This is a genomic window from Pauljensenia sp. C0170B5 (genome assembly GCF_056590195.1).
In genome coordinates, this window is record NZ_JBWPVR010000002.1 from 288,357 (window position 1) to 346,027 (window position 57,671).

53 protein-coding genes, 2 tRNA genes and 1 riboswitch (2 of these 56 cut by a window edge) are annotated in these 57,671 nt (G+C 59.9%); of the genes, 13 read left to right on the plus strand and 42 right to left on the minus strand.

Annotation, left to right across the window (positions count from 1 at the left end; all coding sequences use genetic code 11):
- Together lipA and lipB are read right to left on the minus strand one after the other, a co-directional pair.
- Positions 1–183, minus strand: the 5' portion of a protein-coding gene (gene lipA / locus AC1EJZ_RS04575) for a lipoyl synthase (RefSeq protein ID WP_480294017.1). Its footprint begins 933 nt before the window's first position; only the first 183 of its 1,116 coding nucleotides appear in the window; it begins with the start codon at positions 181–183; its stop codon lies off the left edge, out of view.
- A gap of 9 nt (positions 184–192) precedes the next feature.
- Positions 193–858, minus strand: a complete 666-nt coding sequence (lipB, locus tag AC1EJZ_RS04580) for a lipoyl(octanoyl) transferase LipB (protein ID WP_285014575.1) — start codon at positions 856–858, stop codon at positions 193–195.
- 104 nt (positions 859–962) lie between these two features.
- On the opposite strand from lipB, the gene nadE reads away from it, so the two are divergent.
- The 3 genes from nadE (at position 963) to AC1EJZ_RS04595 (ending at position 5,076) form a co-directional block, all read left to right on the plus strand.
- Positions 963–1,802 carry an ammonia-dependent NAD(+) synthetase gene (nadE, locus tag AC1EJZ_RS04585; protein ID WP_480294018.1) on the plus strand — a complete coding sequence of 280 codons (840 nt, stop codon included), beginning with the start codon at positions 963–965 and terminating at the stop codon, positions 1,800–1,802.
- Positions 1,802–2,350, plus strand: a complete 549-nt coding sequence (locus AC1EJZ_RS04590) for a hypothetical protein (RefSeq protein WP_480294019.1) — start codon at positions 1,802–1,804, stop codon at positions 2,348–2,350. Before nadE ends, AC1EJZ_RS04590 begins: the two co-directional genes overlap by 1 nt.
- A 98-nt stretch (positions 2,351–2,448) precedes the next feature.
- Positions 2,449–5,076, plus strand: coding sequence for a choice-of-anchor M domain-containing protein (locus AC1EJZ_RS04595; protein ID WP_480294020.1), 2,628 nt, complete (start codon positions 2,449–2,451; stop codon positions 5,074–5,076).
- On the opposite strand, the gene AC1EJZ_RS04600 is transcribed toward AC1EJZ_RS04595, so the two are convergent.
- The 10 genes from AC1EJZ_RS04600 to AC1EJZ_RS04645 all read right to left on the minus strand — a co-directional run bounded on the left by AC1EJZ_RS04600 (position 5,073) and on the right by AC1EJZ_RS04645 (position 17,071).
- Positions 5,073–6,800, minus strand: a complete 1,728-nt coding sequence (locus AC1EJZ_RS04600) for an FAD-dependent oxidoreductase (RefSeq protein WP_285014569.1) — start codon at positions 6,798–6,800, stop codon at positions 5,073–5,075. The genes AC1EJZ_RS04595 and AC1EJZ_RS04600 overlap by 4 nt on opposite strands.
- Positions 6,801–7,168: 368 nt before the next feature.
- A complete protein-coding gene (locus tag AC1EJZ_RS04605) occupies positions 7,169–8,077 on the minus strand; it encodes an ABC transporter substrate-binding protein (protein WP_092648444.1) in 909 nt (302 codons plus the stop codon).
- Between the two features lie 2 nt (positions 8,078–8,079).
- The gene (locus AC1EJZ_RS04610) at positions 8,080–8,820 is read right to left on the minus strand and encodes an ABC transporter ATP-binding protein (protein WP_058236415.1); all 741 of its coding nucleotides are present in this window, start codon (positions 8,818–8,820) and stop codon (positions 8,080–8,082) included.
- Entirely contained in the window at positions 8,804–9,550 is a 747-nt protein-coding gene (locus AC1EJZ_RS04615) for an ABC transporter permease (protein ID WP_070725984.1), read from the minus strand. The genes AC1EJZ_RS04610 and AC1EJZ_RS04615 overlap by 17 nt, the downstream gene beginning before the upstream one ends.
- A 69-nt stretch (positions 9,551–9,619) precedes the next feature.
- On the minus strand, positions 9,620–10,687 hold the full coding sequence (locus AC1EJZ_RS04620; protein WP_083314392.1) for an ABC transporter substrate-binding protein: 1,068 nt from the start codon (positions 10,685–10,687) through the stop codon (positions 9,620–9,622).
- On the minus strand, positions 10,684–11,838 hold the full coding sequence (locus AC1EJZ_RS04625) for a phosphotransferase enzyme family protein (RefSeq protein ID WP_480294021.1): 1,155 nt from the start codon (positions 11,836–11,838) through the stop codon (positions 10,684–10,686). Before AC1EJZ_RS04625 ends, AC1EJZ_RS04620 begins: the two co-directional genes overlap by 4 nt.
- A gap of 24 nt (positions 11,839–11,862) precedes the next feature.
- Positions 11,863–11,968: riboswitch (TPP riboswitch) on the minus strand.
- 98 nt (positions 11,969–12,066) lie between these two features.
- Complete coding sequence (infB, locus tag AC1EJZ_RS04630; RefSeq protein ID WP_480294022.1) at positions 12,067–14,964, minus strand: translation initiation factor IF-2; 2,898 nt, start codon at positions 14,962–14,964, stop codon at positions 12,067–12,069.
- Between the two features lie 110 nt (positions 14,965–15,074).
- Positions 15,075–15,389: a YlxR family protein gene (locus AC1EJZ_RS04635; RefSeq protein WP_074026152.1), complete on the minus strand. Its 315-nt coding sequence runs from the start codon at positions 15,387–15,389 to the stop codon at positions 15,075–15,077.
- Positions 15,390–15,409: 20 nt separating this feature from the next.
- A complete protein-coding gene (nusA, locus tag AC1EJZ_RS04640; RefSeq protein ID WP_480294023.1) occupies positions 15,410–16,561 on the minus strand; it encodes a transcription termination factor NusA in 1,152 nt (383 codons plus the stop codon).
- A 6-nt stretch (positions 16,562–16,567) separates the two neighbouring features.
- Positions 16,568–17,071: a ribosome maturation factor RimP gene (locus AC1EJZ_RS04645; RefSeq protein WP_285014555.1), complete on the minus strand. Its 504-nt coding sequence runs from the start codon at positions 17,069–17,071 to the stop codon at positions 16,568–16,570.
- Positions 17,072–17,140: 69 nt separating this feature from the next.
- On the opposite strand from AC1EJZ_RS04645, the gene AC1EJZ_RS04650 reads away from it, so the two are divergent.
- Positions 17,141–18,271: a hypothetical protein gene (locus AC1EJZ_RS04650; protein WP_480294024.1), complete on the plus strand. Its 1,131-nt coding sequence runs from the start codon at positions 17,141–17,143 to the stop codon at positions 18,269–18,271.
- Between the two features lie 140 nt (positions 18,272–18,411).
- On the opposite strand, the gene AC1EJZ_RS04655 is transcribed toward AC1EJZ_RS04650, so the two are convergent.
- A tRNA-Ile gene (locus AC1EJZ_RS04655) sits at positions 18,412–18,485 on the minus strand.
- A gap of 148 nt (positions 18,486–18,633) precedes the next feature.
- Here AC1EJZ_RS04655 and AC1EJZ_RS04660 point away from each other — a divergent pair.
- A complete protein-coding gene (locus AC1EJZ_RS04660; protein WP_480294025.1) occupies positions 18,634–19,017 on the plus strand; it encodes a hypothetical protein in 384 nt (127 codons plus the stop codon).
- A 113-nt stretch (positions 19,018–19,130) separates the two neighbouring features.
- On the opposite strand, the gene AC1EJZ_RS04665 is transcribed toward AC1EJZ_RS04660, so the two are convergent.
- The 5 genes from AC1EJZ_RS04665 to AC1EJZ_RS04685 form a co-directional block, all read right to left on the minus strand.
- Positions 19,131–19,202 (minus strand) — tRNA-Asn (locus AC1EJZ_RS04665).
- A gap of 170 nt (positions 19,203–19,372) precedes the next feature.
- Positions 19,373–19,876: a hypothetical protein gene (locus tag AC1EJZ_RS04670; RefSeq protein WP_480294027.1), complete on the minus strand. Its 504-nt coding sequence runs from the start codon at positions 19,874–19,876 to the stop codon at positions 19,373–19,375.
- Between the two features lie 27 nt (positions 19,877–19,903).
- A complete protein-coding gene (locus tag AC1EJZ_RS04675; protein WP_058236406.1) occupies positions 19,904–20,386 on the minus strand; it encodes an S-ribosylhomocysteine lyase in 483 nt (160 codons plus the stop codon).
- A gap of 8 nt (positions 20,387–20,394) precedes the next feature.
- The gene (gene dnaG / locus AC1EJZ_RS04680; RefSeq protein WP_480294029.1) at positions 20,395–22,386 is read right to left on the minus strand and encodes a DNA primase; all 1,992 of its coding nucleotides are present in this window, start codon (positions 22,384–22,386) and stop codon (positions 20,395–20,397) included.
- Positions 22,387–22,411: 25 nt separating this feature from the next.
- Complete coding sequence (locus AC1EJZ_RS04685) at positions 22,412–23,695, minus strand: deoxyguanosinetriphosphate triphosphohydrolase (RefSeq protein ID WP_058236852.1); 1,284 nt, start codon at positions 23,693–23,695, stop codon at positions 22,412–22,414.
- A 90-nt stretch (positions 23,696–23,785) separates the two neighbouring features.
- On the opposite strand from AC1EJZ_RS04685, the gene AC1EJZ_RS04690 reads away from it, so the two are divergent.
- Positions 23,786–25,021 (plus strand): hypothetical protein, encoded by a 1,236-nt coding sequence (locus tag AC1EJZ_RS04690; RefSeq protein ID WP_480294031.1) that lies wholly within the window; start codon positions 23,786–23,788, stop codon positions 25,019–25,021.
- Positions 25,022–25,238: 217 nt separating this feature from the next.
- Here AC1EJZ_RS04690 and AC1EJZ_RS04695 read toward each other — a convergent pair whose 3' ends face one another.
- A complete protein-coding gene (locus tag AC1EJZ_RS04695) occupies positions 25,239–25,745 on the minus strand; it encodes a hypothetical protein (RefSeq protein WP_371935763.1) in 507 nt (168 codons plus the stop codon).
- Between AC1EJZ_RS04695 and AC1EJZ_RS04700 the strand changes: the two genes are divergently transcribed.
- Positions 25,744–26,172 (plus strand): TetR/AcrR family transcriptional regulator, encoded by a 429-nt coding sequence (locus tag AC1EJZ_RS04700; protein ID WP_058236402.1) that lies wholly within the window; start codon positions 25,744–25,746, stop codon positions 26,170–26,172. The genes AC1EJZ_RS04695 and AC1EJZ_RS04700 overlap by 2 nt on opposite strands.
- A 20-nt stretch (positions 26,173–26,192) precedes the next feature.
- Here the strand turns inward: AC1EJZ_RS04700 and AC1EJZ_RS04705 are convergent, their stop codons facing one another.
- The 7 genes from AC1EJZ_RS04705 to AC1EJZ_RS04735 form a co-directional block, all read right to left on the minus strand.
- A complete protein-coding gene (locus AC1EJZ_RS04705) occupies positions 26,193–28,937 on the minus strand; it encodes a glycoside hydrolase family 95 protein (protein ID WP_480294034.1) in 2,745 nt (914 codons plus the stop codon).
- A complete protein-coding gene (gene aroD, locus AC1EJZ_RS04710; protein ID WP_083314535.1) occupies positions 28,918–29,715 on the minus strand; it encodes a type I 3-dehydroquinate dehydratase in 798 nt (265 codons plus the stop codon). The genes AC1EJZ_RS04705 and aroD overlap by 20 nt, the downstream gene beginning before the upstream one ends.
- Complete coding sequence (gene dusB / locus AC1EJZ_RS04715) at positions 29,666–30,931, minus strand: tRNA dihydrouridine synthase DusB (RefSeq protein ID WP_074026151.1); 1,266 nt, start codon at positions 30,929–30,931, stop codon at positions 29,666–29,668. The genes aroD and dusB overlap by 50 nt, the downstream gene beginning before the upstream one ends.
- An 18-nt stretch (positions 30,932–30,949) precedes the next feature.
- Entirely contained in the window at positions 30,950–32,341 is a 1,392-nt protein-coding gene (locus tag AC1EJZ_RS04720; protein ID WP_058236399.1) for a glycine--tRNA ligase, read from the minus strand.
- Positions 32,342–32,420: 79 nt separating this feature from the next.
- Entirely contained in the window at positions 32,421–33,269 is an 849-nt protein-coding gene (locus AC1EJZ_RS04725) for a sugar ABC transporter permease (RefSeq protein ID WP_070727595.1), read from the minus strand.
- A 77-nt stretch (positions 33,270–33,346) separates the two neighbouring features.
- Positions 33,347–34,843: an ABC transporter permease subunit gene (locus AC1EJZ_RS04730; RefSeq protein ID WP_480294102.1), complete on the minus strand. Its 1,497-nt coding sequence runs from the start codon at positions 34,841–34,843 to the stop codon at positions 33,347–33,349.
- Between the two features lie 269 nt (positions 34,844–35,112).
- Positions 35,113–36,369: a sugar ABC transporter substrate-binding protein gene (locus AC1EJZ_RS04735; protein WP_058236397.1), complete on the minus strand. Its 1,257-nt coding sequence runs from the start codon at positions 36,367–36,369 to the stop codon at positions 35,113–35,115.
- 213 nt (positions 36,370–36,582) lie between these two features.
- Here AC1EJZ_RS04735 and AC1EJZ_RS04740 point away from each other — a divergent pair, with 213 nt between their 5' ends.
- The 6 genes from AC1EJZ_RS04740 (at position 36,583) to AC1EJZ_RS04765 (ending at position 41,435) form a co-directional block, all read left to right on the plus strand.
- Positions 36,583–37,611: a LacI family DNA-binding transcriptional regulator gene (locus tag AC1EJZ_RS04740; RefSeq protein ID WP_058236396.1), complete on the plus strand. Its 1,029-nt coding sequence runs from the start codon at positions 36,583–36,585 to the stop codon at positions 37,609–37,611.
- Between the two features lie 61 nt (positions 37,612–37,672).
- The gene (locus tag AC1EJZ_RS04745; protein WP_480294036.1) at positions 37,673–38,707 is read left to right on the plus strand and encodes a metal ABC transporter substrate-binding protein; all 1,035 of its coding nucleotides are present in this window, start codon (positions 37,673–37,675) and stop codon (positions 38,705–38,707) included.
- A 32-nt stretch (positions 38,708–38,739) separates the two neighbouring features.
- The gene (locus AC1EJZ_RS04750; protein WP_480294037.1) at positions 38,740–39,450 is read left to right on the plus strand and encodes a metal ABC transporter ATP-binding protein; all 711 of its coding nucleotides are present in this window, start codon (positions 38,740–38,742) and stop codon (positions 39,448–39,450) included.
- Positions 39,443–40,417: a metal ABC transporter permease gene (locus AC1EJZ_RS04755; RefSeq protein ID WP_480294038.1), complete on the plus strand. Its 975-nt coding sequence runs from the start codon at positions 39,443–39,445 to the stop codon at positions 40,415–40,417. Before AC1EJZ_RS04750 ends, AC1EJZ_RS04755 begins: the two co-directional genes overlap by 8 nt.
- Before the next feature lie 77 nt (positions 40,418–40,494).
- A complete protein-coding gene (locus AC1EJZ_RS04760; protein WP_480294040.1) occupies positions 40,495–40,896 on the plus strand; it encodes a Fur family transcriptional regulator in 402 nt (133 codons plus the stop codon).
- Positions 40,896–41,435: a DedA family protein gene (locus AC1EJZ_RS04765; RefSeq protein ID WP_058236392.1), complete on the plus strand. Its 540-nt coding sequence runs from the start codon at positions 40,896–40,898 to the stop codon at positions 41,433–41,435. Before AC1EJZ_RS04760 ends, AC1EJZ_RS04765 begins: the two co-directional genes overlap by 1 nt.
- Positions 41,436–41,440: 5 nt before the next feature.
- On the opposite strand, the gene AC1EJZ_RS04770 is transcribed toward AC1EJZ_RS04765, so the two are convergent.
- The 16 genes from AC1EJZ_RS04770 to hemW form a co-directional block, all read right to left on the minus strand.
- Positions 41,441–42,262 carry an isoprenyl transferase gene (locus tag AC1EJZ_RS04770; protein ID WP_480294042.1) on the minus strand — a complete coding sequence of 274 codons (822 nt, stop codon included), beginning with the start codon at positions 42,260–42,262 and terminating at the stop codon, positions 41,441–41,443.
- The gene (gene recO, locus AC1EJZ_RS04775) at positions 42,259–42,996 is read right to left on the minus strand and encodes a DNA repair protein RecO (protein ID WP_480289075.1); all 738 of its coding nucleotides are present in this window, start codon (positions 42,994–42,996) and stop codon (positions 42,259–42,261) included. The genes AC1EJZ_RS04770 and recO overlap by 4 nt, the downstream gene beginning before the upstream one ends.
- 70 nt (positions 42,997–43,066) lie before the next feature.
- Positions 43,067–44,824 carry a 2-isopropylmalate synthase gene (gene leuA / locus AC1EJZ_RS04780; protein WP_480294043.1) on the minus strand — a complete coding sequence of 586 codons (1,758 nt, stop codon included), beginning with the start codon at positions 44,822–44,824 and terminating at the stop codon, positions 43,067–43,069.
- A gap of 290 nt (positions 44,825–45,114) precedes the next feature.
- The gene (locus AC1EJZ_RS04785; protein ID WP_480294044.1) at positions 45,115–45,687 is read right to left on the minus strand and encodes a hypothetical protein; all 573 of its coding nucleotides are present in this window, start codon (positions 45,685–45,687) and stop codon (positions 45,115–45,117) included.
- 103 nt (positions 45,688–45,790) lie between these two features.
- A complete protein-coding gene (amrS, locus tag AC1EJZ_RS04790; RefSeq protein ID WP_480289050.1) occupies positions 45,791–46,873 on the minus strand; it encodes an AmmeMemoRadiSam system radical SAM enzyme in 1,083 nt (360 codons plus the stop codon).
- 14 nt (positions 46,874–46,887) lie between these two features.
- Positions 46,888–47,532, minus strand: a complete 645-nt coding sequence (gene amrA / locus AC1EJZ_RS04795; RefSeq protein WP_480289049.1) for an AmmeMemoRadiSam system protein A — start codon at positions 47,530–47,532, stop codon at positions 46,888–46,890.
- Between the two features lie 5 nt (positions 47,533–47,537).
- Complete coding sequence (amrB, locus tag AC1EJZ_RS04800; RefSeq protein WP_480294045.1) at positions 47,538–48,437, minus strand: AmmeMemoRadiSam system protein B; 900 nt, start codon at positions 48,435–48,437, stop codon at positions 47,538–47,540.
- A 182-nt stretch (positions 48,438–48,619) separates the two neighbouring features.
- Positions 48,620–49,678, minus strand: coding sequence for a GTPase Era (gene era / locus AC1EJZ_RS04805; RefSeq protein WP_480294046.1), 1,059 nt, complete (start codon positions 49,676–49,678; stop codon positions 48,620–48,622).
- Positions 49,671–51,071 (minus strand): hemolysin family protein, encoded by a 1,401-nt coding sequence (locus tag AC1EJZ_RS04810; protein WP_070727506.1) that lies wholly within the window; start codon positions 51,069–51,071, stop codon positions 49,671–49,673. The genes era and AC1EJZ_RS04810 overlap by 8 nt, the downstream gene beginning before the upstream one ends.
- On the minus strand, positions 51,068–51,517 hold the full coding sequence (gene ybeY / locus AC1EJZ_RS04815) for an rRNA maturation RNase YbeY (RefSeq protein ID WP_058236385.1): 450 nt from the start codon (positions 51,515–51,517) through the stop codon (positions 51,068–51,070). Before ybeY ends, AC1EJZ_RS04810 begins: the two co-directional genes overlap by 4 nt.
- Complete coding sequence (locus tag AC1EJZ_RS04820) at positions 51,510–52,571, minus strand: PhoH family protein (protein WP_058236384.1); 1,062 nt, start codon at positions 52,569–52,571, stop codon at positions 51,510–51,512. The genes ybeY and AC1EJZ_RS04820 overlap by 8 nt, the downstream gene beginning before the upstream one ends.
- 59 nt (positions 52,572–52,630) lie before the next feature.
- Positions 52,631–53,512 (minus strand): 16S rRNA (uracil(1498)-N(3))-methyltransferase, encoded by an 882-nt coding sequence (locus AC1EJZ_RS04825; RefSeq protein WP_070727505.1) that lies wholly within the window; start codon positions 53,510–53,512, stop codon positions 52,631–52,633.
- Between the two features lie 8 nt (positions 53,513–53,520).
- On the minus strand, positions 53,521–54,666 hold the full coding sequence (dnaJ, locus tag AC1EJZ_RS04830) for a molecular chaperone DnaJ (protein ID WP_092648429.1): 1,146 nt from the start codon (positions 54,664–54,666) through the stop codon (positions 53,521–53,523).
- An 85-nt stretch (positions 54,667–54,751) separates the two neighbouring features.
- Positions 54,752–55,777, minus strand: coding sequence for a heat-inducible transcriptional repressor HrcA (gene hrcA, locus AC1EJZ_RS04835; protein ID WP_092648428.1), 1,026 nt, complete (start codon positions 55,775–55,777; stop codon positions 54,752–54,754).
- Between the two features lie 195 nt (positions 55,778–55,972).
- Complete coding sequence (locus AC1EJZ_RS04840; RefSeq protein ID WP_480294049.1) at positions 55,973–56,887, minus strand: DUF3097 family protein; 915 nt, start codon at positions 56,885–56,887, stop codon at positions 55,973–55,975.
- Positions 56,888–56,920: 33 nt separating this feature from the next.
- A protein-coding gene (gene hemW, locus AC1EJZ_RS04845) for a radical SAM family heme chaperone HemW (RefSeq protein ID WP_480294050.1) crosses the window boundary here: on the minus strand, positions 56,921–57,671 show its 3' portion. The gene runs 521 nt beyond the window's last position; the window shows 751 of its 1,272 coding nt (coding positions 522–1,272); its start codon lies off the right edge, out of view; its stop codon occupies positions 56,921–56,923.

The following is a 57,671-nucleotide window of genomic DNA, read 5'->3' on the forward strand; positions in this document are numbered from 1 at the left end:
AGCTTCTGCGCAGACGGTGTGCAGTCCGCCGCGATGAACCAGCTGCTGCATATCCTGATATCCCGGCCCATTGGAAACGCGCGTCTTCAGCCATGTGGGACGTTGCTTTTCGATAGGCGTCTGCGAGTTGCGCTCTTCGACGCGTCGGAGCTTGCGGCCTTCAGGTTCTGGCAGTGTCGACAACGCTGGTCCTCACTTCGTTGCAGCTAGTTCAGATTCGTGTGCAGAGTATGTCAGTGGCTCCAGGTGGGCTGTCAGGGACGCGATGAGCGGATCAGCCGCATCGGCAACGCTGACTCCATCGACGCCTTCCCCAACGAGGGAGGCGACACCGCAGTCGTGCAACCCACAGGGAATGATACCTGTGAAGGCGCGCGAAAAGTCAGGATTGACGTTCAGAGCAAGACCATGCATCGTTGCGCCCTGAGCCACTTTGAGTCCGATGGCGCAGAGTTTGCGATCAGGGTCACGCAACCACACACCGGCTTTGCCCTCAATGCGAACAACCGGCAGGTGCCATGTAGTGCGGACAGCCTCGATGACTGCCGCTTCGACGGCGCGAATGTATCCAATCGTTTCCGTTGGAGCCGCCAGGCGAATAATCGGGTAGATCACCAGCTGCCCGGGCCCGTGCCACGTTACCGATCCTCCACGGTCAACCGAAATGACCGGCAGGTCAGCATCGACGATATCTTCAGGCTTCGTGCGTCTCCCAGCCGTGTAGGTCGGTTCGAACTGAGCAACAATGAGCGTGTCATCGCAATGGCTCACCTTCACGTCATCGAAGGTCTCACGCTGGATTCGGTCACCTTCCATGTACGGGATCAGTCCGCGATCCAAGAGGTTCTTTACCTGCATGCTTCTACTCTACGCTGGCGAAACTTATCGCCCCACCCGAGCAAGCGTGAGATACGCCGATGTTGGCAGTACTGCGAGCGCCTTCAGTTCGCTACGATTCAGATATGACTGATCATGAACGCCAACGCGCGATTATGGAAGAACTGGAAGTTGTCGAAGATTTCGATGCGGCTCACGAGGTCGAGCGTCGAATCACGTTCCTGGCCGAATATCTCAAGGAAACTGGCCTGAAGGGCTATGTCCTGGGCATTTCGGGCGGAGTAGATTCTACCGTTGCCGGTCGCCTGTCTCAGCTGGCGTGCGAAAAAGTGCGCGAGGATGGTGGTGACGCCACATTCGTCGCGATGCGCCTTCCATACCAGGTCCAGGCTGACGAGGACGACGCGCAAGATGCCCTGTCGTTTATCGATGCTGATCAGGTTCTGACAGTCAACATCGGAGCGTCGACCGATGCCATGTGGCAGGCAGTGAGTGAAGCAGATGATGATCATGTCGATTCCTACACGGAGTTTGTCAAGGGCAACGTGAAGGCTCGCGAACGCATGATCGCGCAGTTCACAGTTGCCGGTGCTCGCGGAATGCTCGTCGTCGGCACTGATCAGGCTGCGGAAGCCCTCGTCGGGTTCTACACGAAGTTTGGTGATGGTGCTGCTGACGTGACACCGCTGACTGGACTGCCCAAGCGCCGCGTGCGGGAGCTGGGCCGCTATCTGGGCGCTCCGGCGACACTGACTGACAAGGTTCCTACCGCGGATCTGGAATCTGATAAGCCGCTGCGTCCTGATGAAGTTGCTCTGGGCGTCACGTATGAGGCCATTGACGACTACCTTGAGGGCCGCGAGGTGAGCGAAGAAGATGAGCAGACCATCGTCAGGTGGCACTCGCGCACCGCTCACAAGCGTGCACTGCCTTTGACACCTGGCCGTTGGGAGAAGATGCACTGATGGCACGACGCTCGCGTCAACCTTCACCTGTCACATGGGTGTTAGCCGGTCTCGCGTGGGGCGCGCAGCTTGCAGCACTCTATGCCCCTGATCCGCGAGCTGTGACACGGTCGGATTGCGACGCCAGCGGAATCGGCGTCACTGACGCTGATGACACCGACGGCAATGGCACCAATTACCTCAGCGATACCGGCACCAGCGATACCGGCACCAGCGCGGCCTGCTCCACTGGCGGAACCTGTGCCACCGACGATACCAGCGCCATCGACAGTGACGATCACGACAGCATCGCGGACGCCGTGTTGAAATCGATGCCGCGTGATGCCGACAAACTTGTGCACGCTGTGTTGTTTGCCGCAGGCACTGCCAGCCTCGTTGCTGTGGGAGTGCCGTGGTATGTGGCCGCTGCGGGCCAATGCGCGCACGGATGGATCTCCGAAAAACTTCAGGCTCATATTCCGGGTCGCGGTGCCGATTCGGTAGATGTGGTGGCCGATGCGGCGGGCGTCGCGGTGGGGACAGCACTGGGCGTGATCGCTACCCGTTGACGACAAGGAGTCACAATGGGCAGCTCTCATCTTATTGATAAGTATTCTCACTTGCACTAGTGTGGTGGTAACTTCACCGCCTACGAAAGGTGCACACCGTGCCCGCCATCTCCCGCCAACGATTCTTCCGATATGCCGGCGCCACCCTCGTCACTGCAATCATGACCATCGGCGCCGCACTGTCGACAACTCCGCCCACCCATGCCGCTCCCGATGACGGGAAAACCGTGGCAACGCTCGGACATATCGATGCGCCGAAAACGTATTGGGAAGGCGGAACCTTCGTCCTCAAGAACGAGGCGCATGGGAAGGTCTATCCGCTTGAGCAGACCGTAAACTGGGTCGGCAAGGGGTACAACGACACAACCCAGGCTCAGCAGTTTATCTACCACGTTCCTGACGATCCTGAGGTGAGATTCCTGCGAGACACCAGTGCCACGTGGTACATGGCTCCGCAGCTTCCGGGGTGGAATCAGGCTCCGATCTGGGCAGGATTTGGTGCCGATGCAGATATTCCGATTGAACAGTTTGCTGGTCGCACTTTCACCCTCGACCTGGTTGATTTTGATGGACCTGGTCGCATGGAACTGATGAATTACACGACGTTGGGGCCATTGAAGATTCTGACGCGCTTAATCTCCAGCCATAATCCGGATCTGCGCTCAACATGGTTGACTGCAGGATCTCACACGCACAATATGACGCTGTTTTCCAAACCCGGACGCTACACGGCGACATATCGCGTCACCGCACGCTCAGCTGACGGCACCCTGATCGCGTCAAGAAAGTACCCGCACGTGTGGCAGGTCGGCGGCAGCCAACCCGAAAGCACACCCTCTGCTTCGCTGTCCGATCAGTTTGCCGCGGCATCTGATGCTCCACCGCAGGCCGGTGCCTACTCCTTGACCGTTCGCCCCCACCACGGGCGAGACAATGATGGTGATGATCAGCTGACGGATCTGGTGGCGAGCGTGCCTGAAGGTACCAGCGGAACAGTGACCTTCTTGATCGACGGCTATTTCCTGGCGGAAGTACCTGTTAAAGACGGGCGTGCAACGTGGCCTGAAATGCTGGGGAACACCACCAGCTCCCTCCAAGCCGTTTTTATTCCCGCAGATGGCACACACGCCAGGTGGGTCTCACCCGAAGTGTCTTACTCGACAGGCGATGCTGCGGCAACGGTATCGTCTCCCGCAAGCGCTCAGGGGCTGCCGCAGCCCGCTTCACACGATCCGGCGCCTGCATTTTCGACCGACGCGTATACGCCCACTGACTTGGGATTCGCTCTCACGCTCACCCCGGAAGACGGGGAGACATTCAGCACGACTATAAGGTTCAATGACCCGAAGATCCGTGCGACGCTCCGTGGCGGATATTACGAGGCTGGCGCGAATAATCCCACCTGCGGTCTTGAGCCCTCGGAGATGGTGTCGGGGTCGAAGGGCGCAGCCACCGCTTCCATCACCTATATGCAGTCTGACTGCGATGGGATGTCACTGAAATTCACGGTGCTCCCTCACGCTCTGATCGGAGCGCTGCCGACCGAGGTCACGATCCCCACGCCTGTCAATACTGCTCAGCCGCTGACGTATTCAGGCACGCTGAGAGCTGCTTCTCCCGCAGCACCTGCCGATCCAGATTCCGATCCGTCCGACGCAGCCGGTACGGATGGAAAGCCGGGCGGATCCGAGACGGGGACTGATCCTGGCTCAAATCCCGGTGCGAAACCAGGCACCGCTCCCGGAACCGATAGCGACTCGCCGCACACACAGGCTGACCCGCGTCTGATCCTGAACGATGGCCACGTGGATATTCAGGCCCGTCTGGAGGCAAATGGCCGTCTGGGGATCGCATTGAAGGATGACACCAGGCAGCATGCACATTCATCGCAGGTTCGCGAACTATCGTCAGTCGCGTTCGCACTGGATGACAATACGCGTCGGTCCACTCCGCGCACTCCGTCAGGCGCGGCGAACGGACCCAATTTCCTTCCCACACCTCCAGCCAAGTACTACCTGCTGGACCAGGAACAGCGCCAGGGCGCGTTGTGGCCAGGCTGGTCGACGACCGAGGTTGACGCTGAGCGTGCCGAGTCACTGACTTTACACCTTGAGCCGCGCTCCATTCCCAAAGGCGCCTCATACCACGTCTTTACCCTGGGAACCTTCGGTGAGACCACCGAATTGATAAATTCGACCCGCGAAATGACAAGCATCACCATGCCGGCGAACATTCACGCACATGCGGCGTGGGCATTCACCCAGCCTGGCGTGTATCTGCTCGATGCGTCTTACAGCGGGACGATCGATGGCGCGCCCGCATCATCAGGCAAGCAGTGCCTGACCGTACTTGTCGGTCACCAGGCAATCCTTGATCACAGGTCAGGAAAGACGCCCTCGTGCGCTGACACGCCCACCGCAGGCACTCCCACGCCAGATACTCCCGCTGGCGGGGCTCCCTCCAGCGAATCTCAGCCGACAGACTCTGGCAAGACGAAGACTGACGGTGCAGATGCAGGTACCACACCGCAAGACGCGGCTGGCGCGCAGGGCACGGGCGAGCAGCATGCCTCCGCCTCGGCTTCAGGTGCTCCGTTGGCATCAGTTACGCCACTGGGCACGCAGCGCCTTGCCAGCAGCGGCACCCATGGAGGAATGGTCGCAGGCGCACTCATACTGGCCGCGCTCGGGTGTGCGTGTGTGGCCAGGCACCCTCGCTGTTCTTAGTGAGCAACCATATTGCGGCCGGCCTTTTCTGCGATCGTACGCGCGGCAACATACCCGAAGACCAGGGCGGCCCCAATCGACGTGCCGCCGGCAGTGTAGGTGTGTCCAACAATGGATTTGGTGGTATTGCCGGCCGCATACAGACCGTCAATGACACTGCCGTCCTCGCGCGTGACCTGCGCTTGCGGATTAATCACCAGGCCGCCCGACGTTCCAATGTCACCGGGGTAGACCTGCGTGGCGTAGAACGGACCTTTCTCCACTGTGCCGAGCGACGGGTTCGGCTCATGGTAGCGGTCACCGTAGAAACGATCGTGTTCGTTTTCGCCGCGGTGGAAATCCTCGTCGATGCCTGTGCGCGCAAAATCGTTGAACCGCTCGAGGGTGAGGCGCAGCTGCTCGACCGGCACGTTGATCTTCTGCGCCAGCTCGTCCACGCTGTCTGCCTGTACCATCGCCCCTGATTCGAAGTATTCCCTGGGCAGGGGCACGACCGGCATGTGTCCGTAGCCGAACACGTATTTCGAGCGGAACTGATGATCGAAGATCAGCCAGGCGGGAAGGTTTTCTGCGTCTCCCTCGCCCTTGCCGAAATGCCCACCATACAGGCCCTGGCCAGCGGTGCAGTATGGCAGCGCTTCGTTCATGAAGCGCTTGCCCTGGCCGTTGACGATCACGGTGTGTGGCAGGGACCGGTCCGGGACGATAAAGCGTTCCTCATCTTCAATGACGATCGGCGTCCACGCGGATGAACGCGGCAACTGGATAACAGGTGACCAGATCGCATCAGCCATATTGTCGATCGCAGCACCGTGTTGCAGGCCGACCTGAATACCGTCGCCCGTGTTCGTTTCCGCGCCGACAGTCCACGTGCCATTAATCGGGTGGCGCTGGTATTTCTGACGCATCTGCGCGTTTCGCTCGAACCCGCCGCACGCCAGGATGACGCCCTTGGCAGCGCGGATACGTGACTCCTTGCCTTCGTGCGTCACGACGATGCCGCGCACCGCGTCATCCTCCACAATGAGGTCCTTCAACGCGGTGTTCATGGCAATTTCGACACCTGCGCGCAGGCATCCTTCCATGAGGGCGCCGGTCAGTCCCATTCCCATTGTGCGCGGTGTGCGCCGGGCAAAGAGATGCTTGATGTTGCGTGCAGTCAGTCGGGCCAGTCGCGCCCACGGCTTCCAGCTTGACGCAAAGAGCAGGATGTCGGCGGAGTCGAACGAATTCAGATCCAGCGGAACAGCCGGTTTGAAATAGGCCTCCATCTGGTTCTTTTTCCATTTGCCCAGTTTGTTCGAGTCGAAGGCACCGGCCTCCACGCCGCGTCCTTGCGGCTGAGCTCCCGGAGCGTCGAGCCAGTAATCGGGGTAGCCTTCCATGTTGCGCCACACCAGCCCGGGGCAGTTTGCAGTCAGGAAATCCATCGCGCGCGTACCGTTGGTCAGGAACGAATCAATCATTTCGTCACTGGTGCAGTCTCCAACCGTCGCCTTCATGTAGGTGCGACCCATTTCCATATTGTCGTTGCCGCCGACGCGTTGAAGTTGTTTGTTACCCGGCACCCACACCATGCCGGCCGACTTAGCGGTGGACCCGCCCCATTTGTCGCCTTTTTCGATCATCAGTGTGCGCAGCCCGTTTTTTGCCGCCGTCAGTGACGCGCTCAGGCCGGCTGCACCCGACCCTACGACAACGACATCGAATTCTGTTCGCTTCATTGCTGGCCTTTCATGTGTCGTTCGGACGAGGGATCACGCTTCACCATTGCCAGTGAGTGCCCACTCGTTTCGCACTTATCGCTACTGTACGGCATTGAAGCGACGAACGTGCCGGATCGCACTCCCCCTCTTGTCACAAACGAAATTCACATTCATACAATCTTCTGTTCGTCCTCGTGGGTTCCACTTTCGTCGCTTTGAAGGGCTTTCTGTTTTCGCCGCTGTCCGTTTCGTCTCGTTCCTCTTTGTCATCTCACCCGTCAGCGCAGTGAGATTCGGCGGGGTTTTCTTCTCTTACACGATCTGGGGTGAGGTCGGGCAGATTCTCCCGGCCTCACCCCAGCGTTCACGTACTGCGGGCAGTTGTCTTACTGCAGGTAGTCGTTCGTCCACGCGCCATCAATGTCATCCATCGTCGCGGTGGTGAACCCGTTATCAACCATCCACTGGGTGTAGGAGCGGATGACCCCCTCGTCCATCTGCCCCCACTGTCCACTGGGCGCGTGCCACGTGGGCGCCATAAAGGCCAGGGAAGCTTTGAGGGTGTCTTCTTCGCTGGCGCACATGGTGCTGGCAATCAGCTGGATCGTCTCATCCTGGTTGTCGCGCGCAAAGTCGTATCCCTTGCCGGTGGCCTGCAGGAAGCTGCGCACCGTGTCGCCATGCTCACGCAGGTAGGACTCTTCGACGCATAGGAAGTAGGCATGGTGTGGCGTGACCTCAATGTCGTCGAAGGAGATCTGAACGACCTGACCAAAGTCTTCCGACCCCTGGTAGGCTTCCCAGCCAAGCACGTTGAAGATCGCGTCATAATGACCTTTTTCGACTGCGCGGATATCCGGCTCGAACACGCCAGGATCTTCCACGATGACCTTCGAGTAGTCTCCCCCGTCCTTTTCGACAGCTTCCTTGACCATTTCAGTCAGGCGTCCCACCGGTGGGATCGACACATGCTTGCCTTCCAGGTCACGGAAGCGGGTGATGCCCTTGGACTTCAACGTAATGACGCCGCCAAGCTGGTTCTGATTGAATGTGGCGACCGCAACAAAGGGGTGATCAGTCTTCCGGGTTTCGAGCAGCTCGCCCAAGCGGATCGAGGCGAACTGGAATTCGCCGCGGGCGGTCAGTTCAGCGGGCGTGCCACGGTCAAAACCGTCCCAGGAGATGTCGACGTCCAGATCCTGGTCGGCATACAAGCCTTTCTTGCGTGCCACGAACAGGCCGGCGTGGTTGGGCCACGTCACGACGTATTCCAGACGAATTCTGACGAGGTTCATTGCTACCTTCTTTCTGCCCCTTGTTCGAGGGCGACTCTGATACTGGTGAGTGCGTGTAAGAACCGGGGATCTGTGCGCAGATTGGGATCGGTGCGGTTAGGCAGATCAATGGGGTAATCTGCGACAATGCGACCCGGCCGAGCGGACATGACAAGAACCCTGTCAGCAAGGGTAATGGCCTCTTCCACATCGTGCGTGACCAGCAGGATCGACAGTGCGCGCTGCCGGGCGGCGCTGACCAACCAACGTTGAATGCCGGCGCGCGTCATGGAATCAAGGGCGCCGAACGGCTCATCCAGTGCGATCAATGTGGGTTCAGCGAGCATCGTCCTCAGAAATGCCACACGCGAGCGCATTCCGCCAGAGAGCTGGTCCGGATAGGCGTGTGCGAATTCGTCGAGCTCGAACTGAGCGAGAAGGTCGAGGGCGGCCTGCCGTGCCGTGGCCGGGGGTAGTTTGTGGATGAACAGCGGCAATGCGACGTTGTCAACAACAGTGCGCCACTGAAACAGACCGTCGTTTTGCGGCATCAGTGCGACGTGCGGGTTATCCACCTGCCATTCGAGCTGGCCGCTCGTGGCGTGATCCAGGCCGGACACGATACGCAGCAGCGTGGACTTGCCACATCCTGATGGCCCGACGATTGCCACAGTCTGATGTGGGTACAGAGTGGCTGAAATGCGATCGAGGGCCAGAGTGGGCGGGACCTGGAATTGTTTACTGACGTCATTGATGTGAAGCATGTGTCACCGCTTTCCAGGGAAACGCAATGCGTTCGGCCAGAGCAACAACGCCGTACAGCACCAGTGTCATCGCTGTCAGCACTGCTGCGCCGACAAAGACCAGCTCGGTGCGAAACGAGGATTGCGCGGTCAGCAGGTAGATTCCCAAGCCATTGCGCGCTCCGACAAACTCAGCAGTCGCTGCCGTTGCCGGCCCGTAGGTGACGGTGATACGTAGCCCGGACATGAACACTGCGGCCGCAGCGGGCATGCGCACATGCGTGAGTATCCACCATTTCGATGCGCCCAAGGTCGTGGCCACGTCAATCTGGTCTCTGCTGGGCGATGCCAGTCCGCGCGCCAGCGGCACCACGATCGGGAAAAGCCCGAACAATCCGACCAGCAGTACTTTCGACGTGATACCGAAGCCGAACCAGATAATGAGCAGCGGCGCAATAGCGACGACCGGAATGGTCTGCGAGATGATGAGAACAGGGATGGCGACCCGACCGATCGGGCGAATCGCAAAGATGATGAAAGCCAGGCTCACACCGCACACGAGTGCGAGCACCGTTCCCAGACCAACTTCAAGGGCGGTGATCCTGGTGGCTTCCCAGACATTGGGCGCATCATCAAAGCCGGCGTGGATAATCGTCGAGGGCGCCGGCATAAGGCGTTCGTTGACGTTGAACGCGCGCACCGCCACCTCCCACGCGCACAGGAGCAACACCACAAACATCAGTGCGGGCATGAAACTGCCCCGGTGGTGTTGGTCGCGCTCACGTGCAGAGACGGCGGTGCGGTACCTCGCGGGCATCTGTTACTTCACGAACTCATTGGTGACGATGTCGTCAGCTGCGATCGGTTCGGTGACCGCAGTCCCCTTCTCGTCATACACGAGGCCCTGCTCGACAATGAATGCCAGGTAGGTGTTCCAGCGATCAATGTCGGCAAAGCCCACACCACCCTTTGAATCAGGCCAATACTGTGTGGAGAGTATTTCCTGGCTGCGGGTGACCAGTTCGGGATCAAGTTTGGCCTGTGGGTTGGCATCGACCAGAATTTTCGCCGCTTCATCGGGGTTATCCTTGGCGAACTCGTAGCCCTTTTGTGCTGCCTGCACGAAGGCGCGGACAAGGTCGGGATCCGATTCGATCAAGTCGTTGCGCGTCGAAATGCCGATCATTGCCGGAGTGGTGGGAACGTCATAGTCGGCGGGCTGGAACATGTGCAGCTTGGTGCCCGACAGTTCTGCCTCAATTGCCTCCCACGTGCTGAGAACCTCAGCAAAATCCGCCTGGCCTGATTCCAGAGCCGCCATTGCCTGCGCGCCCACAATGACGCGGTCAAATTCGCCTGTCCCGCCATCGTGCTGAATCATCATCTGGGTGGAGATATGGGCCGAATCGCCCGAGTAGTCTGCAATTGTCTTGCCGTCCAGATCTTTTGGACGGGTGATCCCCGAATCTTCCAGAACTCCCACGCCATAGGAGGACTTTTGCTGAATATTCAGCACCATCGTCAGCCCAAGGTTGGCGGCGTGAGCCGATGCCAGTGCATCTGCTCCCGAGATTCCAAAATCAGCGCCCTTCGCGCTGAGGACAGCGTCAACACCTGACTTGGAGAAGCCCATGATGTCCACATTCAATCCGGCGTCCGCGAAGTAGCCTTTTTCCTGGGCGACGAACAGTCCAGTGTGATTCGTGTTCGGTGTCCAGTCCAAGATGACGGACACATCACGCATCTGTCCAGAGGCCTGCGAAGCCGACTGGCCGGTGGCGTCGGCGCCTGACTGGTCAGCTGAGGACATATCCGACGATCCGCCTGATGAGCATGCGCCCAGCATGGCGACGCTGAGGAGGAGGGGCAAAAGCCTGGTTGTTTTCATGATCTCTCGATTGCTAGTTGGGTAACTGTGCGGATAAATTGAGTGCCGGATTCAGTGGTGAACCACCGGTGATGAGCATCCATCCCGATCGTGTACGCCCAATCCGACGTACGCCCCGGTATCGGGGCACGCTGGTCATACTCGATAACAGCGAGTTCGAACTCGGTGTTCGACACTGCCACCATCGGCGCGAGCATGCGAGCCTCCTCGCGCATCAGTGGGTACTGACTGACATACCCGTCCAGAAGGTCGCGCACCACCTGGGGACGCCACGCATTTTCGATACCTTCAGTGATGGTCAGCCAGTCGATCGCGTGACGTTCAATGAGCTGTGCCAGATCGAACAGCGACGGGTTGGCGTATGCCAGCCCAAAATCAAAGACACTGGTGATGACGGGACCCTGCCTGGTGTCCTTCCACATCGTGTTGGACACGTGCAGGTCGCCGTGTGTCCAGTAACGAGGGCGCTCCCGCAGCGGCTCAAGGGCCCGCGCAAAAGGAGCGACAACTGCCAGGTCACCAGCCAGGTCACGGCCGGTTCTGGACACATAGTTGGCAACGATGGGGTGCGCTTCGCACCAGGCTTCAAGACGGTCAAACGGATCACCGAGCATGAGGTCCATGCGCGACTGGTAAGGATTGGGCGGTGCGACCACTGCCGGAATCTTTTCAGAGGCGCGACGAAGCTGCCCCGCCACTCGGCCGATTTCCACGCTCTCTTCGCGTGTGTACGGCGGCATCCAGCTGGTCGTCGCACGGTAACGGTCTTCACCCGGCGCGCATTCGCTCACTTCCCAGACCCATCCGCCCATCGTCAGACATGTTCTGCCGGTATCGAAGGTGAAGAAGCGCGGCGTCGGGAAGGCGCCTGCGGCGAGCCGGTTCACATAGTCATGTTTGACACACAGGTCGTATTCGCTGATCAGGTGGGGCGCATAGCGTTTGATGAAGACGCGTGTTCCACATGCCAGCTGGGCGATACATGCCGAGGCCATTGGACGCGCCGAGTGAGTGAGGACCTGCGGGCACTGGGCAGAAGCACCCGCCAGATGCGGCATATCCACCAGGCGCTCTTCCAGCGCCGCCACATCCTGATCTGAGATCAGTGGCCACACATTGTTAATGATGTCGAGTTGTTCGTCTCGATTCATTTGCGGCTCCTCGTGCTCACCAATGCGCACGACTAAACCGCGTTCCTACGCCAGCATGATCTGGTTCAGGTATAACGGTCGGAGAATTTTCCCTCTCAGCCCGCCTGTCCGGGCTCCCGTGCCCCCTCACCATACCATCAGCTGCACGTCATACGTAAAACGAGGGTGCCCCACCCTCACATAGTGGATGGGTCACCCTCGTCAATGGGACAGGAAACACGGTGCGAACTAGTCGCGAGCCTTTTCCTTCATTTCCCACGTTTCGATGATGTCGCCCTCGGCAATGTCCTTGAAGCCCAGGGTGATACCGCATCCGTAGCCTTCGCGAACCTCGGTGACATCGTCCTTTTCGCGGCGCAGCGACGCGATCTCCAAATCGGGAGCAACCACGACACCGTCGCGAACCAGGCGGGCCTTCGAGCCGCGGCGAATGATGCCGTCACGGACAATGGAGCCTGCGATGTTACCGAACTTGCCGGAGCGGAAGACCTGGCGGATCTCAGCCGTGCCCAGCGCGACCTCTTCATAAATCGGCTTGAGCATGCCCTTCAGGGCCGCTTCGATATCGTCGATGGCTGCGTAGATGACCGAGTAGTACTTGATCTCCACGCCTTCCGCGTCGGCCATTTCAGCCACGCGCTCAGCCGGACGCACGTTAAAGCCGATGATGACCGCGTTATCGACGGTGGCCAGGTTGACATCGTTTTGCGTAATGGCTCCGACGCCGCGGTGGATGATCCGCAGGGCAACTTCGTCGCCCACGTCGATACGCAGCAAGGAATCTTCCAGAGCCTCAACGGCACCGGACACGTCACCCTTGATGACAAGGTTGAGGGTGTCAACTTCACCTTCCTTGAGAACCTTATCGAAGTCTTCGAGGGTGACGCGCTTGCGACGCTTGGCCAGCAGTGCTGCGCGCTCGGCAGCTTCTCGCTTGTCAGCGATCTGGCGGGCGGTGCGGTCATCGGATGCCACAAGGAAGGAGTCGCCTGCCCGTGGAACTGATGTCAGGCCGATCACCTGCACCGGTCGTGACGGACCGGCTTCCTGCACATCCTTGCCATACTCGTCGAACATGGCGCGCACGCGTCCGGAGGCGGATCCCACAACGAGGGCGTCTCCCACGCGCAGCGTTCCACGCTGGACCAGCATGGTGGCAACCGCACCACGACCACGGTCAAGGTTCGCTTCAATGGCGACGCCTCGCGCCTCGGTGTCAGGGTTTGCCTCCAGGTCAAGTGCGGCATCCGCTGTCAGGAGGACTGCTTCGAGCAGGTCACTGATGCCGGTGCGCTGCTTGGCGGACACGTCCACGAACATGACGTCGCCGCCATATTCTTCAGCCACAAGGTTGTATTCGGTGAGCTGGGAGCGGATCTTATCCGGATTGGCATCTTCCTTATCCACCTTGTTGACGGCCACAACGATCGGCACGTCCGCTGCCTGCGCATGGTTGATCGCTTCAACGGTCTGCGGCATGACGCCGTCATCGGCTGCGACCACCAGGATCGCAATGTCCGTTACCTTGGCGCCACGGGCACGCATAGCGGTGAAGGCTTCGTGACCAGGCGTGTCGATGAATGTGATGGGGCGGTCCTTGCCCTCCATATCCACCGTGACCTGGTAGGCGCCGATGTGCTGGGTGATGCCACCGTGTTCGGTGTCGACGACGTCGGTGTGCCGGATGGCGTCCAGCAGCTTCGTCTTACCGTGGTCGACGTGACCCATGACGGTGACGACCGGTGGGCGCGGCTTGAGGTGCTCTTCATCATCAAGTTCTTCGGCCTCAAGGTCGATATCGAAGGACTCAAGCAGTTCGCGATCTTCGTCTTCTGGGGAAACGACCTTAACGTTGTAGCCCAGTTCGTCGCCCAGTGTTTCAAAGGTGTCCTGATCCAGTGACTGCGTGGCCGTTGCCATTTCACCGAGGTGGAACAGAACAGTCACCAATGCTGCCGGATTGACGTCGATCTTTTCGGCAAGATCAGCCAGGGATGCGCCCTGACGGATGCGAATCTCCTGGCCATTTCCGCGAGGAATCTTCACGCCGCCGATTGTCGGTGCACTCTGCTCTTCGTATTCCTGCCGCCTTGCACGCTTGGACTTGCGTCCGCGACGCGAGCCGCTTCCACGGCCGAATGCGCCCGGTGTGGAGCCGCGACCACCGCGACCGCCACGGGGACGGCCACCGCTCGGGGGCGCAAATGCACCTGCGTGTGCGCCGACTCCTGGGCTGTTGTGACGTGAATTGTTGGAACGTCCACGTCCGCCACGTGACGGGCGGTCAGGCTTGGCGAACCGTGCCTGATCGGGCATCATCATCGGGTTTGGATGGTTGCCGCCGCGTGAACGGTTCGGGCGTTCAGCGCGGTGCTCGCCACCGCCGGAGCGGTTCGCGTGCGCAGCGCCACCTTGTGTGCCGCGACCACCGGGCCTGTTGGTGCGCTGGCCACCGCGTGTTCCACCAGGTCGAGGCATACCTTGCGTGGATGCGAAGGGATTGTTGCCTGGGCGTGGCCCGGCAGGGCGCGGGCCGGGACGAGGTCCTGGGCGCGGTGCCGACTGGCGGCCATGAGCCTTGGAATCTGAAGCCGATGCTTTCTTGGCGGATTGGGGGCCGGGCTTGGGACCAGATTCTCCCGACGACACCGGTGCCGATGCGTGAGCATCGCCTGATTCCTGAGTATCGCGAGGTCCCGGTTTCGCCGCTGCAGCTGCCTTCTTGTCAGCTGCGTGCGCTACCGGTCCTGGCTTCGGTGCTCGCGTCTTGGCCGGTTTCTTTTCTGACTTTCCGGTCGGCGCATCATCACTGGCCGCACTGCTTTCTGGCTGTGCCAGGTCGGCAGGTGTGGACGCAGTGGACGACTTCCTGGTCGACTTACGAGACGCAGTAGTTGTCTTCGCAGCCGTTTTCCTTGTTTTCTTGGGTGCCTTCGCCTTCTCGGATTCTTCTGTGTCCTGAGGCGCAAGGGAGGCGTAGTGTTCACGCACGGCTCGAACCACTGGCGGTTCCAGAGCCGAGCTTGATGCCTTGACGAACTCTCCGCTATCGCGCAGGTACGCCAAGAGTTCTTTGCTGGCAATGCCGAGCTCTTTGGCGAGCTCGTGTACACGCAACTTTGCCACAATTCTCCTGTCCGGATCCGTCTCCGAACTGGAGACGGGACTTATCGTTCTTGCTGGCAGCTCATCGCTGGGTACTCATCGGGTGCCCATCAGCTTCCAACCCGCTTCCATTACTCGATGTCCAACGCACGGTGCGTTGCTGACAATGTGATCGTGTCGATCAGGTGATCCCACTGGTCCTCCCCCACGGTGTGAGGCAGGCGTAATGCATGTTCGAGGGCTCGCCGTCGGCGGGCCTTCTCCATGCATGTCGCATGTGCGTGAATCCACGCACCACGACCTGGCAGGATGCCTTTTGGATCCACCTGTGCGGATCCGTCGTGAGTCGCCACCATTCGAACCATGCTCGAGGGGGCGCCTCGCTGCCGGCAGCCAATACATGTGCGAATCGGGCCTGAATGGTCATGCGTCTCCACCGCACACATACTAGTCCAGCCCAACCAGTCTAACTGAGGTCGGCGTCCGTATTGGAATCTGTATGTGAGCGACTGGTCACGTCGTCCTCGTCCTCGTCCTCGGCAGTGATGTCGAGTGCGTCGGTGCCGCTACCATCTGACACGCTGGCAGCCTCGTCACCTCCATAGGGCATGTCAGGCATCGATGAGCGTGACGCCTCCATCTTTCCGTCCGCATCCGTGTCGGAGTGAATATCAATGTGGAAACCTGTCAGACGCGCAGCCAGTCGAGCGTTTTGTCCCTCTTTGCCGATTGCCAGTGAGAGCTGGAAGTCAGGCACAACGGCGGTGGCGGTGTGATTTTCAACCGAGTGCACGACCACTCGGCTCACGCGCGCCGGAGACAGCGCGTTGGACACGAAACGAGCAGGATCTGCCGACCAGTCAACGATGTCGATCTTTTCACCACCCAGCTCAGTCATCACCGAGCGCACACGCGACCCCATCGGCCCAATGCATGCTCCCTTGGCGTTGACACCTTCACGTGTTGCGGCAACGGCGATCTTCGTGCGGTGGCCCGCTTCGCGCGCAACGGCCTTGATCTCCACCAGACCCTGCTGGATCTCAGGAACCTCGCGTTCGAACAGGCCGAGCACCAAGCCGGGGTGGGTTCGTGACAGGACGATTCGCGCACCACGTTCGGTGCGTTCAACCGACACGACGTAGGCGCGGATCCGCTCATTGTGATGGTATTCCTCGCCCGGAACCTTTTCTGAATCCGGCAGCACGGCCTCGAAGTCGTCCGATAGTTTCACCAGCGTCAGGTGGCGTTCACGTGCCTGCTGGACAAGGCCGGTGACGATCTGCCCGGTCTTGGATGCGAAGTCGCCCAGAACTTTCTGATCGTCGGCGTCTCGCAGCCGCTGCATGATCACCGAGCGCGCAGTTGCCTGTGCGATGCGCCCAAAGTTGGAGGGGGTGTCATCGAATTCACCGATCGGGTTGCCGTCGTCGTCTTCTTCGGTCGCCATGACGGTGACCCGCCCTGAACGCTTGTCGATCTCAATGCGAGCTTTGCGGATAGCGCCCGGGATGTTGTGATACGCCTTGAGCAGCGCCTCTTCGATCGCGTCCACAAGAGTATTGAGATCTACACCTTTTTCCTGCTCCACCATTCGGAGCGCTGTCATGTCAATTTCCATGATCCCTCACTTGTCTGACTTACCCGTGCCAAGCTCGACGCGCGGACGCGCCTTCTTGATCGTGTCGTATTCAATGGTAACCGGCTCACCATCGACCACCAGAATGACCTGCTGATCAGCCACTTCGGACAGTCTCCCCTCAACGGTGTTCCCGTCGCGAAGCTTGACGCGGATGAGCCGTCCGATCTGTCTGCGCCAGTGCCGCGGCTGCGTGAGTTCACGCTCGGCTCCCGGTGTGGACACTTCCAGAATGTATTCACTGTCAATCGGGTCGGCCTCGTCCATCGCCAAGGAAATGGCTCGTGAGACCTGCGCGAGTGTGTCGGAGTCAACTGACTCGTAGGAGTCTGCAGACGTGTCCTCACCGTAATCCACGCTGATGCGCACAATCGGACGCGCCTGGGGGCCGACGACCTCGATCTGATCGATGATGAGTCCGCACGTGGCGACGACGGGCTCCAGTATGCGCCTGATCAGATCCTGATCTACTGGCTGAGCGGGTTGTGCCACAGTTTCTTCCTTCCGAACGACACGCCAATATTCACTAGTTTAGCCACATGCGCATGCGATGATGACACCGTGAAGTTTTCCTCCAGCCTGCACCGCCACTCGTTTTACCATTTGGCGAGGGCGGCGTGCGCAAGCGCCGCGATAGCTGCCATCGCCGTGACACTCACGGGCTGCGGGGTTCACCTGGAATCGGCGCAGGGCTCACTGCCTGAGCTGACAGCGCCCCAGCTGGTGCGCGATCGTGCTGTTCGCGCGGATTGGGCAATTGCCGCTCGTGCCGACGAGCTCGCTGATCTGGCCGGACAGTGTGAGCCGTGCCAGAAGGCGTGGCGCGATGTGGCCGACCGTGCCGCGCAGCGAGTCGAGTCACTGGGAGGCGTATGGGATCCGTGGCCTGATGGTGCCCCTGAGGGCGCTGACTTGCCCGATCCGATCGCTGAGGCTCCCGTTGCAGCGGATGCATTCGTCGCCTGGATGGCGGCCTGTGCTGTACGCGACTTGTCATCCGTCGCTGATCCTGCCCTGCTCAGTGATGCCGATGCACGCATACTTTCCAGGGTCGCGGCGGCGCGCCTGGCGGATGCGACCACGCTCGGTGCGGTTGTGGGCGTTGATTACGGTGAGGGCGCATCAAGCGTGCTGGCACTGGCGAACCGGATTGCGGCTCGGACTTTCGGGGATTCTGCGGGCGGGTCTGCTCGTGATGGCGTGATGCGCGCGGCTCAGGGAATTTTGGATGCCCAGGAGGTTGCGCCTGTCGACACAGGCACCGTCCTCTTTGCGCACCTGGCACCCGCTGACCAGGGCATGCACAGCGATCAACGCGACTTCACTGAAGATGCTGACGTGTCCAATGCGGTGCGCGTATGGGACTGTGTCGGTCAGACTCTTCCTGCCCTCCAGGTGGAGGGCGAGGGGATCGCTGACGCATCTGCCACGGTGGATCGATTGTTGGAACGCACGCGAGTTGTCCTCAACGCTGGCGTGGACGATACGCGCGAGTTCCGGTGCCATCTGGAAGAGTCGTCACCTCAGTCACTGGATGCGTTGATGCTGGCAACGGATCTGACTCTGGTTGATTCCGCCGATGCGGATGTGCGCGCTCTGGGGGTGCGCAGCCTGGCCGCTGACATTGTGGCAGGAGCCGCATCGGGCAGTGCTGACATGTCAGACGCCCTCGATGCAGCCTTAAAGCAGTAACGTTTCTGTCCCTCACGTACTGCGGTGTGCGTGATACCTGCCCGCGCATTGTTCGCCTGTCATGCGCGGCGTCCAGTTGGGGGCCTAGTATGCGTATCCCATCACCGTCTGGGCAGGCGCTTGTCGTTGTGATTCTGCGGTGCCCCGACCGGGGCTCGAACCCGGGACAAACGGATTATGAGTCCGCTGCTCTAACCGACTGAGCTATCAGGGCAGATCTAGCCTAACCGCTTTAAGGCTTCGAAAGCGAATCGCGCCTGAGCGCAAATGCCAGTGGTGTGGGTCATACTGTGCACCACGATGACAGGAACGCAAAACGAACCAGTCGCTGCCTTACCCCAATCATCCAGAGGAGTTTACTCATGAACCAGTTCACTGACGTTCACGCACTAGCTGTCAAGCTCTACGATGCCCTCGGCGCGTTCCGTGAGAACGCCGACGAAGATGAGGCCACATTGTGGATGCTGTACCAAACCTTAGCCGGGTGGCTGGCGAGCATGCTGCGCCATAAGGCTGCTGACGACCAGGTCGAACAGACACTTGCAGCGATCGCGCTGCGAGACGCACTACGAGAGTTCACGTTCGCAAGCTGCCTGGCATATGGCCAACTGATGAAAGTGATCCGCGAAAGCGGTGAGGACCTGAATGATCTCGACACATCGGAGTTTGCTAGTCTTCACGACATCATCGAGGAATGCCTGACCGAAAGTAGGCTGACGCTGGGAGATCGCCTCACGAACAATTAAGCAATGATTGTCCGGGGAGCGTTCGGGGACGTGGCCTACGCGAGAGTAAGGCGAGGAGCCACTGTTCGGCCAATTGGAGCACGTCGATTGGCCCAAGTCAGGGCAATAAAAAGCTCCCGCGACTGGATTCGAACCAGTAACCGTCCGATTAACAGTCGGATGCTCTGCCGTTGAGCTACGCGGGATCAACGCATTGAAGTCTAGCGACTGATGACCAAAAGGGGCAACTTGAAAGAGGTGGTGTATCCCTCACTTTGTTGCACGTGCCAGTACAGCACTGCTCACGCGCCAACGGCCAGGGTGAGTGGCTCAGGCTCACATTCGCACGCTCATGTGAGGCCGCTGCTCGGTCTCGCTAGTCGAGGCCGACACCTTCACGCACATCCCGTTCAAGCGCGTCCGCCTGATGCGCTTCCTCACCGGTTAGCGGCCCATCCGACACGAGTGTGGAGAACAACTGCCCATCAGCAGTTCGACGGATTGCAGCAGTCACTGTCGCACCCGAATCAACCGTCACCGAACGTTGAGTCACGATCGACTGCGACACAGCTTCACTCATAAGCGCCATAAAACGCTCTGGGTCCTCACTGATCGTGACGCCCGTGAACGGTTCGCGGTCGGGATCGACCCACGTGACGCTCAACGTCCGCTTCTCAGCGTTCCAGCGCGCATGCTGAACTTCGTACCACATGGCAGCGAGGTGGACACCCTCGTCACTGGCGACGAAAAATGCGTACTTGCCGGCGATGACTACTCGCCCGTCCTCGAGGCGCTCACATGGAGCACTCGCATCATAGGCGGGCAGATGCTGCGCAACCGTGGAGGAAAGCTGGCTGTGAGAAGGTTTCGAAGGTGTCATAGCAGTGAGGATATCCGCAACGGTGATCTAGTTCGCGTCCAGAAGCTGACGCTCGTAAGGATCAACGCTCAAGCCGGCATCGATGATGGAGCGAGCCCACTCGCGAGCGCTGAACAGCGAGTGATCACGGTAGTTGCCACACGACTTTTCATCCGTACCCGGCACATCGTCCCACGCGACGTCTTCGGCAATGGCGCGAAGAGAATCGGTCACTACGCGCGCAATGTCCTCCACTGCCGGTTCTCCCCACGTAATCAGATGGAACCCGGTACGGCAACCGAACGGTGAGCAGTCAATGATTCCGTCCATGCGGTCACGCAGGAGTGACGCCAAGAGGTGCTCAATCGTATGCAACCCCCCGGTGGGGATGGCGTTCGCGTTGGGCTGGACAAAACGAAGATCGAAATTCGAGATCACGTCACCGGCAGGCCCGCTCTCACGATTGATGAGCCGCACGTAAGGCGCGCGCACAGCCGTATGATCGAGCTGGAAACTTTCCACTTCCGCCATTTCTTCTCCTAATTCTGCTCAGCGAACGCTCGCCGCCGCTCTTCACATTTCATCAACTCTGTGAAGGTCTCAGCATAGCGCTCATCATCAGAGTTCATACGCTGCAGTTTCGCATGCAGCTCGGCACTTCGACGCGTCAGATCCATCCGCACCATCGCAGCAATAATGCCGCGCGAAAACGAACGCATTTGATCGGGACGGTCCTGCGGCAAGGGTGCGACAGCCAGCTGCGTGACAACCGCATCGACAACCGGCCCGGCGCTTTCACGAATCGCTTCGGCAAATTTCTTCGTCGCAGCAGCTTCCGCCGCGTCCCCCCTGCCCATCGAGTCTTCTGCTAGGGTCAGCATGTCAGTAAAGGTCTGCAGCCCGCCGATAGCGCGCACAGCGTCGTGAACTGCCCTGTGAGCAGGCACCGTGAACGCTTCCCCACCCAGTTCCTCAAAACCGGAATCCACCACGTCGACTGGGCGTTGAATCAACACCTCAAGGGCCTGGCGCTCCAGGTTCGCCACCGGATCGTCCATCACTGCTGCAGGCACTCGTCCAGGCACGCCCGTGCCCGCCATGTCCATTGCTGAGGGCGACGTGTAGCTGCACGCCTGCGCATAACGACCATCCTGATTGGACGCCATCCGCGGCGCGGTGCGCACCGACTTGGCCACATCTCGCATATCCATGCCGAGCCAGCCTGCCAGTGAACGCGTGTACTCGTTACGCAACGCCCTGTCCTTGATCCCGGCCACCACGGGAGAGGCAGCGTGCAACGCGGCAACGCGACCTTCAGCAGTGTTCAGGTCCTGCAGGCGCAGCAACGAGCGGATGACAAACTCGAACAGCGGTGTGCGCGAATTGACCAGGTTCAATACTGCCTGATCACCGCTACGAAGCCGCAAGTCACACGGATCCAGGCCGGATGCCTCCACGGCGACGAAGGTCTGCGCGGAGAAGTTCTGATCCTCACCAAAGGCACGAAGCGCCGCCTTACGACCGGCCTCATCACCGTCAAAAGTGAAAATAATTTCTCCACCGTGAGCACGCCCCGATGAGAGCACCACTCCAGCCGCAGGATCAGCACTGTCGCCAAGCAAACGCCGTACGATCTTGACGTGCTCGGAGCCGAACGCAGTGCCGCATGTGGCCACCGCAGTGACTTCCCCAGCCACATGCGCGGCCATCACATCGGTGTAGCCTTCCACAATGACGATGCGTCGACGCCTGGAGATTTCACGCTTGGCCAGGTCAAGGCCGTAGAGAACCTGCGATTTGTGGTAGATCGCTGTTTCCGGAGTATTCAGATACTTCGGAGAATTCGTGTCAGAATCGTCCAGGCGCCTCGCACCGAACCCGACGGTCGCACCCGTAATGTCGCGGATCGGCCACATCAGGCGCCCTCGGAAACGATCGTAAATGCCGCGGTTTCCCTGACTGGCCAGGCCGGCGGCCAGAATCTCCGCATCCGTGAATCCACGCGAGCGCAGCAGACGCGTGAGCGAATCCCACGATTGTGGAGAATACCCGATCCCGAACTGCGCACTGTCGGGCTGCGAAAAACCGCGGTTGGCCAGGAAAGCGCGGCCTGGCTTTGCCTCGTGAGACATGAGCTGTTCGCGGTAGAAATCCTCTGCCACGTTGTGGGCATCCAGGAGGCGCTGACGCTTCCCCGGTTCTTCCTCGCGTACCCGCCGGCCGCCTTCTTCATAGTGCAGCGTGATCGAGTAACGCTGGGCGAGCATCTCGACGGCTTCAACGAAGCTCATATGGTTGATCTTCTGGATGAAGCTGATAACGTCTCCACCCTCACCACATCCGAAGCAGTGCCACAGGCCGACTACGGGGCGCACGTGAAACGAAGGGGTCTTCTCATCGTGGAACGGGCACAGGCCCTTCAATGCGCCTACACCCGCACTCTTCAAGGTGACGTGTTCGCCTACCACCTCTTCGATCCGGCAGGCTTCACGCACCGCCGCTATGTCTTCTCGACGGATCATGCCAGCCATGGCTTCAGTGTACTGTTCCGCGCCCTCACGTCCACTGGGTCGATAGCAGTCCGCACAGGCGGGCGTGCCACTGTGAGGCTGAAATATCCGTCAATGTCGCCACCTGATCGATGACGACACGCAGCCGCTCGGCATCACCGTCGGCATGTTGCCATGCAGTCGCAAACGGCTCTTCGAGGTGCTGCCCGCGCGATTCGAGCAACGCGTCAACCAGGTCGGCAAGAATCGTGCGCTGATGCAGGTAGACCGGTTCGGTTTCTCGCGGAGACATCACGTAGTGCACAGCGATCCCCTTGAGCAGCTGAATCTCCGCCCGCACGTCCCGAGGAATCACCAGGTCCGCATGGTGCCGTCCCAGCGGGCCATCACCGGCCACCTCACGCGTGGCTGCAACAACGCTTTGACAAAACCTGCCGATCAACTGGCTGGTCAGATTTTTCAAGGCCGCAAGGTCCGCATAGGTGCCATCGAAACGGTGCAGCCACACCGGCAGCGCCAGCAGGCGCTCCATAGCCGCTTCCAGTTCAGTTGCGCTCGCTCCCGGGCCGTACCACTGCAGCGTGGAGTCGATAATGCCCGCCACATGCTCATCATCACTCACGTGGCTCACATCCATCGCGCGCGTGGCGATCGCGTCCTCCACGTCGTGCACGCAGTACCCGATGTCATCAGACAGGTCCATGATCTGTGCTTCAAGGCAGCGCCTCCCCGCGGGCACATCGCCGCGCATCCAGGTGAACACCTCGGCGTCATCTTCATAGACGCCAAACTTCTTCATCGACTTGTCAGGGTCTGGGCCCTGGCCGCGCTTCCACGGATACTTCGCGATGGCGTCCAGCGTCGCCCTCGTCAAATTCAGTCCCGAGGGTGCCCCGTCCGGGGCGACAACTTTGGGTTCGAGGCGCACCACAATGCGCAGTGTCTGAGCGTTGCCCTCAAAGCCTCCGGCATCTTGCGCCAGGTCGTTGAGCACGCGTTCGCCGTTGTGACCGAACGGCGGGTGGCCCAAATCGTGAGACAGGCACGCTGCCTCCACAACGTCTGGATCTGCGCCCAGTTCTTTACCAAGCTCGCGACCCACCTGTGCCACTTCCAGTGAGTGCGTCAGGCGCGTGCGCACGAAGTCATCGCTGATGGGTCCCAGCACCTGAGTCTTGGCGCCCAAGCGTCTCAGCGCTGATGAATGGACAATTCGCGCGCGGTCACGTTCAAAATCGGTGCGTTCAGGATTCTTGGGTGATTCTGCGACGAATCGTTCACGGTCATCTGCCGAGTAGACGATCCGATGGGGCGCCTGGGCGTGGTTCATGCGCTGGTTCACGGCTCCAGCCTAACGCCCGTACATGCTCTTCCTTGGACAATATGTGCCTTCGGCACGCGAATGGGCCACAATGGTGTTATGTCTGACACGTCGACTTTTCACGTCGCATCCGATTCAAGCGTGACTACGCGACTGGTTCAGCGCGTCCAACGGGGACATTTCCCCTGGTGGAGACGCGCCGTGACCTGCGATATCGGCGGCGGTGTGACCGATGAGGATTTGGAAGTTATCGAAAAACTCTCCTTCGATTTTGCGCGCGTCGGCTTCACGGCTGTTGCCGTCCGGCCCGCACATGCCGACATCGCGGTGGATGGGTCGCGCCTGGCATCATTTATCGAGCGTGTTCACCGCACCGGCGTCAAGGTCATCGTCCGACTGTCCGGCGCGCGCGTGCCGGGCAGCAGCGAGGGAGCGTTTGTCAACTTCGAACAGGACGTGTCCTCACTGGTCGTGCGCACGAGGGCGGCTCTGAAAGCCGGTGCCGACGGGATTGACCTGGGAATCATTCGCGAGGATGACCAGTCAGGTGACGATCAGGCGCAGCGCTTCACGCAGCTGATTCATATTCTGCAGGCTGAGCTGGCCGATTTTGATCGCATGCCGATTCTGAGTGCGGAAAGTTCCATCACCACTCCGCATGCCCTGAGCCGCCACCTGGAGGAAGACTGGTTCCACCATCTGCGTGACGACGCACTGGTCACCTGCCCGTGGGACATCACTGAGCTGCATGAACGCATTGCGTGCACGCTGTCGGAGCGTTCGCGTCTGGGTCACGTTGCCGCCTGGCAGTGGTCGCACTGCGTCACCGACAACCGCCCCGTTCTTCCCTCCCCTGGTTCGTGGGAGGAAGGCGCTTCGCAGTGGCGCCGCAATGCGATGGCACTGGTGGCATTGTCACTGCCGGGGGCGGCGTACGCACCGTTCGACAGGCTGGCCGGTCGCCGCAATTTTGATGCTCACGACGGGGCTCACGTGGAGTGGGAGCCGAGTGAGGATGCGCGCCGCGAGCGCGAAATGGTCTCACGTGCCCTGAGGATCCGTGTTGAGCGCTCCATGGGGTCAGGATCCTTGGCATACGTGAACCACCTGGCCTGGGCGCATGAGGGTGTGGGTGTGCACCTGTGCGCCGGCGTCATGGTGGTGGTCAACGCTTCTGATACTCCTGTTGAGGTTCCGCCCGAACATGCGCTGCTGCTTGATTCAACGGGGCGCTCCGGTGGTGAGCCGAATCAGCCCACTGTTGTCGGCCCTGACCAGTGCGCCTGGTTTGAAGCAGCCTTGGTTCAGGCCCCTCCCGTCTCCAGCTATTCGTAAGCCACACGGGCCTGCTCAATCAGAGAACCATCAGCGCCCGGGCATTGGCAACATCGCGCCGATCTTGATCCTGGGTCGGTCTGTTCTGCGGAGCAGCCCGACCAACGCGCTAATTGCTGGTCACCGCCGCAATCGGCAGGGAGGGACGATCGCCGCGATCGACGGCGAATTTGGACTGGGCGGCCAGTGAGGCCATCGCGCAACTTCCGCATGCCGGTCAGCGTGGCTCAAATCCCTTGTCTTCCTCATCCCACACAATGTCGACTGTGCCGAAATCCAGCACGCCATCCGCGCTTTCGCGCCGATGCTGTTCCATCGCCGTTGAGATCATCAGTTTGATGCGGTTGAGCTGGTTGACCTGAGAGGCAGCGGGATCGTAGTCAACGGAGACAATGTTGGCGTTCGGGTAACGGTTGCGCAGCGCGCGGAACATGCCTTTGCCGATGATGTGGTTGGGCAGGCAGCCGAAAGGCTGTGCACAGATGATGTTCGGGCAGCCATGTTCAATCATGTCGACCATCCCCAGGTTGTGAGCGTTCCACGATGCTGATGCCATCGCGTTGTGGAAGAACTGGATCAGTGTGGGCAGTTCCGCCTCACACCCTTCCTCTTCAATAACACGCACCGCGTGGTTGTTTGCCTCGAGATGGAACTTCACCAGGATTTCCCCGACCAGTCCCACCAGGGGTTTGCGCGATGTCGCGCATGGCAAGCGCGGCGACATGCGCGAAATCATCAGACGCATCGCAGAAGAAGAATTCATTGCGAATGGATACGACGGCACCACAACCCGTCATATCGCGGCTCGCGCCAACTGCGATCCGGCAATGGTGAACTATTATTTCGACTCCAAGCAGCGTTTCCGCTCCTACGTACACTCCAGCATCATCCCCGACATTACTGACTTTATTCATCAGCACGTGTGCGGAACTGACGCTCCCCCCCTGTCACCCGCCACGCGCACAGCGATTGCGCGGGAGATTGAGTGCGTCATGTCCACGCTGTACGGTGTGGCCACGATGCGCTACATTGTCCAGCTCGAACCTCTCGCATCCATGTCAGAGCAGGCACTTATCGACGAGTTCGCTCCCATCGCGCAGCGCCGCCTGGATACGGTTGTCGAACTGGTTCGCTCGCCACGGAGCCGGTAGGTCTCCTCGCGCCCACACGCTCACGCTTCCTCGGTCAGGTGAGTGATGGTGTAGGTTTCGCCAGGACGCGTATCGAATGCGAGGTGCGTGGCGTCCAGCAGCGTCGATCCAACGCACGCGCCGTCAGCGCTTGTCACGGTCGCGTTCGAGGCTCCCGACAGACGTACCACTGCGTGCCCGCCGCTTCCGGAGGTAATCGTCATCAAAGTGACGGCGCCATCGGCCCATTCATAGCCAACCGTGAAGTTGCCGCGAGCGCGCAGCCCACTGACTCGACCGTTTCTCCACACGCGCGGCAACGCGGGCGCTGGATACATATAGTTGCGGTACTCGCGTCCATCCTGACTCACCCAGGTCGAATTGGACTGCAGCAGCATTTCGCTGACACCCGCGGTGTAGCCGAAGTTCCCGTCGATCTGGAACGGCGGGTGTGTATCGAACAGGTTGGGGTAGATCCCGTTGGCAAAAAGAGACTGGATGATGCGGTGCGCACGCTCCCCATCACCGGCGCGGGCCCACGAATTCAGTCGCTGAGCAATTCCCCACCCGGTCGCGCGGTCAGATCGATCATTCATCGACACCTTTGCCGCGTCGAGGAATTCTGCATGATCAACAGTGATCAGGTCGCCAGGATAGAGGCCCAGCACATGCGACATGTGGCGGTGGTAGCACTGATAGTCCGCGATCGCGGAGCCATCCGTATGATGCCCGAGGGCGCCCTCGTCGTACCATTCCTTGATCTGGCCTGAGTCGCCAATGACGATGGGGTCGAGCAGGTGCCTGGCGCACGCCCATGAACGTGAAGCGTCCGAGGTGAACGCGCCGTCATTTTCCCAGTCCCGCTCCCAATCGTCGATGGAGCAGCTCTCATCCATCGTCAGCCGATCGGCATCCACCTGCAGCACCTCTGCCGCTTCGATGGCGTCAGTCAGCATTTGCCAGATCAGGGTCTGCTCGTACACGTTGCCGTCAGTAACCGGCCCATGTTCGGGCGAGTAGGCAGGCGATGAGACTAGGCGGCGTGTGCCCGTCGAGTCGGTGGACGGGTGCAGCAGACGCTGCACGTACAGGTCTGCCTGTTCTTTGAGCAGCGGGTAGATGTCTTCTCGCAGGCGCTCCGTGTCCCCGGTGAACTCGTACCATTCGTAGACGTTGTGCAGCATCCACGGAACCACGGCGGGCGACCATCCCCAGAAAAAGTCACGTCCCGGAGTGGTCCAGCCAAATGGAGTGTTCTCGGTGTGAGCGCTGAAACCGGATCCGTCACTGCCATCGGTGCCCAGGTAGATGCGTGCCGTGCGTCTGCCCGGTTCGACCAGAGCCTTCATGAAGCGGATCATCGGATCGGCAGTTTCGACCAGGTTCGTACTGTAGGCCGCCCAGTAGATCATCTGCATGTTGACGTTGAGGTGGTAGTCGGAGTTCCATGCATTCGGCCCAACGGTATCGTCAGACCTGTTCGCCCATACGCCCTGCAAATTGGCTGGCAGCAGTGAGTTCTCCCGCGAGGAGCTGATGCCGAGGTAGCGTCCGTACTGAAACAGCACAACTTCCAGTTCGCGTTGCTGCGCAGGCGAGGCATCTCCTGCGCGGTAGGCGTCGAGCAGCACGTCAGTCGGAACGGTCCGGGCGCACTGATCCGCTTTGCCCCCGTCACATTGGCCCGCATTTTTCGCGTCGCATTGGCCCAGGTCCAGTTTTGCTCGGTCAAACAGCGCGCTGTAGTCACGCTGGTGGCGTTCACGCAGGTCATCAATGCTGCGTGCAGCAGCTTCTTCCAGCACCGCCCTGACACGTCTCGACACATCGCGCGGGCTCTCGCCAGTTCGATATGCCGGATACGTCAGCGCATAATCAGTCGCCGCGCTCACCAGCAGCGACACGTGCGTGCACCCTGCAATACTCAGGTGGTCTCCCCCGTCGCTGACCTCGCCGTCAGTGCTGGCCACTTTAATTGCCGAGGCATAGCGCAGCCCGTTGTTATGCAGTGCACCGCTGACTTCAAGGAGGCCTCCAGCCACGTCAACGGTGGTGCGCTCAGCGTTTTTCTGACTGTCCTGCTTCGTTGGAAACGACACGGCCAGTGTCTGTGCGGTGGTGGACGTCAGATGCATGACAAGAACGTTGTCAGGGTTGGAGGCAAAGTATTCGCGGGTGATGTGTGTCCCGTCATGATCGAATGCGACGTGCGCGATCCCGGTCGACAGATTCAGGTCACGTTCATAATTCGAGTAGTGGTCATCAGCGAAACCGTAGTCGAGGTAGACGGTTCCCCACGCCTGGTAGCCTCCTTGTTCGGCGGCATTGAAGCCGCCTATGAGAGTGTTCGACGCCAGGCGCGCTGCTTCTTCGCGGCGTCCCTGTTCGAATAGGTGCTGCACCGAGCGCAGCGTCTGGCCGTTTCTGCCGTGTTCGACTGAGTTGCCGCCGTCATAGGTCGGCGTGCTTCCCGGTCCGCCCGTCCACAGGGTTTTCTCGTTGAAACCGATGCGATCGCGGCTGATCTCACCAAATATCGCGCCGCCCAGGTCACCGTTTCCGATCGGCATCACTGTTTCCTGCCAGATGCGAGAGTCAGCGTCCACGATGGAGGGCGAGCCAGCTTGCGGCCCTTTTCCACTGGACATCAGTTCGGTCAGGCTCGCCGGTTGCCTGTACCACAGGCGCAGGTCGTGGTGGTGTGACGTTGTATGCTGAGCGCTCGCCATGAGGCGCCTTCCTTCGATCGGTGCGCGGTGCGCAATGTCAGTGCGCACGGTGCGCATGTCCACGTAGTGTGTGTGCTACCTGTTGAGCCGGCAACTGGCCAGGCGCACTGGACGCGCCGACCGTTGCAAATGTGGCCGCCAGTCCAAACTCAGGCCCCGCCAGGCGTGTCGCCACACCAGCCTCGCCCATGCCGATACAGATCGTCGGCACGTCCAGGTGCGACATCGCCCACCGTCCAGCCTGCATAATCGCGTCCGCATCAGCATGTGAGTGAGCGCGATAGGCGACCTTGACGATATCTCCATCCAGTGCCGCCATCTGCTCAAGCTGGCGCGTGATCTCTTCAGGTGACGGTGTCAGCTCCCAGTTGTGAGCGGAAATAATGACGGTACTGCCATCGTTGTGAGCATCGTCCACGATCTGTGCGCTGCTCGGCCATCTGGCTTCCACGTCCACACAGGGCGCAAGCGCCGCCAGTTTCCTGACACTGTGAGCGTATGCGTTTTCATCCAGGGCGCTGCGGCCGCCCTCGTCAATGGTGCGTATGGTGGCGAGGACGGGAATGGTGCACCGTTGGACAACAGCGCTGCACACGCTGGCAAGCTCGTCGGGATCTGGCCACATATCTGCGCGCCACTCGGCAAGATCAATCGGCTCGCCATGCAGGTTGTCGATCTCGTCGACGAGGGCGTCCCATGTGCTCCCGGTCAGCGGTGCGATAATTCTGGTCGGATTCCCCGGCCCCAGGAAAACGGGGCCGATCTGGACTTCTCGTTGCATGTTCTCACCCGCCTGACGCATCATCTTCAGCCAGGTGCAGGTGCTGGCGTTCATCGTCAGTTAGTGTGCGCGAGTTGAGCCACCCATCGGGAAGATGCGGTTTCTTCTCGTGTCCTGCGCGTCCTCTGCTGCCCTGCGCTGCCGACGGGAAGGGCTGATCGAGGTCAAGATCCATCAGTCGCTCATGCAGCTCCTCCAGGGAGGAAACCAGATTGAGAGCCTGGCGAGATGGCCCGCCGATCGCGAATCCGCGCAGGTACCAGCCGATGTGAGCGCGCAGGTGACGCATCGCGCGATATTCGTCGGCCATTTCTTCGACCTGCCAGCGAGCATGCTGCTCAATGATGGGTGTGATCTGGCGGAGCGTGGGCGGTGGTGGAAGCGGATGCCCGTGCAAGGCTGCAACGAGTTCGCGGAACAGCCAGGGGCGGCCCTGCGCGCCGCGACCGATCACCACTGCATTACATCCTGTGCTGTCCATCATGGCTCGGGCATCGTCTCCGCTGAAAATGTCTCCATTGCCGAAGACGGGGATGTCCTCACGCACGACGTCGCGTAGTCGCGCAATCGCCTGCCACTGGGCGGCGCCCGAATAGTACTGGTGCTGTGTGCGTGCGTGCAGAGCAATACCGGCGACGCCTGCCTGCTGCGCAATGCGTGCGGCATCCAGGTAGGTCACGTGGCCGTCATCGATGCCGATTCGCATCTTGATAGTGACGGGAATATCTCGGCCGACAGTGCGGCCGGCATCGTCAGCCGCGCGAACCACAGCACCGACCAGTGAGGCAAACAGGTCCCGCTTGTAGGGAAGCGCAGCTCCCCCACCCTTGCGCGTGACTTTCGGCACCGGGCAACCAAAATTCAGGTCCACATGATCGGCCAGATCCTGCTCGACAAGCAGTCGGGTCGCAGCCGCCATCACGTCAGGATCGACTCCATATAGCTGGATGGAGCGCACCCGTTCTTCAGGATCCACGCGCACCATATCCAACGTGCGTTGGTTGCCTTCAACCAGAGCGCGCGAGGTCACCATTTCGGTGACATACAGGCCCGCTGGCGCATCGATCCGGGGACGTGGATGTGCCTGCCCGTCAGGAGCTGGACGCAAATGCTCGGGCAGGCCTTCCTCACCGAAGCGGCGGCACAGGCGCCGAAATGGCACATTCGTGACTCCCGCCATCGGCGCCAGGATGACCGGTGACCACAATTGAATGGGGCCGACAGCTACAGGCGCGAAGGCGGGAGCACACTGAACGGGAAGTAACGTCATCGGATGGACAGGTATGCCTCAGCAGGCGCCGAGCTTATCGGCAAGCCAGGCAGGAACCTCGTCGATCGGGATGCGCACCTGCTCCATCGAGTCGCGCTCACGGATTGTCGCTGCGTGATCGTCGAGCGAGTCGAAGTCAATGGTGACGCAGTAGGGTGTGCCGATCTCATCTTGACGGCGGTAGCGCCGGCCCACCGCGCCAGCATCGTCATAGTCCACGTTCCACCGCATGCGCAGGCTCTTCGCCAGTTCGCGTGCAGGCTCCTGCAGTTCCGGCTTGCGTGACAGCGGCAAGACGGCGGCCTTGACGGGAGCCAGACGAGGATCCATATGCAGCACCGTTCGCTTGTCCGCACCACCCTTCGCGTTGGGTACTTCTTCCTCGTCGTAAGCTTCCACGAGGAATGCCATGAGAGAGCGGGTCAGACCAGCCGACGGTTCGATAACATACGGAGTCCAGCGTTCGTTCTTCTGCTGATCGAAGTAGTCCAGCTTGGCGCCGGAAGCTTCGGCATGGACCGATAGGTCGTAGTCGGTACGGTTCGCGATGCCTTCGAGCTCGCCCCACTGGGAGCCTTGGAAACCGAACGTGTATTCGATATCAACGGTGCGCTTGGAGTAGTGCGAGAGTTTCTCTTTCGGGTGTTCGTACAGGCGCAGGTGTTCGGGATCAATGCCCAGGTCGACGTACCACTGGAAACGCTGGTCGATCCACTGCTGATGCCACTGCTCATCAGTGCCCGGTTCTACGAAGAACTCAAGCTCCATCTGCTCGAATTCGCGGGTACGGAAGATGAAGTTACCTGGCGTGATTTCGTTGCGGAAGGACTTGCCGATCTGAGCGATTCCGAACGGTGGTTTCTTGCGGGAGGTCGACATAACGTTGGCGAACTGCGTGAAGATACCCTGTGCTGTTTCGGGGCGCAGGTAGTGCAGTCCGGCCTCGTCATCAACGGGACCAAGGAATGTCTTGAGCAGTCCGGAGAAAGCCTTGGGCTGTGTCCACTGACCGCGCGTCCCACAGTTCGGACACGGCACGTCTTCCATCGACACGTCGCCTTCATCTTTCGAATGCTTCTCAGCGTACTGCTCGATTAGTTCGTCCTCACGCAGACGCTTGTGGCAGGACAGGCATTCGGTCAATGGGTCAGTGAATGCTGTGACATGACCGGACACTTCCCACACGCGCTTGGGCAAAATAACGGCTGAGTCCAGTCCCACAACATCGTCACGGGAGCGCACAACAGTGTTCCACCATTGGCGCTTGATGTTTTCTTTCAGCTCCACACCCAGCGGACCGTAATCCCAGGCTGAACGGGTACCACCGTAGATTTCCCCGGAGGGAAACACGAAGCCGCGGCGCTTGGCCAGGCTGATGACCGAGTCGAGACGTGAAGGGCCTTGTGCCATGTTGGATATTCTCCTTATTTTCATCGTCGCACCTGGCTGGTGCGACGCTCACGCGCTCGAGTCTACCGGTTTTACTGCGTTACCCCTTCACTGCGCCCGCTGTCAGACCCGACACGATGTACTTTTGCAGATACTGGAACAGCACAATCACCGGAATTGCCGCGACAACGGCTCCTGCGGCGAACAGGCCCCACGGTGCCACGCGCTCATCGGCAGCCCAGTTGTACATGCCGACAGCCAGTGTGAAATTTGATTCGCTTTGCAGCACAACACGCGCAATGACGAAGTCGGAGAAACTGGCGATAAAGGACAGTAAACCGACAACAGCCAGGATCGGGATCACGAGCGGCATGATGATCGTCCAGAACGTCTGAGCGTGGCTTGCCCCGTCGATTTCGGCCGCTTCGTCAAGTTCGCGGGGAACGGTGTTAAAGAACCCGTACAGCAGGAAGGTGTTCGACCCCAATGCGCCGCCCAGATACACGCAGATCAGCGCCAGACGAGAGTCCAGTCCCAGGACCGGAAAAACGTCCTGGAGGGCGAGCAGCAGCAGGAACAGTGCCACGAATGCCAGCATCTGCGGGAACATCTGAACCAGGAGCAGGAAGGTGAGTGTGCCGCGTCGCCCTCGGAAACGAAAACGGGAAAATGCGTAAGCGGCCGCAGCGCCCATCAGCACTGTACCAATCGCGGTAATCGATGAAACGATCAGCGAGTTCTTGATCCACTGCCAGTACGTGGTTTGCCCCAGTGCTTGGAAGTTCTCCAATGAGAAGTGCTGGAATAACTTGTTGGCTCCGGTCAGCGTCGCGCCCGGCGACAGGGAGACAGACAAGACGTACAGCAGAGGAATCAGACAGTAGATGGTGACGAGGATACCGACCACATACCTCCACCCCAGCTCTCGCATCCATCGGCCAGCCGACATCGAGTGGCGTGTATTGTTCGCCTGATCGTTGTGTGCGCCGCGTGTTGTGGCAGCTTGAGACGTTGATGCAGTAGTCATCACAGTTCCTCCAATGCGCGCGTCTTCCTGAAGCCCAGCCAGGAGATCACTCCTACGACGATGAAGATGACGATCGACATGGCTGATGCCAGACCGAAGTTCTGCCCGCCCCGGTCAAATGCGATCTTGTAGACCATCGAGATCAAAATGTCAGTCTCACCCACCGGCACCGACAATCCCGGATAGGACGGGCCGCCACCTGTGAGCATGTAGATCAGTGAGAAGTTGTTGAAGTTGAAGGCAAACGATGAGATGAGCAGTGGGACCGTCGATTGCAGCACCAGTGGTAGCTTCACTGACCACACTGTGCGCAGCGCCCCTGCTCCGTCTATCTTCGCCGCCTCCATGACGTCAGAGGGCAACGATTGCAGTGCACCCAGGCAGACGAGGAACATGTATGGGAATCCGAGCCACAAGTTCACCCCCAGGATGGAGACCTTCGCCCACGTCCCATCGGTCAGCCACGGAATATTCGCTCCGGGCATCCAGCCCAGCAATGCCTCGTTGACGAAGCCGAAGCGCTCGTTGAGCATGCCGCGCCAGACCAGGGTGGCGAGGAAGCCAGGGAACGCGTAGGGCAGAATCATCAGGGACTGGAAGATCCGTCTGCCCTTGATGCGCTGATCAGCGAACGTCAATGCCAGGAAGAGGCCGAAGGCGAAGGTGGTGATCACCGATCCGAATGCAAAGACGAACGACCAGATCAGCGATTTAAAGAACGGGACGGCCAGGTCAGGGCTGACCACCATTGAGGCGTAGTTGTCGAAACCGACAAAGACGCGCCACCCGGGCGTGAGGTGCTCGCCGTCTGGTGAGGTGAAGAAACCGTCACTGTCTGCCGTGTACACCACGCCGGTTGCCGTGTTTGTCATGGTGTCGGCTTGTTCGTCGTAGTGGAATGTGGGCTGAGCCAGATAACCTTTGGAGCCGTCAGTGGTGACGTAATACCCGTCGTCAGGGTTGTCACTGACCGGTACAGTCAGGTTGACCACGTCGTTTTGTCGGGCTGCAACATCTGCAAACGCGAGGACGTCGTAGCCTTCCACCGAGGTGATACCCAGGGAGCCGACTTGTGCGTTGACCTCATGAAGCGGCACATCCTCAAAACCGACGCTCACCGCATGTGTATCGGGATCTTCGACCGCCAGCCCCAGTGTGCCGCCGTCGTCGACGACCGCCATATTGACGGTGGGCGCGCCATCCACCCTTTTCTTGTTCTCCATCATGATGGAGCTGATGGCGTCAGCTTTGGTCGAGTTATGCCCTTGCCCGTAGTTTGTGAAGGACACGTAGCCGGTATACCCCATGACGAAGACCTGGTAGATCAGGAGGAACAGCAGGCCGGGGATCAGGTATTTGGCGGGCAGCATCCGCGAGGAAAAATAGATGAAATCGACGGCAACCAGCAGAAGGACCAGTAGCGCCACGATGAGCCACGACTGGACGAACGCCGCTGTGATGATGCCGTAGACGCCGAGTGCATTGACGAGCATCATCAAGATCAATTTGGCGATAAAACCGGGCCTCGTTATATCGCGGGCATGTGAGGTGCGGTACGAGGGGACCTGCGGTGAATCCGTTGACTGTGAGGACTGTTCTGTGTGAGAAGACGTTGCTGATGAAGGCGACGACATGGCCTACTCCTGATTGGGTGAACAGGGTGCGGGCGGCACGGTGGATGAGAAAAGAGATGCGAGGCACCTCGTTTCTCATCCCCGTGCCACTGATCTGTCACGCTGCAGTGAGCAGCGCGACGCGACAGACACTACTCAATAGCGCCTTGAATGTTGGAGATCATCGTGTTCCAGCCTTCTTCGGGAGCTTCCTTGCCGGAGATGATGTTTGCTTCGGTCAGACCCCAGAACTGCCACACGGCGCTCATCTCAGGAATAGACGGCATGGGCATACCGGTTTCGGCAATCTTGGAGAAAGCCTGAATGTCAGGGTCATCAATTGCGGCGGCTGTTTCTTTCAGAGCCGGTGTGCGCCCAGCCAGGTCGTACATTTTCTGCTGCGCTTCGGGGGTCTTCATAAAGTCCATGAACTTCGAGACAAGCACCTGGTTCTGGCTCTTTGCAGATGCGTAGAAGACTTGGACGCCGACGAACGGCGCCGCTGTTTCACCTCCCGCTGAGGGGATGGGCAGCACAGAGATGTCCATGCCGGCATCGCGGAAAGCGTCAACGTTCCACGGACCCGTCACGGTGTATGCCGCTTTGCCGTCCAAGAAGGACTGCTTGGCGATTTCGCCGGTGATGTTGATGTCGAAGATTCCAGCGTCTGCCTGTTGCTTCAGCCATGTAGCATACGCCACCCCCTTTTCGCCACCCATCGTCAGCTCTGAGGTGTAGGAACCGTCAGCTTCTTGGGCAAAAACCGTTGCACCAAAGGAGGTCTGGAACGGGTAGTAATGGTACGGGTCTCCCTGATCTCCGGTTTGGAGGACGAACGGATACTCGGCTCCTGTCGCTTTGCCCGATTCGATCATCTCGTCGAATGTGGCAGGCTCATCCGTGGTCAGCGCGTTATTGCGCACCAGTGCCAGCGATTCGGTGGCGTAGGGCACACCGTAGGTCTGCCCGTCATAGGTCACGGCCTGCACTGCTGATTCGGTAAAGGCGTCAGCTGAATCGGCAATGTCAACCGGAGCGACGACACCATTGTTGACCAGTTCTCCCAGCCCATCGTGAGCGGTCACCATCATGTCGGGGCCTTTGCCGGTAGGTACCTGCGCGATGAAGTCTTTCGACATGGTGTCGTTGGACTTGGAGAAGATATTGACGTCAATTTGCGTTTGAGCAGTGAAATCTTTCGCGAGTTCTTTCAGCGGCCCGGTTCGGGTGTCATCTGCCCAGATAGTGAGGGATCCAACGGTTGCAGCACCGTCCGAAGCAGACTGTCCGATGGCGGACTGTTCCGCGTCAACACCGTCTGAGGACTGGCCGGACGGCGAATTTCCGCCGCATGCTGTCAGTGTGGCAACGATGGCGAGGGCACCAAGTACAGTTATGCGTCTGCGCATTCAAACTCCTATGATCGGGTGATCGTGAATCCGCACGCTCCGCTGCCGTGCGGTTGTAGCTCTTACTGTAAATAATCTCCGACAATTGTGCAAGGATTTACAGAAAAGATAGAGAACTGTTACATTCAGTACAGCGTCCACTCGGTGAGCCATGCACGGCTCACCCTCGTGATCGACTACGATCGATAAGACGTACATAACCGGGAGGGTTCAATGCCGAAGCACCGCACACGGATGACTGATATCGCTGAACACGCGCAGGTGTCAACAGCTACCGTGTCACGCGTCATTAACGGAACTGGCCCCGTGTCAGCCGAGACGCGCCACCGCGTCCTGACGGCGATTGATTCTCTGGGGTATGAACGCCCCCTTCCTGAACGCTCCTCCTCCACCCCCTGCATCGGGATCATCATCCCCGAACTGACCAATCCAATTTTCGCCGCATACGCCCACGCCATCCAGGCTGAGGTTTCGCGCACAGGTGCAATCCCATTGATCTGCAGTCAGACTCCCGGCTCCACCTCCGAGGGTGACTACGTTCAAACCCTTCTGTCCCACGGATGCTCCGGCTTGATTTTTGTGTCGGGGCGTCACGCCGATTTTCGCGGAGATATGTCCCGCTACCATCACCTGCGCGAACGACGCATCCCATTCGTCACCATCAATGGATCACGCGAGGAGATTGAAAGCGCAGATTTTTCTGCCGCCGACCAGATCGGTATCTCGATCGCCGTGCGTCACCTGCGCGAACTGGGACACACACGGATCGCTCTACTGTCCGGGCATACGCACATCGTGCCCGCCAGCAGAAAAGTCGACGCATTCAAGACAGTCATGGCTCAGGAGTTCGGAATCGACAAGCCGCGCATTGTCGAAACGTTCTACACATACGAGGCCGCCGCAGCTGCAACTCACGGTCTGCTCGATGAAGGCATGACTGCCCTCGTCACTGGATCAGATATGCAGGCACTGGGCGCAATTCGCGCGGCAAAGTCACGTGGCATGCGCGTGCCGGATGACCTGTCGGTTGTCGGGTTTGACGATTCGCAACTCATGGCTCACCTCGATCCACCCCTCACGACGATCCGCCAGCCTGTCGATGCAATTACCACGGCTGCAGTTCGCACTCTGTTCGAAGCGATCAAGAATCCTGACATGCCCGCCACGTCCGGGGCATTCCTGTACACACCGGATCTGGTTGTCCGCGGTTCGACTGGCCGAGCGCCGTCCACATCGCGATAAACTACACATCTCACACCAGGTCCACTTGACATTCATTCTCACTTACGGTGGAGTTGTAGGTATGAAGATCTCGCGTCCTCTCCTCACCCTCGTCTGCGCAGCCACCGTGCTCGCCGGGTGCTCCACTGCTTCGGCACCCCAATCGATGCAGTCTGAACGGTCGGTCATCGCTGACGCAGGCCAGTCCTCCCAGTCCGACACATCGACGGTACTCAACGTCGCGGCATCCTTCTACCCGCTGCAATATCTGGTGGAACAGATCGGAGGTGATCGTGTAGCTGTGTCGTCACTGACACCTCCTGGAGCCGAGCCGCACGACCTGGAGCTGTCGCCGGCCAAGGTGAACGAATTGGGGCGTTCAGACATCGTGGTGTACCTTTCTGGTTTCCAGACTGCCGTCGATGACGCTGTGGCGATCAATCCACCCGAACATGTTGTTGACGTTGCCAGTGCTGTTCAGCTCCTGTCCCCCACACACGTAAATGAGGACACACAGTCGGGGCACAGCGAGACCGAGGACACTGACTCGACGGATGAGGAACACGGCGATCACGACACAGGTCACGAACATGACCACGGTGATGTTGATCCACATTTCTGGCTGGATCCCCAGCGTATGGCTCAAGCTGCCACGATGATTGGACAGGCGCTCGCGAAAGCCGACCCGATCAACGCGCAGCTGTACACCACACAGGCAGCCCAGGTATCCACCTCCCTCAATGAGTTGTCAACGGAAATTGTCGAGGGCACACGCAAGTGCGCTCACACGACATTCATCACCTCGCACGAGGCCTTCGGCTATCTGGCCGACCGCGCCAGCGTGAACCAGGAAGGCATTGCCGGTATTGATCCGGAAACATCGCCCTCGCCAGCCAAACTGAAGGAGATCTCCGAGCTGGCCAAGAAAGAAGGCGTGACGACAATTTTCACTGAGACTCTCATTGACCCGAAGATTGCACAGACACTGGCAGAGAACCTGGGAATTAAGACCGCAGTCCTTGATCCCCTCGAATCCCAAAACGATCCATCCAAGGACTACATGGACGTGATGAGAGACAATCTGGCTGCTCTGCGCACAGCACTGGATTGCAAGTAACCCCCGCAATGACTTGCCCCGATGCGTCTGACATGACCGCTCTCGCCGTCAGCATGCGTGACCTGCATGTCGCGTGGGATGACACCCTCATCCTGCACGGCATTAACCTGGATATACCCGCCGGACAAACGCTCGCCGTGACGGGTGCCAACGGTTCCGGCAAGTCCACGCTGGTACACGCGATCCTTGGCACCGCACCGGTGACACGCGGCAGCATGTCACTGTTCGGCATGCAGGTCAGTGCGCACGGCAAGCGACCATGGTCGCGCATCGGCTACGTCCCGCAATATTCACGCGCAGGCGGCGGCGTCGCCTCCAATGCGCGTGAAGTTGTCGCCTCAGGTTTACTGGGACCTCGAAAATTCTGGCTGTCACGCTCCGATCGACGCAAAGCGCTCGGTGCTCTGGAACTGGTCGGGCTCGCACATCGCGCAAACGATCCGGTCTCCATCCTGTCGGGTGGGCAGCGTCAGCGCGTCAACATTGCGCGCGCCCTGGTGCGCCACCCGGATTTTCTCATCATGGATGAGCCGCTAACTGGAATCGATTCGGTTTCGCGCCAACGCCTGGCGTCGATCGTGCAGTCAGCCAAGGACGGGGGCACCACCATTGTGTTGGTCCTGCATGAACTGGGGGAACTACGCCCCCTCCTGGATCGTCAAATCACCATTGCCGCCGGCCACATCACCTACGATGACGCCCCACAACCGGCATCGACCGAGGAGGCGAGCCATCATGGGTGAGGCACTCGCCGACCTTTTCACATCCCCACTGATGCTCCGTTCCCTGCTGGCAGCGCTGCTGGTCGGACTGTGCGCACCCATCGTCGGCACCTACCTGGTACATCGCCGCATGGCGATGCTGGGAGACGGCATCGGGCACGTCTCGCTGACGGGTGTGGCTCTGGGCTGGATCGCCGGGACAGCTGCAAACGTGACGCCTTCTGATCAATGGGCATTGCCGGGCGCCCTTGTCGTATCAATCCTGGGCGCGGTGACGATTGAAGTCGTCAGGCTCAGTGGCCGCACCAGTGCAGACGTTGCCCTCGCCATGTTGTTCTACGGAGGCATCGCCACCGGCGTCCTGCTGATCGGTCTGGCAGGTGGAACGTCCACACAGTTGAACTCGTATCTGTTCGGATCCATCTCAACTGTGCAATGGGGTGACGTCTATCTGATCGGCGCGCTATGTGCACTCATATTGCTCATTGGCCTGGGATTGTCGCCTGCACTGTACGCAGTGACCGATGATGAGGACTTCGCGCACTCAACCGGCCTTCCTGTGGCTGCCCTGTCCATCCTCATCGCGATCCTGTCGGCGTTAACTGTCGCAGTTGCGATGCGCGTCGTGGGCTCGCTCCTGGTGTCGGCCCTGATGATCGTCCCGGTCGCAATCGCGCAACTCGTCACCCGTTCCTTCCGCTCCACAATGGCCTGCGCAATGGCTCTGGGAACCGTGCTATGTGTCGGCGGCCTTGTGGTGACCTACTTCGTGGATGTCTCCCCCGGCGCACTCATCGTGGTGGCAGCTATCGTCGTATACATCCTCGGATTCGTCATCAAGGCTGCCATTGACGGAATTCGACGAGGGCGACGCCTCCAGGTCACCGGCGGACATACGCATCTGATTGCCGGTGATCCTCACGCTCATTCGGCGCATCCTGACTCCCCCAATCGGATGGGCACACCACCAGCAGATGACACACTGTAATCTCCATTTCTCGCCTCAACCCTGTATGCTTCCAAGAACGAGAAGATTTACTTCAGGGTCGGCAAGAGGGGGACATCGTGCAGCGGATGACTCGGCAACGTCAATCCGTCTTTAACGAGCTGCGTCGTGACAAGGACTTTCGTTCCGCACAGCGGATCTACGACGACCTGACAAATCAGGGGCAGCGCGTCGGCCTAGCGACGGTCTACCGCAATCTGCAGGCACTGGCTGAGATGAATGTCGTCGATGTCCTGCGCATGGACGATGGCGAATCGATGTTCCGTCTGTGCGAAGATGAAGGCCACCACCACCACCTGGTGTGCCGCAACTGCGGTCACACTGAAGAGATCGAAGTCAGCGAAGCAGAATCTTGGATTTCTCAGATCGCCTCGCAGCACGGCTTCACTGAGGTTGCCCATTCGCTCGAAGTATTCGGTCTGTGCTCTGAGTGCGGCTCTGTTGAGGATGACGAGGACTGATGCCAGTTCCCCAGTGGGCCTCAAGCGGGCTGCCTCTTTTCATCTTCCTGTTTTTTGTCGTCTTCTTGCGCGCCCAGGGCACCTATTGGCTTGGTCGAGGCGCCGCCGCGGGCGCCCTGAAAGGTGACGGACACTCCGGCCTCATCGGCGCGATCGCCCGCTGGTTTAACGGGCCTGTTCCCCGCCGCGGTGCAGAACTGCTCGAAAAATGGGGGCTTTTGATCATCCCACTGTGCTTCCTCACCGTCGGTGTTCAGACAGCGGTCAATGCCGGTGCCGGAGTTGTCCGGTTGAAGTGGCGCACCTATACCCTCGCGATGCTTCCCGGGTGCGTAGCGTGGTCGATCATGTACGGGCTGGGACTGCTGGCTGTGTGGGTCGCCGCCATCGGCGCAATCGCAGGCTCTCCGATTGCATGGATCGGGATCGCTCTGGCGGTGATTATTCTGGCCAGCTGGCTCATTTACCGTCGCTCGCACCCCAAAGCGGCACCTCAGGAAGTTCTGACGTGCGAGGAATCCCCGGTATCAGCACAGTAGGACGCTCACCGAAGTGGCGCGTGCGGTGAATTGACGGCGCCACCGAAACGGCGATCACGTTTCCCGTAGGACGCCAGACATTTCCACAGTTCACTGCGGTCAAATTGCGGCCACGGCGTATCCACGAACATCATCTCCGCGTACGCCAGCTGCCAGAGCAGGTAGTTCGAAACACGTTGCTCGCCTGAGGTGCGAATCATCAGGTCGACATCTGGCACATCGGGCAGATACAAGTGGCGCGCAAACGTCCGTTCAGTCACGCCAGCCGGCTTCATCGTCCCGTCAGCAATCTCCATGGCAATCGTGCGTGCAGCGTCCACAATTTCGGCGCGCCCACCGTAGTTGACACACATAATCAGATCGAGCGTCCGGTTCGATTCGGTGGCGCGCTCAGCTTTTTCCAGGGCGTGAATAACGGACTTCCACAGTTTGGGTCGCCGTCCACTCCATCGCACGCGCACACCCCATTCATCAAGTTGGCCCGTCCTGCGCGTGAGCACATCGGGCGCGTAGTTCATGATGAAACGCACTTCAGCCGGGGAACGTTTCCAGTTTTCCGTCGAAAAGGTGTAGACGCTCAGATAGCGCACGCCTGCGTCAATGGCACCGGCGATCGTGTCCATCAGGGAGTATTCTCCGGCGTGATGCCCTGCCGTGCGATTCAATCCGCGAGCATTGGCCCATCGACCATTTCCATCCATCACGAGGGCGACGTGGCGAGGCACGCGGTCAAAAACGGGAACCGGTTGGGACCACTGACCCGGACCCAGCACAGGAGCAGTGGGATCTGATGGTGCCCGATCAACCGGAGCTTGGGCAGATGTCATGCCCGTTTCCTTTCGAAGAGCTGGAGTGCGCGCAGCTTACGTTCCAAATGCCACTGCGTATACGCCGATGTCAGGTGTGCGACGCGTTGCCGGTCATACGCTTCGGTGCGGTCAGCCTGATCCCAGTTTCCGGCCAGGAGGTGCCCCATCAGTTCCATCGTGTTCTCCGAGACGGCCACTCCCCCTTCGCTTTGGCACTCGTCGCACAGCGCGCCACCCTCGGAAATGGAGAAGGACGTGTGCGGGCCGGGCTTGCCGCAACTGGCGCATGCGAAGCACGAGGGTGCCCACCCCGCCACTGACAGGGCGCGTAGAAGATACGAATCGACGATGAGGACCGGGTCGTGACGCAGGTTGGCCAACGCGTGGAGTGCTCCGAGCAGGAGTGAGTATTGAGCGTGTGCGCCGTCAGCTGAATCGCCCGTGAGGCGTTCGGCTGTTTCCACCATGACGGTTCCGGCGGCGAACAAATCGAAGTCCGAAGCCAGTTGAGTGCCGTAGGGACGCAGCATTTCCACCTGCGTCACAATGTCGAATGTGCGGCCACGATGCAGCTGTACGTCGATCAGTGAGAACGGTTCCAGGCGCGCACCGAATTTCGAGGTGGTGCGGCGTACCCCTTTGGCTACCGTGCGTACCTGCCCGTTTTCCTTGGTGAGCAGGCAGACGATACGGTCAGCTTCCCCCAGTTTGTGGGTGCGCAGGACGATCGCCTGGTCCCGGTAGCTTCTGATCACGCTCGCATTGTCTCACAGGCTGGTCGAGGCGCCACCGGACACGTCGACCGGCACCGTCAATGCGCTTTTAGCGCAAAGCGCGGTTCATGGCGGAAATAACTGCCTTGTAGGTGGCAGTCGTGATCGACGAATCGATGCCGACGCCCCAGACGATCTGACCGTCGACCGCTGCTTCCACATATGCGGCTGCCGTGGCGTCACGTCCCTGGCTCATGGCGTGCTCAGAGTAGTCGAGGATGCGCACATCCAGGTCGAAATCGTGCATAGCTGCGACGAATGCGTCGATCGGGCCGGTTCCCACGACGCTGATGGCAACGGGCTGTCCCTGATCCAGGATTTCCCCGCGCAGTTCCACTTCCTGCTCTTTGCCGCGCGTGTACAGGTGGAAGTCTCCCATTTCGAAGCGTCCCCACGGGGCCAGGCCACTTGCCCTGTCGGCGGGCAGGTATTCGTCGGTGAAGATTTTCCACAGGTTTTCGGAGTTGATCTCTCCGCCAAAGGAATCTGTGTGACGCTGAACGATGCGTGAGAATTCGATTTGCAGGCGTCGCGGCAGTTCCATGTGGTGTGCGGTCGACATGAGGTAGGCGACGCCCCCTTTGCCGGACTGGGAGTTGACGCGCACGATCGCCTCGTAGGAGCGACCCACGTCATGCGGGTCGATCGGCAGGTACGGAATGCCCCACGGCACAGCGTTTTCATCTCCGCCGACTTCCGCAACTTTCTTCTTGCGGGCTTCGAAGCCCTTCTTGATGGCGTCCTGGTGCGATCCGGAGAAGGACGTGTAAACCAGGTCCCCCACGTAGGGCATACGCGGCGGGGTTTCCATCATGGTGCAGTGTTCCACCGTGTGCCGGATGCGATCCACGTCGGAAAAGTCAATACCCGGATCGATACCCTGGCTCATCATGTTCAGGCCGAGGTTGACCAGGTCCACGTTGCCGGTTCGTTCCCCCTGTCCAAGCAGGCATCCCTCTACGCGGTCAGCGCCGGCCAGCAACGCCAGTTCCGCTGCTGCAACACCCGTTCCGCGGTCATTATGCGGGTGGACGGACAGTGCGATGTGGCCACGCCTCGACAGGTTCGTTGACATCCATTCGATCTGGTCGGCAAACACATTAGGCGTTGCGCGCTCCACCGTTGCCGGCAGATTCAGCACAATTTCACGGTCGTCGTCAGGCTGCCAGATATCCATGACTGCTTCGCAGATTTCGGCTGCGAAGTCCAGCTCCGTGTCCACGAAGATTTCCGGTGAGTATTCGAAGCCGAAGATCGTGTCATCTGAGAGGACTTTTTCTGCCCGCGCCATGATTTCCCGGGTGCCGCTTTGTGCCAGGTCAACGGTTTGTGCCTTGTCCATACGGAAGACGAGCTCGCGGAACAGTGGCGAGGTTGCGTTGTACAGGTGAACCGTTGCCCGGGGAATGCCGACGAGGGCGTCGATGGTGCGCTCAATGAGTTCGGTGCGTGATTGTGTCAGCACAGACACTGTCACGTCTTCAGGGATCGCCTCATCGTCAATCAGAGAGCGAACAAAGTCGTAGTCGGTTTGCGATGCCGCTGGGAATCCAATCTCGATTTCCTTGTACCCCAGTGAGACCAGCAAATCGAACATGGCACGCTTGCGCGTGGGATCCATCGGCTCGATCAGTGCCTGGTTGCCGTCACGCAGGTCGGTGGACAGCCAGCGCGGAGCGCGTGTCATACGCTTGGTAGGCCATGTGCGCGTGGGCAGGTCGATGGGGTTGGATTCCAGGAATGGAATGTACTTGTCAACCGGCATGGAGCTGGCTTGAGGTGTGGGAACGTTGGCTGTTGTGCGCATCTGCTTTCTTCTTTCCTGCTGGTGTCGATTCCGGTGGCGAACCGGCTTGACCGGGGTCGACAAACGCCGCGACGAGGTTCCGGCCTTTTCAGGCCTCGTCGCGGCACATAAGCAGGAGTGTGCGCTGCATCATGTTCTCCACCGTAATGAGATTGGGACCACCGCGCCGCACGCGTTTCACAAAGTGGACACTACGCGCCGCTGGTCGGACGCCAGTTCCCGTGCAGTTGACGTTTGAATCGACGATGCCAAACCTGTTGATGCGCACCGCGCCTGCGTCAGTTCATGCGTCAGCCGGCGCTGTTAGAACTGTTATCAGCGCGTGCGGCCTGTGCACGCCATCTGCGAGCACATGCCTGCAGACGCAGGGTGCTGATCACTGCATATACCGAGATGGGCGACAGGACGAGCGCCGGGATATACAGAGTCAACGCTGCGGCTGTTGGTACCGCAAAGTATGCCCAAGCCATGACTGGAATAAGCAACACGAATATGACCATGATGATGAACGCACAAACCTCACGCACTCTGTTGCGTGAACGAGCAGCCACCAGGTCGTTGCCTCCCGCATTCCATCTGTGCAGGTTCATCTTCTGACGGATGCCTGCATGATACAGCCAGGCGGCAACCGCTCCGCCCAGCAGCGTCGCGGCACAGAAGAGTGCCATGTAGGCGCCGCCGCTCAAATCAGCGGGGAGCTTGGTTACCAGCCACATCGTCAGCGGCGCAAGAAGGAATGCTCCGATCAGTCCCCCGCCCTGTGCGGCTGCTCCACGGTCATCGTTGTCTACCGTGAGATATGCGTGATGCGTGACAGGCTCATACATCACGTAGCGACCCTCGTGCGGACCCACTGGGATCATCTGGCTCCGAGGAATGCGGCAGCTCCCCGGGCGGTTTGTGTCTTCCTTATTCACTCGAACATGATAGGTCGAGGGACGTAGTGGCGCCGGTTCCTGAGCTGTTTCATGACAAGGCAACCTGGAAGGAATGCGCAGAGGCTTCGCCGGGGCCGCCCTCGTCGAAGCGACCGGGAATTCTGACCCCGCACGCCGGACACGTCCCGTTAGCTGTCACGTCGTAGCTGATGAGGCGGTACCAGTCGCGCACGATGAGTTCGTGCCCGCAGGAGGCGCATGTGGTGGTATCCGCTTCGATGTCGTGAACATTGCCGCAGTACACGTAATGCAGCCCTTCGTCGAGTGCAATGGAGCGGGCTCGGCGCAAAGTTTCAGGTGGAGTCGGTGCAGTGGTGCGCATTTTGTGGTCAGGATGGAATGCTGAAAAATGCACAGGCACATCAGGGCCGCACTCACGCAGGATCCACTGGCACTGACTGCGGATTTCCTCAGATGAATCGTTGTGGCCGGGAATCAGCAAGGTTGTGAGCTCCAGCCAGGTGCTGTCCCGCTCAGCGACCCATGCGATCGTCTCCAGGACGTCGCGCAGGTGAGCGCCTGTCAGATGCCAGTACATGTCCTCGGTGAAGCCTTTGAGGTCAATATTTGCCGCGTCCATAGGCGCGAAGAACTCAGATCGAACTTTCGGAGAAATGTAGCCGGCAGTCACAGCTACGGTGCGCACGCCCGCCTCGTGGCATGCCAGAGCCGTATCGATAGCATACTCGGCGTAGATCACGGGATCGTTGTACGTGAATGCGACCGCAGGAATATGATGTCTCACTGCCGCGTCTGCGACCATATGAGGCGTTGCGCGTTCGGCCAGGAGGTCCCATTGTCGAGCCGCTGAGATCTCGTGGTTTTGGCAGAACCTGCATCCCAGGTTGCATCCAGCGGTACCAAATGAGAGCACAGCGGTACCAGGGTAGAAGTGCGCGAGTGGTTTCTTTTCAATGGGGTCCACGCAAAAGCCGCTGGAGCGTCCCCAGGTTGACAGCACAATGTCATCGCCGCGACGCTCCCGTACAAAGCAGTATCCACGCTGCCCATCGCGCAGTTTACATGCACGCGGGCACAAGTCACAGCGCACTCGACCGTCATCGAGGCGTGTTTGCCAGCGTCCGGTGATCGTGTGTGCAGGTGTGGACATGGCGATGCGTGGCTTTACCGATCGGTCATGTCTGACGCACTGGCCGGCACATCACCGTCACCATCCGCGTCCTGGTCGGTGAAGGCTCGCACCGTGTAGGTTTCCACTCGGGCGTCCGGCGACCACCAGGTAGTGGGAAGGCCTGCCTTGCGTTTGAGGTGGGCGAAGAAGTCAGCTGGATCCGCAAGGTCGTCCCATACCTGCGGCAGGAACGTGGCGCGCCGAGTCGGGCCGGCGATCAGGACGACCCCGTCAATTCCGGGACGCAACGATTCAAGCACCGCTTTCTCACTCAACGCCGGCAGGGCCACCGGGGCCGACAGCACCGACACCTCCACGCTGATGCTCGGATATTCAGTTGCGTCAAGGGGATCGAAACGCGGGTCGTGGAAGGCGGCTGCGAGGGCATTATGGATTACGTCGTCGTACAAAGATCCGCGCGGTGAAAGCGACCCAATGCATCCTCGCAAATGAGAGTTGATCGTCAGCGTCACAAAGCTTGCTCCTGGCTCCTGCAGCCATTCGGGCCGGTCGTGCGGTGCCGGTAGGGAGTTCATGACAATCTGGTCGGTACGTGTTCCCTGCAGCCTGAGCCGTATGGCTCCTCGCGCCAGTGGAACCAGGATGCGTCCCGCATTGTCTGGCAGTGATGTTGGCATCTGGGTCAGTCCTTTTCGTCAGTCAGTGCAAACGCTGCGTATCCGACGACACGTGCGGTGTCAGCTCCCAGGACGTCTCCGGAGTTGTGTGAGCCGAGCGCGGTCACCGTCAGAGAGTGTCTCTGGGCATATTCGAGCAGGCCGTTCATGGGGCGGGCGCCGCAGGCCTGCTCGGGTTCAACGGGGTACTGTCCTCGTTCGATCATGTCGATGGTGCGTTGGTCGATGCGGCGCGCCTCGTCGTATGTGTGGTAGTGCGAGAGGTCTGAGCTGACTGCGATCAGCGTGGTGGGCGAGGTGAGCGCGTCGATCACGTCGGCAACTGCTGTGGGAGAGGCTTCTCCGACGTTGAGGGGCACGAGTTCGACGTCGTCTCCGAACAGTGCCGTGATGAAAGGGACCTGGACTTCCAGCGCGTGTTCATCCCGGTGGGTGTCTTCGTCGCAGTGGACAGGTTCGACGCACGTGCGCGTGGATTCGAGGATGTCACGGGTGGGGATATTGAGCATTGCAGCCGGTGTTCCGAACCGGTCCGCACCGGGCAGCGCGATTCCCCGGATGGCGACACGGTGGGTCGGGCCGAGCAGGACGATTCGTGTGGTTCGGGGGCGACTGCGCGCCGCGTACGCCCAGCCCAGCGCAGCAAGATCGCCCGAGTATCGCCAACCGGCGTGGGGCACGATGATTGCGCGTGCCGGGTGTGCCTCACTGTCAGCCGGGGCGTTGTGCTGGCGGGCACGATCAATCAGCGCACTGGCAGTTGACTCAATATCGGTTGGACTATCCGGGTAGAAGAATCCGGCGACTGCGGGGGCGCGGACGGTCAGCGAGGTATCGCGAGTGTCAGAGCCGGTCGATTCGGGCGCGGTAGATTCAGGGGCGGTGAGGTCGGGAGGTTGCGTCACACTCGTTCTCCTCTCCTGGCGTGGATGGGGCACCATCGACCCATCCACTGTATGTGATTCTAGCCTCTTGCGGGTGCCGCTTGTCACACTCCTTCCATTATGTGACAACGTTGCAGGTCACCCTCATTCCATCAGCATCAGTTAATGCACAGTCACCTGCTGTTTACCGAATAGTCATTTACTCAAAAACCGAGGCGGCCCAGCATTTTCGGATCTGACTGCCAATCTTTGGCGGTGCGCACATGCAGATCCAGGAAGACTCTGCGTCCCAGCAGCTCCTCGATTTGCTTGCGGGACTTCGTGCCGATGTCACGCAGACGCGACCCGCCTCGTCCAATGATGATCGCCTTTTGGGAGTCACGTTCCACGTAGACATTGACGTGGATATCCAGCAGAGGTGGGCGCAAATCGCCCTCCTTGGCCGGGCGCTCGATAATTTCTTCGACCTGCACCGCCAGGGAGTGCGGCAGCTCCTCGCGAATGCCTTCAAGCGCTGCTTCGCGAATGTATTCAGCAATGAGGGTGTCGCGGGATTCATCCGTCACGTCATCTCGCGGATACAGCGGCGCGGATTCAGGGACAGTGCGCGAGAGCACGGAAATCAGTTCCTCCACCTGCTCACCTGTCTGAGCGCTGACCGGGACGATTGCTTCCCACGATCCCAGCCGGTCAATCGCCAGCAGGTGTTTCATCAGACGGTCTTTCGGCACCAGATCGATTTTCGTGGCAACTGCGATGACGGGGCGGCGCACATCAACCAGTTCGCGGGCAATAAAGCGGTCCCCCGGCCCGATCTTCTGATCGGCCGGCAGGCAGAACACCACGCAGTCCACCTCAGCCAGTGCTTCTCGGACCATGTCATTGAGGCGTTTACCCAATAAGGTTCGAGGGCGATGGTATCCGGGCGTATCGACGATGACGAGCTGCGAGGTGTCCCTATGGACAATCCCGCGTATGTTATGGCGCGTCGTTTCAGGCCTACCTGACGTGATCGCCACTTTCTGGCCGACCATTGTGTTGGTCAACGTGGATTTTCCGACGTTGGGGCGCCCGACAACCGAAACGAATCCGGCACGAAAACCCTCCGGGTAGGTCAACGACATCAGTCCGTGCGCATCGGCAGCCTGCTCGGCTTCCTGACGTGCGTCGCGAATGCTGGCGACCTCGTCACGCACCTGTTCTTCAGAGGCGTCATCCCACTCGTCAGTGGAGTCATCCCACTGGTCATCACGGTCATTCATCGGTGTCCTCGCTCTCCGGCGTGCAGCTCAGTTCAAGCAGTTGTGATTCGTCGAGGATGCGGAAACCGTCCTCGAACGTGGTCGGCAGTGGCGACAGCGCGCAGACAACGGTGCCGACCTGACGGCGTCGCCCTCGTGCCTCCTCGGCCAGCATGTAGATGCCGTCCATTTCACCGCGAGCGCCGGGCAGCGGCACACGGTCAATCGCCTTGGTCAGCAAACCGCCGACCGAGTCCACATCATCGTCCTCGAGCTCCATGCCGAAAAGCTCGCCCAGCTCGTCGATCGGGAATCGGGACGGGACTCGCCATACCCCTTCGGCGACCTCTTCCGGCTCGATTTCGCGACGGTCATGCTCATCGGTCACTTCGCCCACGACTTCCTCGATCAGGTCTTCCAGGGTGACCAGGCCAGAGATCCCACCGTACTCGTCGACGACCAGCGCCATGTGGAAGTGCTCAGCCTGCATCTGGTGCAGCAGATCGTCAGCCGGTTTGGTCTCCACAGTAAAAACTGCCTGTCGCATCATGTGGGAAGCGGTCAGATCCTTACTGCCCGCATCATGCACCATGCGCGAAATGACGTCCTTGAAGTACAGGATGCCGCGCACGTCGTCGATATCCTCACCAATGACAGGCAAGCGGGAAAACCCTGATCGGATGAACAGTCGCAGTGCTTTGGAAGCTGGCAGATCCACGGTCGCGGTGATCATCTCGGTGCGCGGCACCATCACCTCGCGCACCACCGTGTGCCCCAGTTCAAACACGGATCGCAGCATCTCGCGATCTTCTTCTTCAAAGCCTTCTGTTTCACCAACCTGGTCGACCATTTCGCGCAGGTCGTCAGCCATTTCCTGCCGCGCTTCCGCATCGGTTTGGTTCGACTGAGGCAGGCGCTTGCGTACGAAACGGACAATGGGGTCGGCAATGTGAGAGATGGCAACCAGCCGCGACGCCAGAGGCGTTCCAACCAACGCCATGCGTTCAGGGTTACGCGTACCCAACGGTACCGGCAGCATCACCACGGCGAACAGTTCGATCAAACCCACCGCAGCGACTGCAATGATGCCGATGAGCCACCACCTCAGCGACGGGTGCACCAGCGCCAGGGTGATACCGACGGCGGCGATGACCTGCACAAACATGCGCACTGTGCGCAGGGTCAACGCGGTGCGCCTGCGCTGCGCAAGCAAGTCAACCAGTTGAGGAGCACGTTTGCGGCCTTCTTCGACAAGGTCTTCCGCGGCCGCCCTCGACAGTCGGGAAAACGCGGTTTCGATGGTGGCGAGGATTCCCGCCAGCAGCAGGCAGATCACCGATACGGCGATCAGCACTGCAACAGGAGCAGTATCCGACAGACCTGACGGGGATGGCTGGTGAGCGAAAGGAATCATGATCGTGTTGCCAGGAATGTCAGCAGGAGTTTGCGTTGCAGGGCAAACATTTCTTCCTTTTCCTCCTCCTCAGCATGGTCGTATCCCATCAGGTGCAGCATGCCGTGCGTCGCCAGCAGCAGCATCTCTTCAGCGGCAGAGTGCCCCGCTTCTTTGGCCTGTTTGTGCGCAACCTGCGGGCAGATACAGATATCCCCCAGTACACCCTCGGTGGGTTTGTCGTCGGTTCCCGGCCGCAGCTCATCCATCGGGAAGCTCATCACGTCAGTCGGTCCTTCCAGGCCGAGCCACTTGACGTGCAGATCTGCCATCGGTTCGGGATCGATGAACAAGATGTTAAGTTCAGCTGTCGTTGCCACATGCATCTGCATCAGAACGTAGTCTGCGAGTGCGGCGAATTCAGACTCGTCAATCTCACATTCCGTTTCGTTTATTACTTCAGTCATGATCATTCCTTCGTGACCTGCGGCCGCTGCGCGTCGCGGAGCGCGTGTCGGCCTGCCTGTGGGCGCGTTCTTCCCACCGGGAATACGCGTCGATGATCTGTCCGACCAGGGGGTGCCGGACGACGTCCGCGCTGGTCATGTAGCAAAATTCGACATTGTCGATATCTGTCAGAATATCCTGCACGACGTTCAGCCCCGATCGGGTTCCTCCGGGAAGGTCGATTTGGGACACGTCGCCCGTGACAACCATGTGCGAGTTAAAGCCCAGACGTGTCAGGAACATTTTCATTTGCGAGGGCGTCGTGTTCTGCGCCTCATCCAGGATTATGAAGGAGTCGTTCAGGGTGCGTCCGCGCATGTACGCCAGGGGCGCCACTTCGATTGTGCCGGCAGCCATCAGTTGCGGCAGTGCCTGTGGATCGATCATGTCATGCAGGGCGTCGTACAGGGGCCTGAGATACGGGTCGATCTTTTCAGTGAGAGATCCTGGCAGAAAGCCGAGGTTCTCCCCCGCTTCCACCGCGGGACGTGTCAGCACAACGCGCCGCACCTCGCCCGAGAGCAATGCGCGCACGGCCTGGGCCATTGCCAGGTATGTCTTACCGGTGCCGGCCGGGCCGATCCCGAAGACCACAACCGAGCGTTCAATGGCCTTGATGTAGCTGCTCTGCCCTGGGGATTGCGGGTGAATGGTGTGGCCGTCAGCAGTGACGATGTCGTCGGAAGTGTCCTGGCCGGCGCGCGGCTGAGGAGCGGTCAGCAGCCGGATGGCGTGTTCAACGCCGGGCACATCAAGCATCGTGCCGGATGCCGTGAGGTCAACCAGTTCACTTACCAGTTGAGCGGCGACGTCAATGGTTCCTGACGAACCCGTCATCGTGATGGTGCGTCCGGCGACGAAGAAACGGACGGTTGGAAAGCCGCGTTCCAGTGCGCGCAGAATCTGATCCGATGTTCCCAGCAGCTGAATGGGTTCGACATGCGATGGGATCTCGACGCGGCGGGTTGACATCGCCAGTGTCGGGTCGTTATGCGTCGTGTTTTGCTCACTCATACGCGTGTCATGCGGTGGGCCACACACTCCTTTGCATCTGCATCCATCGTGTCTCTACTTTATCGTATGGGAGAGCCTGCAACATGGGCATCCTGCCTGTCAGTAGGCGCCTCGTGACGCCATGTCGTCAGCGCGCGTATCAGCGTGGTGGCAACGGGGCCGGCAGTTGAGGAGCGCAGGACGTTCGGCCCCAGAAGAACCGGGATGGCACCTGCCTCGGTCAGGGTCGCATATTCCTCATCATCGATGCCTCCTTCAGGCCCGACAATGATGGCAATGCTGCGCGGTGACGCACCAACCGCTTTGACAGTTCCGACCTCTCGAGGAAATGCAGACCCAGCGACCGTCAGCCCCAGTTGGCTCATAGCCTCCAGGATCGACACAGTGGCCTGTTCGTGACACATGAAGACGACATCACCATGCGAGCAGCGATCCTGAGTCCACCGGGCAAGAGCGCGCGAATCCATCGATTCCAGAACCTGCGGAATCCACGCGCGTCGTGACTGCTTAGCTGCTGCGCGCACAATGTTGATCCATTTGCTGCGTGCACGCTCTGCTTTCGACCCGGTCCACCTGACGATGGAGCGGTGCGCCTGCCAAGGGATCACGCTGTCGATACCGATCTCCGTCGACGTTTCGATGGCCTGCTCATCGCGTCCACCTTTCGCCAGGGCCTGCACGAGGATCAGGTGCGGATCAGAGGCAGGTTCACACATGACGTGCTCCACCACCAGATCCAGTTCCTGACCGTTCACGGCTCGCACGCGGCACTGTGCTCGCCACCCTTCCCCATTCACAAGATCAAACTCATCTCCAACCTGCATGCGGCGCACCGTGGCAGCATGTTTGCCTTCGGCTCCGCCCAGGTGGACGTGGTCCCCCTCGGCAATGATGGATAAGTCGGAATTGAGGTCGTCAGCGAAGAAGACTGGAGCGGTCATGGGTGCTCCTAGTTCGTGAACTTTTCGCGGATACGGTCAAAGACTGACTGATCGGCCCGTCGCGGCTCCACGCGGTCCTCTCCACGATTGGCAGCCAGTTCTTCCAGGATTTCGCGTGAGCGCTGATCCAATTTGCGTGGAATCTCCACATCAATATGGACCTGCAGGTCACCTCGGCCGGCGTCCCGGCCCGAACGCGACAAGCGCCCCACTCCCAGACCCGACAGTGTCACTGTTTCCTGCGGCTGCGTACCGGGTTTGATGGTGACTTCCTTCGCGCCATCGAGCGTGTCCAGCTCGAACACGGTGCCCAGCGCCGCCGTGGTCATCGGAATGGTGACCCACGTGTGAAGGTCATCGCCTCGGCGCGTGAAAATCGGGTGCTTCTTTTCACGCACCTCAAGGTAGAGGTCTCCTGCGGGACCACCTCCCATGCCGACATCGCCACGGCCACTCATGCGGATACGGGTTCCCGTTGTCACACCCACAGGAATATCCACCTTCATCGAGCGGCGCGTGCGCACCCTGCCGTCACCGGAACATTCCGAGCAGGGCTGGTCGATTATGGAACCGTGTCCGCCACAGTCCGGGCACGGGCTTTGCGTGCGGATGACGCCCAGCAGTGAACGCTGCATCCGAGTCACGCTGCCCGACCCGTGGCACCCTGAGCAGGCGCGCGGTTGAGTGCCCGGCTCGCAGCACGAACCTTCACATCGCGCACACAGCACATAGGTATCCACTTCGATGTTCTTGGTGACACCGAAGGTAGCTTCTTCCAGGGTAACGTCAATGGTCAACAGCTGGTCTGAGCCATGTGTGGCGCGCGAGGCCGGCCCGCCTGATGAGGCGAATCCTCCCCCGCCGAACATAGTGTCGAAGATGTCGGAGAAGTCGAATGGCATACCGCCACCGCCAAACCCGTAGCCGCCTGCTCCGCCCCCGTGCACAGCTTCAGGTCCACCGAGGTCATACATTTGGCGTTTGTCAGGGTTTGACAGTGTTTCGTAGGCAACTGAAAGTTCCTTGAAGGCTTCTTCGGAATCAGGTCCGGCGTAGTCAGGATGCAGTTGTCGAGCCTTCCTGCGATAGGCCTTCTTGATCTCTTCCGGTGAGGCATCCCTCGAGACGCCCAGGATCTCGTAGTAGTCGTTCACTCGATTCAATTCCCTCGTTGTTTCGACAAGCGTTGTTCCGACAAGCAGCTCGCGCCGGACATGCCAGTGTGGCAGATGTGTGCACTCATGACGCTAGGTATTTCGACAAGTAGGACGCAACTGCCCTGACGGTTGACATCGTGCGCCCGTAGTCCATGCGCGTCGGACCGATGACACCGAGGTGCGCGACCGCTCCGCTGGACGTCCCGTACGTTCCCGATATGACGGATGTTTCCGCGAACGCTCCGTCAGGGTTTTCCGTCCCGATCGACACATGCACGTCACCGCTGGAATGTTCCTCGTCCAATTCCGACAGCAATCGCAACAGCACCACATGTTCTTCGAGGGCGTCCAACAGTGCGCCGATATCGGTGAAATCCACATGTGAACGCGTCAGGTGGGACATCCCCGCGATGACGACGCGCGATTCAGCTGCTGTGGGATGCAGCAGTTCCGTCAGTGCACTGCACACCGCCTCGACGAAGTTCTGATGCCCGCTTGGAGCCTGATTCCTGATCTCATCAACGATGGTACGCACCTTGTCGGCAGTGTGGTTCTCGCATTCGTCGTTGAGCTTTTCGCGCAGAAATGAGATGACATGTGGGGGAACCTGCTGGGGGAATTCCAGCATGCGTTCTTCCACGCGTCCTTCGTTCGTAATGACGATCAGCAAGACTCGATGCGGTGCGAGGTCAACCAGTTCGACTCGGAGCAGTGTGGACGTGGACAGCGAAGGGTACTGGACGACCGCGACCTGCCTGGTGACTTGCGCAAGCAGTCGAACAGTCCTGTTCACGACGTCTTCGAGGTCAACGCACTGGCCGAGGAAAGTCTCAATCGCCCGCTTCTCGGGTGCGCTCATCGGTTTGATCTCAGAGAGCGTGTCGACGAAGAGGCGGTAGCCCTTTTCAGTGGGAACTCGCCCGGCAGAGGTGTGAGGCTGGTAGATCAGATCATTTTCTTCCAGCACAGCCATGTCGTTGCGAATGGTTGCCGGCGAGACGCCTAAATCCTGCGTTGCGGCGATCATTTTCGAGCCGACGGGTTCGCGGGTGTGGACGTACTGGGACACGATCGCACGCAAGACGTCGAGCCTGCGATCAGTGGCCATGTTGTGTCCTTTCCACGATCCGTTCTGTGGTGGTGCTGTGGCACGTCCATGTCTGCGACACAAACGCCACATTTGGCACTCACCCTGTCTGAGTGCCAATCCTACTCCGTTCAGGTGATTTCCTCTCACCGGCTGCGGTGGAAAATCCGCGTCTATTGCTCAGGGCGTACACGCGTTCCCACGGCGCATTGTCGGCTAGAGCGTTCCCTGCGCGGTCACAAAATCAATGAGCTCTTCAACCCTGCCAAGCAGTGCCGGCTCGAGGTCACGATAGTCGCGCACAGTGCGCAAGATTCGTCGCCACCCCTGCGCAATATCAGCCTGCGAGGCATGAGGCCAGCCCAGCGCCTGAAGGGTTCCCATTTTGATGTCAACGGATCGCGGGATCGCCGGCCACGTGTCGAATCCAACACGCGCCGGCTTGACCGCCTGCCAGATATCAACGAACGGGTGCCCAACAATGAGGACGCTGTCCCCCCACCGCTGCTGCACGCTGTGAGCGATACGGGATTCCTTCGAACCGGACACCATGTGATCGACCAGTATTCCTGCACGTGCGTGAGGCGTGGGCGAAAACTCTTCCAGAACGGCTTCCAGGTTATCGACCCCTTCGAGCAGTTCGACCACAACCCCTACATCTGCCAGGTCATCACCCCACACGTATTGGACCAGGTCAGCATCGTGGCGCCCTTCGACCCAGATTCGTGACTGGCGAGCCACACGCGGATGCGTGCGCGCCGATTCTTCCGGGCGGGCGCGTCGCGACCCAGAATTGGTCACCGCCCGCCCACTGGCGGACACTGATCCTGCGTTCCGAGGCGTCGCCTGCGCGCGAGGCAATGGCGGCAGGGCAATAATCGGTCGGCCATCGAGCCAGAATCCACCGCCCATGGGAAAACTGCGGCGTCTCCCTCGTCGGTCTTCCAACTCGATCACGTAGATGCCTGCGGATTTTTCAGTCCGGATGACCGCGCCCACGAATCCGGTGGTGACATCTTCGAGGACCATGCCAGGCTCGACGTGGACCTCTCGCGAGCGCGGGCGATGCGCGTCGGGACCATCGCGATGCGGGTCAAACTTGAAGATATTTGTGCCATACGGGTCATCCATCACCCGGCTATTGTACGGGCGAAAAAGATGCGCCTAGTCAGTGAGCTCGCGCGTCACGTAATCAGCCAGAAGCCTGCCACGCAGGGTCAGTGCGATGTGGCCACGCTCCAGCGCCTCTGAGTCCAGCAGGCCTTCGTCACGCAGACGGTGACAGGTTTGCGATGCGTTCTCCCTGCCCGCGTGAGCGGCAACATCGCCTAGCGCGATGCCATCTGACGTGCGCACTCTCAACAGGACGCGCTCCAGGTAACGCGTCTGGTCATCGAGGATTTCACCGGCGGCGGCCGGTGACTGCGCGGATCGAAGGCGACCAGCCCAGGCACGCGGGTGTTTGACGTTCCACCAGCGGGCGCGCCCGATATGCGAATGGGCACCGGGGCCAAAGCCCCACCAGTTCCAGTCGCGCCAGTAGGCCAGGTTGTGACGGGACGCGTGCCGCAGTTCGGTGGCTGGAAGCCCTGCTTCATCTGCTTCTTCGCGAGCAAAGTTCGAGATCTCGTACCAGCGGTATCCGGCGCTGCGTATCATCTGGTCGAGCAGTTCATACTTGTCGGCTTCGTCATCCGGATCAGGCATGGGCAGCTGCCCGTGAGCAACCTGCGCCGCCATCTTGGTGCCGTCCTCAATGACCAGTGCGTAGGCACTGATGTGGTCGGGCTGCAGGTCGCACGCTGCCTGCACTGTTGTGGCCCAGTCATCGAGTGATTCACCCGGCGTGCCGTAGATGATGTCAACGGATACGTCCAGTCCTGCTGCGCGCGCCCACTCGATCACCTGGCCGACA

Bases quoted from the DNA above. Each gene is read 5' to 3' on its own strand.
- AC1EJZ_RS04590 (WP_480294019.1), top strand. From the start codon at position 1,802: ATGGCACGACGCTCGCGTCAACCTTCACCTGTCACATGGGTGTTAGCC.
- leuA (WP_480294043.1), bottom strand. From the start codon at position 44,824: ATGCGCACAACAGCCAACGTTCCCACACCTCAAGCCAGCTCCATGCCG.
- nadE (WP_480294018.1), top strand. From the start codon at position 963: ATGACTGATCATGAACGCCAACGCGCGATTATGGAAGAACTGGAAGTT.
- aroD (WP_083314535.1), bottom strand. From the start codon at position 29,715: ATGAACGCCAGCACCTGCACCTGGCTGAAGATGATGCGTCAGGCGGGT.
- AC1EJZ_RS04765 (WP_058236392.1), top strand. From the start codon at position 40,896: ATGCCAGTTCCCCAGTGGGCCTCAAGCGGGCTGCCTCTTTTCATCTTC.
- AC1EJZ_RS04820 (WP_058236384.1), bottom strand. From the start codon at position 52,571: ATGAGTGAGCAAAACACGACGCATAACGACCCGACACTGGCGATGTCA.
- AC1EJZ_RS04785 (WP_480294044.1), bottom strand. From the start codon at position 45,687: ATGATCCCAGTGGGTCCGCACGAGGGTCGCTACGTGATGTATGAGCCT.
- AC1EJZ_RS04695 (WP_371935763.1), bottom strand. From the start codon at position 25,745: ATGTCGCCGCGCTTGCCATGCGCGACATCGCGCAAACCCCTGGTGGGA.
- amrA (WP_480289049.1), bottom strand. From the start codon at position 47,532: ATGCCAACATCACTGCCAGACAATGCGGGACGCATCCTGGTTCCACTG.
- AC1EJZ_RS04620 (WP_083314392.1), bottom strand. From the start codon at position 10,687: ATGAAAACAACCAGGCTTTTGCCCCTCCTCCTCAGCGTCGCCATGCTG.
- AC1EJZ_RS04810 (WP_070727506.1), bottom strand. From the start codon at position 51,071: ATGATTCCTTTCGCTCACCAGCCATCCCCGTCAGGTCTGTCGGATACT.
- AC1EJZ_RS04660 (WP_480294025.1), top strand. From the start codon at position 18,634: ATGAACCAGTTCACTGACGTTCACGCACTAGCTGTCAAGCTCTACGAT.
- AC1EJZ_RS04705 (WP_480294034.1), bottom strand. From the start codon at position 28,937: ATGCGCACCGTGCGCACTGACATTGCGCACCGCGCACCGATCGAAGGA.
- hrcA (WP_092648428.1), bottom strand. From the start codon at position 55,777: ATGGCCACTGATCGCAGGCTCGACGTCTTGCGTGCGATCGTGTCCCAG.
- ybeY (WP_058236385.1), bottom strand. From the start codon at position 51,517: ATGACTGAAGTAATAAACGAAACGGAATGTGAGATTGACGAGTCTGAA.
- AC1EJZ_RS04625 (WP_480294021.1), bottom strand. From the start codon at position 11,838: ATGAATCGAGACGAACAACTCGACATCATTAACAATGTGTGGCCACTG.
- AC1EJZ_RS04745 (WP_480294036.1), top strand. From the start codon at position 37,673: ATGAAGATCTCGCGTCCTCTCCTCACCCTCGTCTGCGCAGCCACCGTG.
- AC1EJZ_RS04635 (WP_074026152.1), bottom strand. From the start codon at position 15,389: ATGTGTGCGGTGGAGACGCATGACCATTCAGGCCCGATTCGCACATGT.
- AC1EJZ_RS04685 (WP_058236852.1), bottom strand. From the start codon at position 23,695: ATGAACCACGCCCAGGCGCCCCATCGGATCGTCTACTCGGCAGATGAC.
- AC1EJZ_RS04605 (WP_092648444.1), bottom strand. From the start codon at position 8,077: ATGAACCTCGTCAGAATTCGTCTGGAATACGTCGTGACGTGGCCCAAC.
- AC1EJZ_RS04740 (WP_058236396.1), top strand. From the start codon at position 36,583: ATGCCGAAGCACCGCACACGGATGACTGATATCGCTGAACACGCGCAG.
- AC1EJZ_RS04670 (WP_480294027.1), bottom strand. From the start codon at position 19,876: ATGACACCTTCGAAACCTTCTCACAGCCAGCTTTCCTCCACGGTTGCG.
- dusB (WP_074026151.1), bottom strand. From the start codon at position 30,931: ATGACGTTACTTCCCGTTCAGTGTGCTCCCGCCTTCGCGCCTGTAGCT.
- AC1EJZ_RS04720 (WP_058236399.1), bottom strand. From the start codon at position 32,341: ATGGCACAAGGCCCTTCACGTCTCGACTCGGTCATCAGCCTGGCCAAG.
- lipB (WP_285014575.1), bottom strand. From the start codon at position 858: ATGCAGGTAAAGAACCTCTTGGATCGCGGACTGATCCCGTACATGGAA.
- AC1EJZ_RS04735 (WP_058236397.1), bottom strand. From the start codon at position 36,369: ATGCGCAGACGCATAACTGTACTTGGTGCCCTCGCCATCGTTGCCACA.
- AC1EJZ_RS04690 (WP_480294031.1), top strand. From the start codon at position 23,786: ATGTCTGACACGTCGACTTTTCACGTCGCATCCGATTCAAGCGTGACT.
- AC1EJZ_RS04615 (WP_070725984.1), bottom strand. From the start codon at position 9,550: ATGCCCGCACTGATGTTTGTGGTGTTGCTCCTGTGCGCGTGGGAGGTG.
- AC1EJZ_RS04600 (WP_285014569.1), bottom strand. From the start codon at position 6,800: ATGAAGCGAACAGAATTCGATGTCGTTGTCGTAGGGTCGGGTGCAGCC.
- nusA (WP_480294023.1), bottom strand. From the start codon at position 16,561: ATGGAAATTGACATGACAGCGCTCCGAATGGTGGAGCAGGAAAAAGGT.
- AC1EJZ_RS04675 (WP_058236406.1), bottom strand. From the start codon at position 20,386: ATGGCGGAAGTGGAAAGTTTCCAGCTCGATCATACGGCTGTGCGCGCG.
- AC1EJZ_RS04730 (WP_480294102.1), bottom strand. From the start codon at position 34,843: ATGATGCTCGTCAATGCACTCGGCGTCTACGGCATCATCACAGCGGCG.
- amrS (WP_480289050.1), bottom strand. From the start codon at position 46,873: ATGTCCACACCTGCACACACGATCACCGGACGCTGGCAAACACGCCTC.
- era (WP_480294046.1), bottom strand. From the start codon at position 49,678: ATGAATGACCGTGATGACCAGTGGGATGACTCCACTGACGAGTGGGAT.
- AC1EJZ_RS04840 (WP_480294049.1), bottom strand. From the start codon at position 56,887: ATGGATGACCCGTATGGCACAAATATCTTCAAGTTTGACCCGCATCGC.
- AC1EJZ_RS04750 (WP_480294037.1), top strand. From the start codon at position 38,740: ATGACCGCTCTCGCCGTCAGCATGCGTGACCTGCATGTCGCGTGGGAT.
- AC1EJZ_RS04610 (WP_058236415.1), bottom strand. From the start codon at position 8,820: ATGCTTCACATCAATGACGTCAGTAAACAATTCCAGGTCCCGCCCACT.
- AC1EJZ_RS04755 (WP_480294038.1), top strand. From the start codon at position 39,443: ATGGGTGAGGCACTCGCCGACCTTTTCACATCCCCACTGATGCTCCGT.
- dnaG (WP_480294029.1), bottom strand. From the start codon at position 22,386: ATGGCTGGCATGATCCGTCGAGAAGACATAGCGGCGGTGCGTGAAGCC.
- AC1EJZ_RS04825 (WP_070727505.1), bottom strand. From the start codon at position 53,512: ATGACCGCTCCAGTCTTCTTCGCTGACGACCTCAATTCCGACTTATCC.
- AC1EJZ_RS04725 (WP_070727595.1), bottom strand. From the start codon at position 33,269: ATGTCGGCTGGCCGATGGATGCGAGAGCTGGGGTGGAGGTATGTGGTC.
- AC1EJZ_RS04700 (WP_058236402.1), top strand. From the start codon at position 25,744: ATGCGCGAAATCATCAGACGCATCGCAGAAGAAGAATTCATTGCGAAT.
- AC1EJZ_RS04770 (WP_480294042.1), bottom strand. From the start codon at position 42,262: ATGACATCTGCCCAAGCTCCGGTTGATCGGGCACCATCAGATCCCACT.